The following is a 43,524-nucleotide window of genomic DNA, read 5'->3' on the forward strand; positions in this document are numbered from 1 at the left end:
TGTTGAGCTTCTCCAGAGCCACATCCATCCCTAGTCCTTATCCCGTCCGGGACGCCTGAGAGTTTTACTCCTTCGGCAGGCTTTCGCCGTTTTTCTAGGAACTTCGTTTGCCTTTATGTAATTGACACCTGTTACCATACCACGGACAATGCCCGTTGTCAATGGAGTTTTTACACAGGAGCCGTCCGCAGTCTGCGGACGGCTCCTGTGGCTTCTCAATAAAACTCCTGCAGATAGTCCAGCACATCCTGCCGGGTGCCCTGGAAGGGGCCCGGCGTCTCCATCTTCAGGGAGACCAGCGCCGTGCAGTACCGCAGGGCCTCCTCCACACCGGCCCGCTGACGCTCCGTGATATAGCCGGCGAAGGTGGTGTCCCCCCGGCCCGTGCGGCCGGAGAGGTTCCGGGCCTTGATGGGGCAGGTGTAGATCCGCTCCCCGTCGTAGGCCAGCACCTCCGTGTTGTGGGTGATGAGGACCTCCCTGGCGCCCCAGCTGTGCAGCAGCTTGGCGGCCTCCGCCCGGTCCGTCAGGCCCGTCAGGATCTCCGCCTCGGCGGCGTCGGTCTTGAGATAGTCGATCACCGGCAGGTACTGCTTCTTCTCCGCCCAGTCGTGGAAGGCCATGGTCTTGTCCGCCTCCACATGGCGCAGCAGGCACTGGACATCCACAGCCACCTTGCCGTGCCTGGCCGCCTCGGCAAAGAGGGCGCCGTCAAAGTCGCCGTACACCAGGCCGGCGAAATGATAGATCTTCGTCTCGACGTCCGGCAGCTCGTCGAACCGGAAGGGGTCGCAGACTCCCATGGAGGTGCAGGAGCGCTTCTCCTTGTCAGCGGTGAAATACTGGTTGCGGATGGAGCAGGTGGCCGCAGAGGGCTTCCAGTACACGTCTGCGCCGGAGCCGGCGAACCGCTCCTCCACATCTGCGTCGGCGGGGTTCAGCTTGGTGAACACGGCGGTGCGGTTGCCGCTTTTGGCAGCCGCGAAGCCGGAAGCCACCACGGCGCCGCCCACCTCCCGGCGCTCGTTGCCCTGATAGTCGATGTTGTGGTCCAGGGACACCGGACCGATCACCAGCACGTCGTAGGCTTTTTTCATCGTCTCTCTCCTCTTCCTTCCGGCTGACGCCGGGATTTACAGTTCCTCCACCGATACCACGCCCTCCGTGGCGTTCATCTTGGGGATCAGCTGCTCCACCCGGCACCGCTTGTTCAGCCGCAGGGTGAACAGGGCGCAGGCGTTGTGGGTCTCCGTCTCCGTGGAGCGGGTGATCTCCATGTTCAGGACCTTCAGATTCAGGTCCCGGAACAGCCGCAGCACATTGTCCAGACAGGTCTTGTTGCTGTACTCCATGTAGAGGTTCACCTCCGGGGCGTTGTCCAGCATCCGGTACTCCAGCTTGGACAGGAACATCTCTGCCGCCAGGATCAGCGCCGTGGCACAGATGCCGCCCTCATAGAACCCACCGCCCAGGCAGAGGCCCACGATGGCCGCCGCCCACAGGCCCGCCGCCGTGGTCAGGCCCTTCACCCGGCGGCGCCGGGTGACGATGATGGCACCGGCGCCGATGAAGCCGATGCCCGCCACCACCTGGGCCCCCAGCCGGGCCATATCCGTGTAGTAGTGCATGTTTAAGTACAGGAACTGGCTGGTCAGGGTGGTCATGGCCGCCCCCAGGCAGATCAGGATATGGGTGCGGAAGCCTGCGGGCCGGCGCTTGTACTCCCGCTCCAGGCCGATGAGACCGCCGCACACCACTGCCAGCAGCATCCGCAGCGTGGTGGACAGCATGGTCACATCCCGCACGCCGTCAAAGATCGGCAGCATTGTACCACCTCCTTCAGATCTCGTCAATGGTGTAGACGCTCTCCAGTTCAGAGATCGCCGCCAGCACCCGGACATGATAGTGCCGGCTGGGCAGGCGGATGGAGAACACCGCACTGGGGTTTTTGGACCGCTCCTCCCGTCCCCGGTCCAGGTCCACCTCGTAGATCTGGCCCCCCTGGGACTTGATGCGCCCGATGATGTCCCCCAGATTGTCCAGGGTCTGGAACTCCACATAGATGTTCATGTTCCTGGCGTTTTCGATGATGGCATCCTCCACGAAGGGCAGCAGCCGGTTGGTCAGGAAGATCAGCGCAAAGCCCAGCAGCACGCACTCGTAAAAGCCCGCGCCGATGGCCAGGCCCATGCAGGCGGAAGCCCACAGGCCCGCCGCCGTGGTCAGGCCCTTCACCTCCTGCTTTCCGGTGACGATGATGGTGCCAGCGCCCAGAAAGCCGATGCCGTTGATCACCTGGGCGCCGAAGCGGGACACATCTGTCCGCAGGCCGATCTGCGCGGCCGCCTCATGCCAGTCGTGGGTCACCATAAAGCTCTCATACTGGCTCAGCAGCATGGTCAGCGCCGCGCCCAGGCACACCAGCATATAGGTCCGGAAACCGGCCGGGCGCCGCTTCCGCTCCCGCTCCAGTCCGATGAAGCCGCCGAAGAGCATGGCCAGGACCAGACGCAGCAGCACAGAGACGAAATTCATCTCCCGCAGAAAATTCAGTTCCTCCCACATCCGGGGGCTCCTCCTCTCACCGGCGGGAATCGGAAGAAAGGGAGGAACGGCAATGCCGTTTCTTCCCTCTCCCTCTGTCGGTCAAACTCGATTTTCGAAAACGATTGCAATCACAAAAAGATATTTTTTCATCTTTTTGCGGCAGGATATCTTCAGATTTTATTCGCAAAATATGGATTTCTGTTTCTTTATGTTTACCACAAGCCATGATGGATGTCAATATCTACCCATGCCCGGGGGGAATCTTCGGCCGATTGCCCAAACCGGCAGGAGAATTTTTGGAAGGTCCGGCAGGTCTTTTTTGCCGGTTCTCCCGGGTTCTCCCTTCCGCTTCTGTGCGTTTGCAGGCGGGATGTGCCGGTCTCCCGCCCGCTGGGCAGACCGGTCCGGCGGCTGCAGCCGCCCGCAAACGTTATCCTATCCGCCGGCCCGGACGCATCCCCTGCGGGCCGGCAGGACGCCCCGCTCCCCCCAGTGCCGCGGCCAGCCAGGTGCAGCCCGCCCCCCCCGGCGGCATACAGCAGTTCTCTCTGGAACATGGATGCGCCTCCTCTCCGGCAGACCCGCACTGCACGGGCGTTAGCGTTCCCCGCCGGGCCGCAGGTCATATCTTACTCCTCCCGCAAAAAATTGATCCGGCCCAGATCGATCCCCATCTGCAGCCCCAGCAGGAAGCACGCCTTGTCAGAGCACGCCGCCGCGCGGGCCCAGGCGTCCTCCAGGTCCAGCAGCAGCGACAGCAGGGGCCCCTCTCCGCCGCAGGCGCCGCGCACCTGGGCCTCCAGCTCTCTCTGCAGCCGTTCCAGTTCCTGCCACTCCGGGTCCCGTCCCCGGAGCCCCGGGCGCATCTGCACCAGGGCCTGACTGAAAAATTCGATCGTATCGCTTTGCATGACAGTCCTCCTTAACATGAGATGCCTTTCACTATACAGGCAGGGCGCCCCGCAGAGCAAGGAAAGACCTGTGAACTTTCCGGGGACCCGCAAAAAAATCCGGCCCCCGGATCGGATCCGGAGGCCAGGAAACGGCCGCATATCTGCGGCGGGGCCCCGACGTCCTGCCCGGAAGCGGGCGGAACATCGGGGCCGCTGGTCCTGATATCAGAAATCGGCGCTGCCCACCGTTCTGGGGTGGGGCAGGACGTCCCGGATGTTGGAGACGCCGGTGAGGTACATCACCAGCCGCTCAAAGCCCAGGCCGAAGCCCGCGTGCTTGCAGGAGCCGTAGCGCCGCAGGTCGCAGTACCACCAGTAGTCCTCGGTCCGCATGCCAAGCTCCTTGATGCGGGCCTCCAGCACATCCAGCCGCTCCTCGCGCTGGCTGCCGCCGATGATCTCGCCGATGCCGGGCACCAGGCAGTCCGCCGCGGCCACGGTCTTCCCGTCGTCGTTGAGGCGCATATAGAAGGCCTTGATCTCCTTGGGATAGTCCGTGACGAACACCGGCTTCTTGTACACCTGCTCGGTGAGGTACCGCTCGTGCTCCGTCTGCAGGTCGCAGCCCCAGGAGACCTTGTAGTCGAACTGGTCATTGTGCTTCTCCAGGATCTCCACCGCCTCGGTGTAGGTCACCCGGCCGAAGTCGGAGGAGGCCACGTGCTCCAGCCGCTCCAGCAGGCCCTTGTCCACGAAGCTGTTGAAGAAGGCCAGCTCCTGGGGGCACTTGGCCATCACCTGGCGGATGACGAACTTGATCATGGCCTCCGCCACGTCCATGTCGCCCTTCAGGTCTGTAAAGGCCATCTCCGGCTCGATCATCCAGAACTCGGCGGCGTGGCGCTGGGTGTTGGAGTTCTCCGCCCGGAAGGTGGGGCCGAAGGTGTACACGTCCCCGAAGGCCATGGCGAAGTTCTCAGCGTTCAGCTGGCCGGAGACGGTCAGGTTGGCGGGCTTGCCGAAGAAGTCCTGGGAGAAGTCCACCGTGCCGTCCTCGTTTTTGGGCAGGTTCTGCAGATCCAGGGTAGTCACCTGGAACATCTCGCCGGCGCCCTCGCAGTCGCTGGCGGTGATGATGGGGGTGTGGACGTAGACGAAGCCCCGCTCCTGGAAGAACTGATGGATGGCGTAGGCCGCCACGCTCCGCACCCGGAACACGGCGGAGAACAGGTTCGTCCGGGGCCGCAGGTGCTGGATGGTCCGCAGGAACTCCACGCTGTGGCGCTTCTTCTGCAGGGGGTAGTCGGGGGTGGAGGTGCCCTCCACCTCGATGGAGGCGGCCTTCAGCTCCAGGGGCTGCTTGGCCTCCGGCGTCAGCACCACGGTGCCGGTGACGATCAGGGCCGCGCCCACGTTCTGGGCCGCGATGTCCTTGTAGTTGGCCAGCGTCCCGGCCTCCATGACCACCTGCAGATTCTTGAAGCAGGACCCGTCGTTCAGCTCGATGAAGCCGAAGGTCTTCATGTCCCGGATGGTGCGGACCCAGCCGCCCACGGTGACCGTCTGGCCGCCCAGCTGCTCACTGTCGGCGTAGATGGCAGCGATTTTTGTGTAGCTCATAACATTCACCCGTTTTCTCATGTTTGGTGGGAATTTTGCACAATTCTAGGGTATTGTACTCCATCCCAACGGATTTTACAAGAGGGAACGGGAGTTTTCAGCGGGATTTCAGAACCTCTCGGTCAGGAGATGGCCTCCGCCCCAACGGTATAGACGCTCCAATGGCCGTCCACGCTGGCGGCAGTGCAGTTGGTGAAGGAATAGGCCCCCGTGCCGCCGCGCCACTTCTCCGCGTCAAAGCGGACACCACTGTAGTCCGGTATCTCGTCCCCGGGGCCGACGCAAGGCAGGCTGAACGCCACCGGGTCCTGGTCCTGGGTCTCTTTAATGGAGAAGAGACAGCCGTCCTCCCAGTACAGGTTTTCCCCGTCGATGTAGCCCTGGTCCACCAGCTCCTGATAGGTGCCCTCCATGGGCATCAGGCCGTGGTCCATGCCGAAGGCGTAGGCCACCGCCGAGCGCTCGCTCTCCGGCAGGGAGGTCTCCGACAGGTCCACCCCCAGCTCCGTGATGCCGTCATTCAGCCCCGGGTCCACTTCCCACAGATCGTTCAGCACGTCCCGGTACAGGCGGCACAGGTCGTTGAAGCCGTCCTCCAAAATACGGACCGCCGTCACCTCCCCGAACCGGGCCGGGTAGGACTCCATCACTGTGCCGTCCCAGGTGACCTCCACCAGGGCGCCGGCCACGGGGGCCCAGTCCAGCAGGGCCATCTGCTCCTGGGTGTAGCCCTCGATGGTCAGATCCTCCACGCTGGAAATGTCCAGGGTGTACACGTCCCCGGCCCCGCCGTCCGCCTTGGCCAGGAGCGCCGGCTGGCCGCCTTCTCCGGCATCCACCAGCCGGAAGGTCTCCGTCACCTGGCCGGGCTCCGCCGTCTCTCCCCCGGTCTGGGTCTCCTCCGAGGGCGTGCCGCCGGGATCGGTCCCCCCACCGGCGGGGATATCGCCGCCGGCGCAGGCCGCCAGCAGGCAGGCGCAGAAGTACAGGCTCAAAAACAAACACCATTTTTTCATACCAAACCGCCTCCTCTGCCTGTATAGTCGGCAAAGGAGGCGGTTTGGTTCCGGGAACCGGGAATTTTTCACCGGGCGGGAAGGAAAAAGGTCCAGGGCGCGGTGACGATTGCCAGGGCCAGGGCGGCCCGGTGGGCCTCCCGGTCTGTGAGCCCAGCGGCACGCAGGGGCTTTTTATCCAAATAGTAGATGCACACGCCGGCGATGGCCACGGCCGCCAAGGTCCAGAGGAAGGCCACTGGGTGCGAAAAGGGATCCCCCATGACGCCCTCCAGCCACTTCTGCCAGAAGGCGCGCCGGCGGCCGATGTTCATGTCCCACAGGATCAGCGCCAGAAGCAGCCAGGCCACTCCGGCGGCGTCAGCGGCAAAGCCCCGCCACCAGACCCGCCACCAGAGGTACCTCATCAGCCGCCCCTTGTCCCGCCGTCCCAGGGCCAGCAGGGCGCACAGCAGCACCTCCGTGTCGATCAACAGGTTGCCTGGCAAAAGGAGGAGCCACACCTGGGGAAAGATCCACAGCAGCCACAGCGGCAGGATCATGTTGTAGAGCCGGATTTCACGTTTCTCCACAGCTGTGTCTCCTTACCCGCCTCACAAGAGCTCCCAGCAGGTTTCCCGCCAGGGTGAACACGAATGCCGCACCGGCCTGGAACAGGGCCGTGTAGTTGTAAACCAGGAACACGCAGGGCAGCGTCAGCACGCCGCAGGCCACTGGCAGCAGCAGGGCGACGCCGAACCGGCGGCCGGCGCTCCAGCCCACGGCCAGGCAGAAGAAGGGCAGCAGCAGATAGGGATAGAACAGCTGCGTCAACCCCGGGACGTCCGGCGGGTCTAGCAGTCTCAGCAGCAGCGGCAGCAGCAGCTCCAGCGCCCCAGCCAGCAGCAGATAGGGCTTCAACAGCCGTGCCTGCCAGACACCTCCGGCGGCCGGGCGGGCCAGCCCCAGCGCCCGGCGGATGGCGTCCAGCTCCGCCCGCCAGCGGAGATACCGCAGCAGCCAGACCACCAGGTACATCAGCCAGTAGATCCCCAGCAGCAGGAGCAGCCCCTGCCAGTTTGCCGGCGGCAGGCCGCATATCCAGCACACTCCTGCAAACAGGGCCGAGGAGCACAGCAGATGCGCCGCCGTCCGGGCCGCCACCGCAGTGCCCGGTCCCTCCATGGGCGGCACTGCCAGGCCAACCAAGGCCCCGAAGCCAAAGGCCAGTGCCAGCTCCAGGGCCAGCACCGCCGGGACAGGCCAGGCCAGGGCGTCCAGCACGGCCCGGCGGACCAGCAGGGGATCCTCCGGCGGCACCGCCAGGCTGCCGCGCCAGGCCACAAACAGCAGTACCGCCACCACAGCCAGCAGGCCGCACACCGCCGCCCACAGCAGCCGCTGCCGGTTCAGCGGCGTGAACATCCGGTTTTTCACAGTCCCAACACCTCCTTGATCCGCTTCACATACCGGCGGGAGGCCCAGCACACAGTCCCATCCGACAGCGTGATGCGGATGGTACCAGTGAGGGTCAGGTCCAGCGCCGTCACCTGCCTCAGATTGACGATCTCCGAGTGGGAGATCCGGGCGAACCGCAAGGCCGCCAGACGCTCCTCCAACTCGTACAGCCGCTGCCGGACAGTATAGAGCCCCGCTGCCGTCTGGGCTCGAACCTCCTTGTCCTCCCCATAAAAACGGAGGATGTCCGCCAAATTCAGAGGTGTCGCCTCCGCTCCCCGGAATCCCAGGACCGTCCCGTTTCCCTCCACCAGGAGACGGGCCGCCAAGGCCTCTACTTCCGGCGTGGCCGCCGGGGCGTGGATCGTCACCTGGATATCTGTCCGTTCCGGCTCCAGTACCACATTTACTTTCACGACCCCCCCTCCTTTCAGACCCAGTATAGGAGATTTCTGCCGAACCGTCCAGGGTTTCCTGATCATTGGCGCCCAGCGGGTGACAGACGGCCGAAACTTGGGCTTGACATTTTGGAAAACATCCGTATACTAAGCATTAGATTAGTTATCTTAATTTTTGCTTACAAGGAGGCGGTGCCATGACCCAGCGGGAACGGCAGATCCTGAACTGGATCGAGGAAAATCCCCTGATCTCCCAGCAGGAGCTGGCGGAAAAGGCCGGCATCACCCGGTCCTCCGTGGCGGTGCACATCTCCAACCTGATGAAAAAGGGGTATATCACCGGCAAGGGGTATATCGTCCACACGGCGCCCTATGTGACGGTGGTGGGCGGCGTCAACATGGACATCGGCGGCTGGCCGTCGGGGGTGCCGGTGGGGCACGACTCCAATCCCGGTGCCGTGCGGATGAGTCTGGGCGGCGTGGGGCGGAACATCGCCCACAACATGAGCCTGCTGGGCCTGGACGTGCGGATGGTCACCGCCTTCGGCGACGACCTGTATGCCCAGAAGATCGCCGCCAGCTGCGGGGAGCTGGGCATCGACATCTCCCAGTCCCCGGTGATCCCGGAGGGACACACCTCCACCTATCTCTTCATCAACGACGAGAAGGGGGACATGCTGCTGGCGGTCAGCGACATGGACATCTACCGCCACCTGACGCCCCAGCTGCTGTCCCAGCGGCAGAAGCTGCTGTCCGGCAGCCAGGTGCTGGTGATCGACACCAACATCCCGGCGGAGAGCATCGCGTATCTGGCGGAGAACTGCCACGTGCCCATCTTCGCCGACCCGGTCTCCACCGCCAAGGCGGTGAAGCTGCAGCCGGTGCTGGGCAAGCTCCACACCCTCAAGCCCAACCGGATCGAGGCGGAGCTGCTGTCCGGCGTGGCCATCACCGACGAGGACAGTTTGAACGCTGCCGCTGACGCCCTGCTGGCCACCGGCCTGCACCGGGTGTTCATCTCCCTGGGGGGCGACGGCGTGTTCGCCGCCGACCGGTCCGGGGAGCGGATCCACCTGCCCGTCCTGCCGGCGGAGATGGTGAACACCACCGGCTGCGGGGACGCCTTCATGGCGGCCATCACCTGGGCCTATCTCCAGGGCACGGATCTGGAGGACACGGCAAAGGCGGGTCTCGCCGCCTCCGCCATCGCCATGGAGGGGGCGGAGACCATCAACCCCGCCATGAGCGAGGGCGCTCTGCGGCAGCGCATGGCACAAAAATGAGGTAGAAGTGATGAGATAAGAAGATAAGAGCTTCGGTGTCCGGCGGAGCCGGACGATTTGAAATCGTTCCGCCTGCGGCGGAACACATCAACTCCTAGCTCCTAGTTTCTAACTCCTAACTTCTAATTCCTCATTCCTAATTTCTAATTCAAATTTGGAGGTTTTATCATGTCTCTCAACAAGTATCTCGACATCGCCCCTGAAGTGCAGAAGGCCCTGGACGAGGGCCGCCCCGTGGTGGCCCTGGAGTCCACCATCATCTCCCACGGCATGCCCTATCCCCAGAACGTGGAGACGGCCCTGAACGTGGAGAAGATCATCCGGGAGCACGGCGCCACCCCCGCCACCATCGCCGTTATCGGCGGGCGGCTGAAGGCCGGCCTCTCTCCCGAGGAGATCGACTACCTGGGCAAGACCGGCACCGCCGTGGCCAAGGCCAGCCGCCGGGACCTGCCGGTGCTGGTGGCCGAGGGCAAGGACGGCGCCACCACCGTCACCACCACCATGATCATCGCCCACATGGCCGGCATCTCCGTGTTCGCCACCGGCGGCATCGGCGGTGTGCATCGCGGCGCTCAGCAGACCTTTGACATCTCCGCCGACCTGGAGGAGCTGGCCCACACCCCCGTCATGGTGGTCTGCGCCGGCGCCAAGTCCATCCTGGACCTGGGGCTGACCCTGGAGTATCTGGAGACCCACGGCGTGCCCGTCATCGGCTACGGCACCCGTGAGCTGCCCGCCTTCTACACCCGCAAGAGCGGCTTTGCCGTGGACTATGAGATCGACACCCCGGAGGAGCTGGCCCGCGCCTTCTATGTCAAGCAGGACATGGGCCTGGGCGGCGGCATGCTGGTGACCAACCCCATCCCGGAGGAATTCTCCATGGACGCGGACGTCATCAACAAGGCCATCGACGAGGCCGTGGAAGAGGCCAACGCCCAGGGCATTCACGGCAAGGAGACCACCCCCTTCCTGCTGGCCAAGATCAAGGATCTCACCGGCGGCGACTCCCTGGCCTCCAACATCCAGCTGGTGTACAACAACGCCAGGCTGGCCGCTGCCACCGCTGTGGAGCTCAGCAAGCTTGCCAAAAACTGAAACTTCTGCTACACTGGACTGGCCGGGAGCTCCCCGGCCAGTCTTTTTGCAGTTGCAGGAGGGTCCACTATGGAGGAAAAGACGCTCTATTTGCCGGAGGCACAAACCGATACGGTCTGGGCATTCATCGGTTCCCCCTGGGGACTGCTGGCCGGCTGGCTGATACTCATCAATATCGTGACGTTCGTGGTCTTCGGCTTGGATAAGCTCCTGGCCAAGCACCCCCGGTTCCGCCAGCGGGTGCCGGAGAAGAATCTCCTGCTGCTGGCCGTGGTGGGCGGCAGCGTGGGCGCCCTGCTGGGCATGCTGGTCTTCCGCCACAAGACGCTCCACCGGGTGTTCCGGGTGGGCGTGCCGGTGATCCTGGCCGTGCAGCTCCTGCTGGCGGCGGCCATCGCCCTGTACTGGAATTTCCTGCGGTGATCCCGCTTTCAAAAAGCCCCGCCTCACAGAAGAGGCGGGGCTTTTGCGCATTTCAGGCGGGCAGCACCTGCCGCAGCAGGGACACAGCCTGATCCAGGGCTTCCTCCAGCGGGATGGTGTAGTCCTCCTGCTCGATGCTGAGGGGGCCGTCATAGCCGCAGTCCCGCAGAGTCTCCAGGAAGCGGCGCCACCAGGCGGCGTCGTGGCCCCGGCCGGGGGTGACGAAGTTCCAGGACCGGGAGGCGAATTCCAGCACGCCCTTGGTGTCCAGCAGGGTGTTCTGTCCGGCGGCCTTCTCCAGCCGGACATCCTTGATGTGGACATGGTAGATGCAGTCCGACAGGGCCCTGGCCACCTCCAGGGGGTCCGCCCCCATCCAGAAGAGATGGCTGGGGTCCAGATTCACCCCCAGGATGTCCCCGCCCGCCTCACACTGCAGGCGGCGGAGGGTCTCCACATTGTACACCAGCTGCCAGCCGTGGAACTCCAGGGCGATGTGCCGCACCCCGTGGTCCCGGGCCCGGGCGGCCAGGTCTTTCCACACCGGGACGGCCGCCTGCCACTGATACCGCAGGATCTCCTCCGTCTCCGGCGGCCAGGAGGTGACGATCCACGTGGGGGTCCGGTCCTCCGGGCTGCCGCCGGGCAGGCCGCTCATCATGACCACAGTGTCCAGGCCCAGCTGCTCCGCCAGCAGAAAGGTCCCCTCCGCCACCGCCCGGTCCCGGGCTCCCTTCTCTCCCGGAAACAGGGGATTGCCGGAGCAGTTCAGGGCGGAGACGGTCAGGCCGTTTTCCGCCAGCGTGTCCAGCAGCCGGTGCCGGGCGCCGGCGTCAGCGGTCAGCTTCTCCAGATCCACATGGGGCGCCGGGGACCAGTTGCCGCAGCCCAGCTCCACCTGCTCCAGCCCCAGTCTCCGGCAGACGGCGGCCGCCTCCTCCAGGGAGCGGTCCGCCAGGCAGTCGGTCACCAAACCAAGCTTCATCGTCTCGTCCTCCTGACATGGGTGGTATAGCCTGATGATATCAGATTCCCGCCTTCGGCGCAATCCCGAACTGGAGCTTGACGGCGGCGGTTTTGGGTTGTATGGTAGTAGGGGGAAATTTTTCCCGTATTCTGACAAAAGGAGATTTCGCCATGGGTTGCTTTTACTGCGATGAACACCACGAGGGCCGCGAGGCCATCATGTACAAGGTCGGCGAGATGGAGGCCGGCGTGCTGTATCTCTTCAAGGACCAGGCCCACAAGGGCCGCTGCGCGCTGGCGCTGAAGAACCACCGGAAGGAGCTGTGCGAATGTGAGCCGGAAGAGCTGTCCGCCTTTGCCCGGGACCTGGCCCGCGCCTCCGGTGCGGTGAAGGAGCTGTGGGGCTGCGACAAGATCAACCTGGGCTCCTTCGGCGACACCAATCCCCACCTGCACTTCCACATCGTCCCCAAGTACGAAAACGGGTTCGAGTTCGGCGGCGCCTTCGCCATCACGAATCCGGAGCCGGTGTTCCTCTCCGAGGAGGCATATCAGGAGATGATCGCCGCCCTGCGGGAGAAGCTGGGGATGTGAGTCTCTTCGGCGGAAAAGCGTCTTTGGAGAATCTGCTCATTTTTTTAACAACTTTCCGCTTTTTTGCCGATGCGGTCTGTGATAGACTGTTTTCTGAAGTTTGACCGTGTATGCCTTTTGACCGAGAGGTGAATCATTCAATGAACAGAAAGACCAAGATCGTATGCACGCTGGGTCCCGCCACCGACGGGGACGGGATCCTGCGGCAGATGCTGGAAGCGGGCATGAACGTGGCCCGGTTCAACTTTTCCCACGGCAGCCATGAAGAACACAAGCGCCGCCTGGACGCCCTGAAGGCCCTGCGGCAGGAGCTGGATCTCCCTGTGGCCGCCATGCTGGACACCAAGGGACCGGAGGTCCGGCTGAAGTCCTTCGCCGGCGGGACCGTGGAGCTGAAGGCCGGCCGGGAGTTCACCCTGACCACCCGGGACGTGACCGGGGATGACACCATCTGCTCCGTCACCTACGCGGACCTGCCGGGAGACGTGAAGGCCGGCGGCACCATCCTGCTGGACGACGGTCTGGTGCGCCTGACGGTGCTGGAGACCACCGACACCGAGATCCGCTGCCGGGTGGAGAACAGCGGCACCATGAAGAACAACAAGGGCGTCAACGTGCCGGGCGTCCGGCTGTCCATGCCCTATATGAGCCAGCGGGACCGGGACGACATCCTTTTCGGCGTGGAGCAGGGCTTCGACTTCATCGCCGCCAGCTTCGTCCGCACCGCCGCCGACGTGCGGGAGATCCGCCGGCTGCTGGACGAGGCCGGCTCCGCCATCAAGATCATCGCCAAAATCGAAAACCAGGAGGGCGTCAACAACCTGCCGGACATCCTGTCCGTGGCGGACGGCATCATGGTGGCCCGGGGCGACATGGGCGTGGAGATCGACTTCACGGAGATCCCCATCATCCAGAAAAACATGATCGCCCAGTGCGTGGCCTGCGGCAAGCCGGTCATCACCGCCACGCAGATGCTGGACTCCATGATGGAAAATCCCCGCCCCACCCGGGCAGAGATCACCGACGTGGCCAACGCCATCTACGACGGCACCTCTGCCATCATGCTCTCGGGTGAGACCGCCGCCGGAAAATACCCGGTGGAAGCCGTTCACACCATGGACGCCATCGCCCGGCGGACCGAGGCCAACATCGACTTCAACAAGCCTGTCCGCAAAAGCGGCCGGGCCAAGCTCTCCATCACCGCCGCCACGGCCCACGCCGCCTGCACCACGGCGCTGGACATCGGGGCGGACGCCATCCTCACCGTCAGCCAGCGGGGCATCACAGCCCAGATGGTCAGCAGCTTCCGGCCCAGCACCATGGTGGTGGCGCTGCTGCTGAATCCCCAGGTCCAGCGGCAGATGGCCCTTTACTGGGGCGTGGAGCCCATCACCATGCCCTATGCCAGCAGCACCGATGAGCTGGTGGACTTTGCCGTCCAGGCGGCGGAGGCCTCCGGACTGGTTTCTCAGGGCGACCTGGTGGTTGTCACCGCCGGTGTTCCGGTGGGCGTCTCCGGGACCACCAATATGATCCGTGTCCAGCAGGTGGGCGGCGCGCTGCTCAACGCCGTGGGCGTGGGCGACCGGAAAGCCTCCGGTCCCCTGTGCGTGTGCCGGGTGCCGGAAGAGGTGGCCGAAAAGTTCCGCCCCGGCGACGTGCTGGTGGTGCCTTACACCACCAACGACCTGCTGCCCTACATCCGGCAGGCCGCCGCCGTCATCAGCGAGGAGGCCAGCGCCGACAGCCACACCGCCACGGTGGGACTGACTCTGGACATCCCGGTGATCGTGGGCGCCGTGGGCGCCACCCAGCGTCTGACGGACGGCACCATGGTGTCCGTGGACTGCGCCCGGGGCGTGGTCCAGACGCTGCCCCAGTGATCCCTGCACGACAGAAAGAGAGCCGTCCCGGCGCCTGAAGCGCCGGGACGGCTTTTTGCCGCCCTTCGACGGGATCTGGAATGACCACAGGATCTCCCACGGAAGAAATAAGTCCTCCCGTGGGAATACAAGGATTTTCACATGCAGATGTACCCGGACGGACCGTCTCAGGCCCGGACGTGATGCTGCCGCACCGCCGCCGGCTGCGCCTCCGGCAGGATCTCCATCCGCCGGTAGACCTCCCGGAGCTGCTCGCCCATAGCGGCCATGCTCCGCTCCTCCGCCACCCGGCGGCCTGCTTCCGTCAGATCCGGCAGGGTCCCGTCCAGCAGGCCCGTCACCCGCTGCCGGAAGGCGGCGGTGTTGTCCGCCTTGTAGACGTTTTTGCCGTCCCGCAGCCAGCCGGCATACACCGGGATGTCCCGCACCACCGTTGGGATGCCGCAGGCCAGGGCCTCCAGCACCACGATCCCCTCCGTCTCTTCATGGCTCATGAAGGCAAAGGCATCCGCGCCGCAGTATGCCTCCCGCAGGGTCTCCCGGTCCACAAAGCCGGCAAAGGTCACGTTCTCCGGCGCCTGCTCCATGGCCTCCCGGACCTCCGCCGGGATCAGGCAGGGATCGGTCCAGCCGAACCAGAGGAAGCGGACGTCCGGCATCTGCGCCGCCAGGTCCAAAAACTCCGGCAGCCCCTTCCGGGCAATGGTGTGGCCCACAGAGATGACGGCCCGCTCCCCTTCTTGGAGGCCCCACCGGCGGCGGAAGCTCGCCCGCCGGGACGGGTCCGGGGCAAAGAAGTCCGTGTCCACACCGTTGGAGATGCTGTACACCGGGGGTTTCAGGCCGTAGCCCTCCAGCAGACGGCGGGAGTAATCCGTGGGCGTCAGCACCACGTCTCCCAGGCCGTAGCAGAAGGTGATCCACCGCCGGAACAGGGGCGCCAGCTTGTCCGACCCCCGGAAGGAGCCCCGGAAATCCTCCATGGTGGAATGGCCGTAATAGACCACCTTCCGCCCCAGGAGCTTGGCCGCCAGTGCCGCCAGCACCGAGTCCGGCAGCACGGTGTTGATATGGACGGCCCCCGCTTTCTGGAGCCAGTGGTGGGTGGTCTCGATCCGGGCCCGGCGCAGCATCTCCCGCTGGTGGAAGATGGCCTGTCCCACACCGCTTTTGCCCACCAGGCGCAGGCCGCCGCCATAGATGAAAACGCGCATGAGTCTCTCCTTTATCGCTCCGCCTTCCGGCGGATGTTTTTACCGCAGCCAGCCTGTGATCTGCTGGAACAGCACCGTCAGCCCCAGGCTGTACAGGGCGATGGAAAGAGGCTTGCCCAGCAGGATGATGGCGGTGAACCGCCGCCAGGTCATGGATGTGGTGCCCGCCAGATAGCACAGGAAGTCATCCGGCGCCACCGGGAAGAAGATCGCCAGGGCGAACAGCCGCGCAAACCGGTTGTTCTGCTCCGTCCAGTCGCTGTACTTGGCGATGAGCTTTTCCGAAAACAGCAGGCTCAGCAGCGGCCGGCCGCAGTTGCGTGCCACGGCAAAGGCCAGCAGTGAGCCGATGCAGATGCCCACATAGTTGTAGACAAAGCCCATCACCGGGCCGAACAGCACCACGCCCACCAGGCAGCCCAGACCGCCGGGCAGCACCGGCACCACCACCTGCACCACCTGGAACGCCACGAACAGCAGTCCCCCGGCGGCGCCGCAGCTGGCCACAAAGGCCTGCAGGCGCTCCTGCGAGGTCAGCAGCCCCGCCTGCCATGCCCAGACGCCGGCCAGGATGCACAGGAACAGCCCGCAGAGCGAGGCTGCCTGCAGCGCGGTCTTTTCAATGCTTCTGCTCATGCGGTCACCCCCTGTACGTGACATGCCGGCCGCCGGGCCAGCTGTGTCTGATAGATGCGCTCCACCCGCTGGGCGAATCGCTGGGCGGAGAACTGCTCCGCGCTCTCCGCCGCCCGGCGGCGGAGGGCCTCATGGGTCTCCGGCCGGGCCAGGAACGCCTCCAGCCGCTGCCGGAACTCCTGCGTGCTGTGATACTGCCAGCCGTTTTCTCCGTCCTGAATGACCCCCTCCAGGCAGGGGTCCGCCCGGCAGAGGGCAGGCACGCCGGCGGCCAGCGCCTCGATGTAGGTCAGGCCCTGGGTCTCGCTGGAGGAGGCGCTGACGAACAGATCCCCCAGCCGGTACCAGTCCGGCACCTCCTCCGGTGCCACCATGCCGGCAAAGATCACCGCCGGGGCCTCCAGCCGCAGGTCATGGGCCACCCGCTCCAGCCGTGCCCGGTCGGGGCCGTCCCCCACCAGCAGCAGCGTCACCGGACGGCTGCCCAGAGAGGCCCGGAGCTTCAGCAGCTCCTGGATGTTCTTCTCCTCCGCCAGGCGCCCCACGCACACCAGCACCGTGTTTTCCGCCGGGATGCCCAGACTGGCCCGCAGCACCGCCCGGCGCATGGGGTCGTCTGTCTGCTGGAAGCGCCGCAGATCGATGCCCGTGGGCACCACGACCACCGGGCACCGGACCCCGTAGCCCTGCAGCAGCCGGCGCACCTTGCCGGTGGGGGCGATCATGCAGTCCGTCTGGGCGGCCACCCAGCGGGAGAACGCCGCCACCGCGCACCGGCCCATCCGGATGCTGGGGGAGAAATAGTGGGTGTAGTCCTCATATACCGTATGGTAGGTGTGGACCAGCGGGATATCCAGCTCCTCCGCGATGCGGCGGGCCAGGAAAAACGTGCTGAACTCGCACTGGGAGTGGATGATATCCGGCTGCCAGTCCACCAGCTCCCGCACCCAGCGGCCCGCAAGGGCCGTGCGGAGACGGGCGCCGGGGTAGATCCGCCCGGCATTGATGGAGCCGATGGCCGTGACGCCGTCCCGGGACCAGGAGTGGAGCGTCTGCGACAGCGTCAGGATCCGGACCTCATGGCCCCGGCGCTCCAATTCCCGCTGCAGGTTTTTGACAGAGGTGACCACACCGTTTACCGCCGGCGTGTACCAGTCTGTGGTGATCAGGATCTTCATGACAGGCTCCCTTCTTTGGTCTTGTCTTTTATACGACGCAGCCATGGCGTTCGCTTCAAACATTCGGAATTTATTTCTGTGTTCTCAGGATAGCGCAGGCAGATCAACGCTCCATGTGCCTTCCGTCAAATCTCTGTAAAACTCCCCTCCGCAGATAGGACGGGAGCGGTGCCTGTTCGTTACAGGCCTTATTGTATTACTTGAATAATACAATAACACAATATCGCAATTTGTCAATGGGAAAAATAATAAATTTTTATTAAACTGTACTGTCCGTACTAATACAGTTAATATATACAGAAATCGCGCCGTTGTCAATTTACAAAACAGTTACAATCTTTGACAATTTCTTTACGGCCAGTATAAATCTCCCTATCCTTGCGAAAAAACGGGGAAATTCCTTAAAATTTTATGAAGAGAGCCGCCCCGCACGATCCTGCGCAGGGCGGCTTTCGTTATCGTCTCCGGCGGCGCAGCACCAGCAGTGCCGCGCCCAGGAAAATGGCCAGGTCAGCCAGGTTGTATGTGTATCGTTTCAGCATGCCGGGGGCCTTTGGAACACGCAGATAGTCCAGCACCCGGCCGTGGCGCAGGCGCTCCCACAGATTGCTGAGGCCGCCGCCCAGCAGCAGCCCGGCCCCCACGCCCCTGAAGCCCCATCTGCACAGCAGCGCCCACAGCGCCGCCAGCGACAGAGGTGCCATCTGCCGGGCGCTCAGCGGAAGGGCTTCAAAGCCGGCCCCCTGGTTGTACCGGGGCGCGATCCGCACCCGGCCGCCGGCCAGATCCCGGCGGAACAGCCTGTTCCGCTCCAGGCTGCGGCGGACCTGGGCGCAGAGGCCCAAAACTGCCGCCGCGATGCAGACGGTCCCGATCATGTGTGCTCCTCCTTTGTCTGTTCCCGGGCCCGCTCCAGGGCAGAGCGGACGTTGCCTGTTTTGGAAAGGCGGTTGTTGGCTGCCAGGATATCGGCGATCTGGCCCTCCACCTGCTCCACCTCCTGCCGGAAGGCGCTGGCGGAGAGGCGCAGGGCCCCGTGGCCTAAAATAATCAGCTGTTCGGGGCCGTCGGAGGTGGCCACCCGCACCCGGTGGTGGCGGCCGATCTCGTAGGTGGCCCGCTCGATATAGGCGTCCGCCGTCTCCGCCTCCTTGGTGTAGACCACATGGATGTCGTGGTACTTCTCCACGCTGCCCTGGCCGCCCTTCACCTTGTAGGCGTCAAACACCGCGATGACCTCACACTTCCGGAAGCCCCGGTAGTTGCTGAGGATGTCGCACAGCTGCTTCCGGGCGGCGTCCAGGTTGTCCCGGGCGATGGCCTTCAGCTCGTCCCAGGCGAAGATGATGTTGTAGCCGTCCACCAGCAGGTACTCCGGGCCTGAGAACTGCTCCCGGATGGCCCGCTTCTCCTGCTCTGTCTCCGCCGGGGCGGGCCGCCGGGGCTCCTTGGGCGGGAGAAAGGCACGCCGCTTCACAGGGCCGTAGGTCCGCTCGAAGATGGCCTGGAGCTCCTTGTCCTGTTCGATGGTCCCGGCGTAGGCGGTGGAACGCCGGGCGTCCGGGCCGCCGGTCTCCGCTTCCTCCTCCGCGCCCAGGCGCAGGCCGCTGGACACGTGGGCCCGGGCGGGCACCTCGTCCCAGGGGACGATGACGCCGGCGCCGTGGCTGCAGAACACGGATTCCGGGGAGTTGTCCAGATCCGCCAGCGGGTCGTAGTCGATGCCTGCCAGCACGGCCTCCTGGTCCGGGCAGGGCTCGTAGCCTCGGAGAGAACAGCTGAGCCGCCCCCGGCCCTGGGTGTAGGCGGCCACCTCCCGGGCGTAGTCCCCCAGGGCGGACACCGCCACGGCACCGGTGAGTACCGCCTCCTCCCCCACCGTCTCCGGCGGGTTCAGCCGGGCGTTCATCTGCTGGAGATCCGTCATGGCCCGGCCCACCTGGGGCGCGGGCAGCTCCAGCCGGAAGTCGTACCAGGGCTCCAGCAGGATGCTCTCCGCCTCCATCAGCCCCTGGCGCACCGCCCGATAGGTGGCCTGGCGGAAGTCGCCGCCCTCCGTGTGCTTCACGTGGGCCCGGCCCGCCACCAGGGTGATCTTCATGTCCGTGATGGGGGAGCCGGTCAGCACCCCCAGGTGCTCCTTCTCCGCCAGATGGGTCAGCACCAGCCGCTGCCAGCGGCCCTCCAGCTGGTCCTCCGGGCAGGCGGAGCCGAACACCAGGCCGCTGCCCCGCTCTCCCGGCTCCAGCAGCAGGTGGACCTCCGCATAGTGCCGCAGGGGCTCAAAGTGGCCGATGCCCTCCACCGGGGCGGCGATGGTCTCCCGGTAGCAGATGGCGCCGGGGCCGAAGGCCACCTCCAGGCCGAACCGCTCCCGGAGCATCCGCTGCAAGATCTCCAGCTGGATCTCCCCCATCAGCTGGACGTGGATCTGCCGGGCCTGCTCGTTCCAGGCGATGTGGAGCTGGGGGTCCTCCTCTTCCAGCTGGCGGAATTTCTCCAGGGCCGTGTGGGGGTCCACCCCCTCCGGCAGCAGCACCTGGTAGGTCAGCACCGGCTCCAGGGCCGGGGCGGTCCAGCCGGTCTCGATGCCCAGGCCCTCCCCCGCCCGGCTGCGGGAGAGGCCCGTCACGGCGCACACCGTCCCCGCCGGGGCCTCCTCCACGGTGCGGAACTTGGCGCCGGAGTAGATGCGGAGCTGGTCCGCCTTCTCCTCCCACACCTGCTCATCCGGCAGGCCGGGACGGCGGTTGGTCAGCAGGCTCTTCACCCGCAGGGTGCCGCCGGTGACTTTTAAATAGGTAAGGCGGGCGCCCTGGCTGTCCCGGGCGATCTTGAAGATCCGGGCGCCGAACTCCGCCGGATAGGCCGGGACGGGGGCATACTGCTCCAGCCCCTCCAGAAATTCCGTGACCCCCTCCAGCTTCAGTGCGGAGCCGAACCAGCAGGGGAACAGCTTCCGCTTCCCAATCATCTGCCGCAGGTCATCGTCCGTCAGCCCTCCGGTCTCCAGATACCGCTCCAGCACCGCCTCGTCGCAGACGGCGGCCTCCTCCCGGAAGGTCTCGTCCCGGGCCCCGCCGAAGTCCACGCAGCCGCCGCCCAGATGGTGTTTCAGCTGTTCCAGCACGGCGGAGCGGTCCGCCCCCGCCAGGTCCATTTTATTGATGAAGAGAAACGTGGGGACGTGGTACCGCTCCAGCAGGTGCCAGAGGGTGCGGGTGTGGGCCTGGACACCGTCGGTGCCGCTGATCACCAGAATGGCGCAGTCCAGCACCTGGAGGGTCCGCTCCGCCTCGGCGGAGAAGTCCACGTGGCCCGGGGTATCCAGCAGGGTGACCTCTGTATCTTTTAAGGAAAACACCGCCTGCTTGGAGAAGATGGTGATGCCCCGCTCCCGCTCCATGGCATCCGTGTCCAGAAAGGCGTCCTGGTGGTCCACCCGGCCCAGCTTCCGCAGGGCCCCGCTCCGGTACAGCAGCGCCTCGGACAGGGTGGTCTTCCCCGCGTCCACGTGGGCTAAGATTCCAACGACCAGCTTCTTCATGTCTCCACTCCATCTCTTGTGTTGATCCAGAGGTATTCTATCATCTCCCGGCCCAGGGCGCAAGATGTCCCGGCGGCAGGCGGTCCTTTCTTGCGGAACGGACCGGACCGTGGTACAATGGCCGGGAACATTCCACAGAAACGGGAGGCGCGCCATGTACCGCATTTTCATCGTGGAGGACGACGGGACCATCGCCGGGGTCATCCGCCGCCATCTGACCGGCTGGGGATACACCGTCCGCTGCGCGGAGCGGTTCGACGACGTCTTGTCGGAGTTCGCCGCCTTTGACCCCCACCTGGTGCTGCTGGACATCTCCCTCCCCTTCTTCAACGGCTACCACTGGTGCCAGGAGATCCGTCGGGTCTCCCAGGTGCCCATCCTGTTCCTCACCTCCGCCTCGGACAACGTGAACGTGGTGATGGCCATGCAGCTGGGCGGGGACGACCTGCTGGCAAAGCCCTTCGATCTGCAGGTCCTCTCCGCCAAGGTCCAGGCGCTGCTGCGGCGGGCCTATGACTTCGGCCCGCCGTCCCACCTGCTCTCCTGCGGCGGCGCGGTGCTGAACGTGTCCGACGGGACGCTGGACGCCCGCGGCCAGCGGGTGGAGCTGACGCGGAACGAGTGCCGCATCCTCCAGCTTCTCCTGGAGCACAAGGGGGAGATCGTCAGCCGGGAGGCCCTGATGACCCGGCTGTGGGAGTCCGACAGCTTTGTGGACGAGAACACCCTGACGGTGAACATCGCCCGGCTGCGGCGGAAGCTGGAGGCAGCGGGCCTCCCGGACTTCATCCGCACCCGGAAGGGCGCCGGGTATCTGGTGGAGGGGTGACAAATGCTGACAGCCTATCTCAAGCGCCAGTGGAAGCTGCTGTTGCTGCTGGCTGGGGCGGTGGCGGTGTTCGCTGCCGTGTTCGCCCTGTACGACCTGCCGGTGGAGGCGGTGGCCTACGCGGGCCTGCTCTGCCTGGTGCTGGGGCTGATCCTGTTCGCCCTGGGATACTCCGCCTTTCTCCGGCGGCACCGGGAGCTGGAGGGCCTTCTGCGGAAGGTCCATGAGTCCGTGCTGCCCCTGCCGCCGCCCCGGGGCGTACTGGAGGCGGACTACCAGGCATTGCTCCGGGCCGTCTGCGCCGACCGGGTGCGCCTTGCGGCGGAGAACCGGGACCGGCTGGAGGACATGACGGATTACTACACCCTCTGGGCCCACCAGATCAAGACCCCCATCGCCGCGGCCCGGCTGCTTCTGCAGGAGGACCCCGGTGCCGTCAGCGGAGAGGTGGAGGTGGAGCTCCTGAAGATCGAGCAGTATGTGGAGATGGTGCTGGGCTACCTGCGGCTGGACAGTGAGAGCACGGACTACGTCCTCCAGGACACGGACCTGGACGGCCTGCTGCGGCAGGCGGTGCGGAAGTTCGCCCGGATGTTCATTCTGAAGAAGATCGCCCTGGACCTCCGGGAGACGGGCCGGACGGTGCTGACGGACGAGAAGTGGCTCTCCTTCGTGGTGGAGCAGGTGCTGTCCAATGCGTTAAAGTACACCCCCGCCGGAGGGCGCATCCGCATCTGCGGTGACGGGGAGACGGTGGTCATCGCCGACAGCGGCATCGGCATCCGGGAGGAGGACCTGCCCCGGGTGTTCGAGAAGGGCTTCACCGGCTACAACGGCCGGGAGGACAGGAAGTCCACCGGCATCGGGCTGTACCTGTGCCGCCGGGTGATGGACCGGCTGAACCACAGCATCTCCATCGTCTCCCGCCCCGGGCAGGGAACGCTGGTGCGGCTGGACCTCTCCCGGGGAAACCGGGTGGTGGAGTGACCCCATGTGACAAAAGTGTAAGGAATCGGGCCGGACTGTAAGCCAGAACGATGGCAGACAGTCCGGCCCCTCGGCTACAATAGAGGCAAGATCCCGATGCTAGGAGGTATCTCTATGCCCTTACTGGAAGTACAGCATATCCAGAAGATCTACACCACCCGCTTCGGCGGAAATCAGGTCCAGGCCCTGTCCAACGTCAGCTTCTCCGTGGAGGCGGGGGAGTATGTGGCCATCATGGGGGAGTCCGGCTCCGGCAAGACCACCCTGCTGAACATCCTGGCGGCTCTGGACCGCCCCACCGCCGGGGAGGTGCTGCTTGCGGGCAAGCCCCTCTCCGCCATCCGGGAGCGGGACCTGGCGGCCTTCCGCCGGTCCCACCTGGGGTTCGTGTTCCAGGACTTCAACCTGCTGGACACCTTCTCCCTCCAGGACAACATCTATCTGCCCCTGGTGCTGGCGGGGACGGACTACCAGGAGATGCGCAAAAAGCTCCGCCCCATCGCGGACCAGCTGGGCATCTTGGACATCCTGACGAAATATCCCTACGAGGTCTCCGGCGGCCAGAAGCAGCGGGCGGCGGTGGCCCGGGCCCTCATCACGGACCCCCAGCTGATCCTGGCGGACGAGCCCACCGGCGCCCTGGACTCCCGGTCCTCCGACGCGCTGCTGGAGCTGTTCGGGGAGCTGAACGGCGCCGGGCAGACCATTCTGATGGTCACCCACTCGGTGAAGGCGGCCAGCCACGCCGGGCGGGTGCTGTTCCTGCGGGACGGGCAGGTGTACCACCAGCTCTACCGGGGCGGCGAGAGCCAGGAGGCCCAGTTCCGCAGGATCTCCGACACCCTGACGGTTTTGGCGGGAGGCGGTGAGGGCCATGCGTAAGTCCGGCTTTTTCCCCCGGCTGGCCCTGGTGAACCTGGTGCGCAACGGCCGGTTCTACGGACCCTATCTCCTCTCCTGCGGCATGACCGCCGCCATGTATTACATCCTCTCCTACCTGACCCGCAGCGACATCGTGGCCTCTGTCCGGGGAGCCGGGTATCTCCAGAGCCTGATGTATCTAGGCGCCCTGGTGGTGGCGCTGTTCGCCGCCGTTCTGCTGCTGTACGCCAACAGCTTTGTGATGAAGCGCCGCCGGCGGGAGCTGGGGCTCTACAACATCCTGGGGCTGGAGAAGCGCCACATCGCCCATCTGATGGTGTGGGAGACCGTCTACTGCGCCGCCGCGGCCATCCTGGGGGGCCTTGCGGCGGGGGTGCTGCTGAGCAAGCTGGTGCTGCTCCTGCTGCTGCAGGTCTCCCGCCTGCCGGTCCAGTACGGGTTTGAGATCAGCCTGCCCGGCATGGCCAACACCGCTGCCCTCTTCGGCATCCTCTTCCTGCTGACGCTGGTGTGGAATCTGGCGGGGCTCCTGCGGTCCAAACCCGTGGAGCTGCTCCACAGCGCCAGCGCCGGGGAGCGGGAGCCCAGGACAAAGCGGCTCCTGGTGGTGCTGGGTGCCGTCACTCTGGGGGCCGGCTACGCCACCGCCCTGACGGTGGCGGACCCCTTCACCGCCCTGGCCTACTTCTTCCTGGCGGTGGTGCTGGTGATGATCGGCACCTACTGCCTGTTCACCGCCGGGTCCATCGCCCTTTTGAAGCACCTGCGGAACAGCCCCCGGTACTACTACCAGCCCAAACACTTCACCGCCGTGGCGGGCCTGCTGTACCGGATGAAGCAGAACGCCGTAGGCCTGGCCAACATCTGCATCCTCTCCACCATGGTGCTGGTGACGGTGTCCACCACCGTCAGCCTGTACGCCGGGCTGGAGGGGAGCCTGGACCGGATGTTCCCCTATGACGTGGACGTGATCCAGCCCCTGGACGGCGTGCCGCCGGAGGAGGCGGAGTCTGCGACGGCGGACACCCTGGAGCGGGTCCAGACCGCTGCGGCGGATGCGGGCCGGAAAGTGGAGCTGCTCCAGTGGTCCACCCTGCTGGACACGGTGGGCTGGTACACCGGCAACACCTTTACGCTTTTGACACAGGATGGAGTGAGCACTCAGATCCGGGTGCTCACCGCCGACGATTACGGCCGCCTCACCGGCCACACGGTGGACCTGGCACCGGATGAGGTGCTGATCCAGGCGGAGAACCTCGCCTTGCCGGAGACCTTCTATGTGGAGGACCTCCCTTTTCACGTGGCCGGGACCATCACGGACTTCCCCCGGTACAATGACACCGTCTTCATTTCCGGCCAGACAGCCCAGCTGTCTCTGGTGGTGGCGAATGAGACGGTGGCGTCCGCCGTCAATGTCCGGGATACCAGCGACAAACGGGAATTCCATGTTCAGATGGACCTGGACGGCACGGAGGCGGAAAAGCAGGCCTTTGTGGACCCTCTGCTGGCGGCGGACGTGAACGGCGTCTACTCCGTCATCAGCCGCCAGGACAATGCTCTGGACCTGTACACCATGTACGGCGGCTTCCTGTTCCTGGGTGTCTTCCTGGGGCTGCTGTTCCTGCTGTCCACGGTGCTCATCATCTACTACAAGCAGATCTCCGAGGGGTACGAGGACCAGCGCCGGTACCAGATCATGCAGCAGGTGGGCATGAGCCCCCGGGAGGTCCGCTCCTCCATCCGCTCTCAGGTGCTGCTGGTGTTCTTCCTGCCCCTGGTGACGGCAGGCATCCATGTGGCGGCGGCCTTCCCCATGCTGTGCAAGCTGCTGGAGCTGTTCAACCTCTTTGATGTCCGGCTCTTCGCCCTCTGCGCCGCCGGGACGCTGCTGGTGTTCTGCGCCATCTATGCCCTGGTCTACGGCCTCACCACCCGGACCTACAGCCGCATCGTGGGAATTAGGAATTAGGAGTTAGAAATGAGGAATTGAAAAGCGGAAGCGGCGATGCCGCTTCCGCTTTCTCAGGATTGGGGAGCTGACCATGGGGCCAAATTCCTCATTCCTAACTCCTCATTCCTCATTTACTTTGCGGGCCGGATCATGGCCCGGCGCAGCAGCAGCCACGTGACGGCGAAGAACGCTGCGCCCATGGCCAGCAGCACCGCCGCCGCGTTCCAGGGGGAGGCGGCCAGGAACCGCCCGAAGGCCGCCAGGGCCTCCACCGCCGCCCGTCCGGCGGAGGTGGTGTCCAGCCAGGTGAGCAGCGGCGCACTGCCGAAGATCAGCGCCAGGGGCACGGCCACGGAGATCAGGATGGTCCAGAACTTGCTCAGCCGCCAGTACAGGGCGGAGCAGAACTGCCCCAAAGCCGCCAGCATCCAACCCACCACCGTGGAGAGGACCGCTCCCCGGGCCAGCGCCCCCACACCGTTTCCGGCGGGCGCCGGCTCGTAGATCAGCTGGTACAGATCTGTGATCAGCAGGTGGCTCCCGCTGCCCAGAACCGCCCGATAGATGCCCATGATCACGGACACGCCCACAGCCACCAGCAGTGCCGCCACCGCCAGGGCCGCCACGTCCGCCAGAAAGGCGGACCGGCGGGAGACGCCGTTCTGGTTCAGCACCCGCTGGTTCTCCCGCAGGCCCACCATGCCCAGAACCAGCCCGAACATCCCCACCGCCATGGAATAGCCGTTGAAGCTGCTTTCAGCGGCTGTCTCTCCGGCCAGGAAATAGGCCAGTGCCATCATGGCCGCCGGGATCAGCGCCATGGCCAGCCACAGCACCGCCACCGCCCGGAAATAGTTCTGCATCTCATACCGGAAGGCCCGGCCGAATCGTGTGTTCATCTCTGGTCCTCCTCTTCCATCAGGCTGATAAAGTACTCCTGGAGCCCCACGCGCCGCCGCTCCAGTCCGGCGGGCAGGTCCTCGGTCCCCTCGCCCCGGACGCAGACGGTCTTGAGCCCGCCCAGCACGGAGGAGGCGAACACGTCCCGGCCGGCGGCCCAGCCGTCCACCAGCCCGGCAGGGCCGGACACCGCCCAGCAGGCGGCGGTCAGCGCCTCTGTGGGGGCGTCCTGCAGGATGCGGCCCTTCCGGATGATGACGGTGTGCTCAATGAGATCCGCCACCTCGGCGATCAGGTGGGTGGAGATCACCATGGTACAGGGACTCTCCGCGTATTTCCGCACCAACAGCTTGTAGAACAGATCCCGGTGCTGGGCGTCCAGGCCCAGGACGGGCTCGTCGAACAGCACGTAGGGGGTGTTGACGCTGAGGCCCAGAACAATACGGAAGATGGAGCCGTAGCCGGTGGAGAGGCTGTTGATCTTCTTGTTCAGCGGCAGCTCGAACTGCTTCGCCAGATTCTCGGCGTAGGCCCGGTCAAAGTCCGGGTAGAACAGCTCCGCCGTGTCCAGGGCCCGCTTCACCTTCATGTCGTCGGGGTACAGGTTCTTCTCCCCCACCAGGAACAGCCGGCTCAGGGCCGCGTCGCTGCCCGCCGGGGCGCCGTCCACGGTGACGGTGCCGCCGTCCTGGCACATCCGCCCGGTGAGGATGTTCAGCAGCGTGGACTTGCCGGCGCCGTTGTTGCCCAGCAGCCCGTAGATCTTCCCCTCCTCAAAGGTCAGTGACACATCCTCCAGGGCACGGGTGTCCCCGAAGGTCTTGGTGATATGTTGAAACTCAATGGCCATCTTCTTCCATTCCCCTTTCCAGAAGTGTCCGCAGCTCCTGGTCCGTCAGCCCCAGATTCCGGGCCTCCCGCACCATCCGCTGGACATAGTCCTGATAAAACCGCTCCCGCCGGCTCTGGCGGAGCTTCTCCCGGGCGCCGGAGGCCACAAACATCCCCACGCCCCGCTTCTTGTACAGCAGCCCCGCGTCCACCAACAGGTTGATGCCCTTCAGGGCGGTGGCGGGGTTGATCCGGTACTGCACCGAATACTCTGTGATGGACGGCACCTGGCTCTCCTCCGGATAGGCCCCGGAGAGGATCGCCTCCTCCAGCTGCTCCGCGATCTGCTGGAAGATGGGCCGGTCTTCCGTCAACGTCAAGGCGGTTCCCCCTTTCCTGCCGGTTTGTTATCTGGTTAATTAGTCTAGTAACTAACCGTTTGGCTAATATAGCATGGGATGCACCGCTTGTCAAGAGGGGGCATGGAATTTTTTGTGAGGCCGCCTTCCGGACAGAAAACCGCCCGCGGGAAACGGCTTCCCCACGGGCGGTCTCTTTCTCTTTTCATCTTTTAATCCGGAAACAGTCCGGCGGCGGTCTCCTCCAGTTCTTTGAAAAAGCCGCTGATGTGGCTGCCGTCGTTGACGGCATGGGAAAACTCCCCGCCCACCGGCAGCACCATCCGGTCCTCCTGCGGATGGACTTTGCCCAGCAGCACAAAGGGCGTGAAGTCCGGCTTCGGGTCCCCGCCGAAGCTGAAGGCGGAGAAGGCCAGCCCCGGCACGGCGGAGATGCCGCAGAGGTTGGGGGGCAGGGTCTCATCGCAGAGTAGGCGGCCGCAGGTCTCCGCCCGGGCGCAGTCCTCCCGGAACTGCGAGAGGAATGCATCATAGTCCGGTGTAAAGCGGGTGACCTTCATGGCAAACAGGTCCGGGGCGTCCCGCCGGGGCACGGTGTAATAGGGGTGGAGCTGATCCCACACCCCGATCCGCCCCGCCTGGTCCCGGCCGTAGCGGAAATGCACATGACGATTCAGCACGGCGGCCACACACCACACCAGGGCCGGATACAGCTTTTCGCCCCGGGCCTTCGTACGCTGATAAAAGGGCGTGATGTCCACGTCCGCCGTCAGATAAATGGCGGTCTGGCGGAAGACCTCCAGGTACTCCCGCCGCTCCCAGGTGCTCTCATCAATGGGGGTAAAGGCCATGCGCTCTGCTCCTTTCTCCGCATCCACGGACGCTTTTTACCATGGTACCACAGGTCCGGGCCGGCGTCCATCATCACTCGAACCGGGACTTCATGAAGTGGATGAACTGGCGGGTCTCTCGGGTCAGGAACACGTCCCGCCGCCACACCACGGCGATGTTCAGCAGCAGCGGCGGATCCACCGGCAGGGCCACGATGTCCTCCCCCGGCTCGATCACCTGGGGCAGCAGGAACGCCCCGGCCAGGTTCTGGCGGATGAAGCTCTTGATGGTCAGCAGCTGGTTGGAGTAAAACAGCACGTTGGGCGTCAGCCCGGCGCTGCGGAACCGGCTCTGAAGCTGTGCCTGGTGATAGTGCCCGCTGGTGAACAGGATCAGCGGCGCCGCCGCGATGTCCCGCAGCTCCGCCCGTTCCCGGTTTGCCATGGGGGTGTCCGGACCGGTGCAGTACATCATAGGTGTCCGCAGCAGCAGCTGGGCCTCCAGCGCGGCGGGGGGCGTCTCCCCCATGGCGATGATGGCCAGGTCCAGCTGTCCGGAGCGCACCATGTCCCGGGCCGTGTCGGATCCCGCCTCCGTCAGCCGGATCCGGACCTCCGGATGGCTGCCGGTAAACTCGGCGAAGATCTTGGGGAACAGGAAAAACGCCACCATGGGCGGCACTCCCACGGAGAGGGTGGTCCGTCGGCGGCTCAGGGCCTGGAAGTCCGCCGTCAGGCCGTCCACCTCCTCCAGGATGCTGTCGCACCGGGCCAGGAACGTCTCACCGTCCGGCGTGGGCACCAGCGTCCGGCCGCCCCGGCTCAGCAGCAGCACCCCCAGCTCGTCCTCCAGGCTCTGGATAGCGGCGGTGACGGCCGGCTGGGAGATGTGGAGCCGCTCCGCCGCCCGGGTGATGCCTCCCAGGTGGCAGACGGCGGAAAAATACCGCATCTGCGACAGCTTCATGCGGCAGTCCCCTCCCTTCAAATATATAGATAAAACTGATATATCCATCAATATTCTATATTTTATTTATTATATGACGCGTGCTAGAATAAAGTCAACAGCCGCATGGCGGCATTGGGAATCCCGTTGGAAAAAGGAGGATCATCTGATGACGGACAGAGAGTTTTGGATGGGGCCTGACTTCCCCCGGCAGCCTCAGGAGGTGCTGGAGCGCCTGAAGACCTATGGAGCCTGCGTGGCGGCGGACGCCATGAAGGGCTTCAACGCCATGAACGGCTCCATCCAGCCGGTGGCGCCGGGCAGGTGCGTGTGCGGCTGCGCGGTGACGGTGCGGCTGCGGCCCGGGGACAACCTGCTGCTCCACAAGGCCATCGAGGCGGCCCAGCCCGGGGACATCCTGGTGCTGGACACCAACAGCAGTTACCGCAACGCCGTCATCGGCGGCATCATGTGCGGCGCCGCCTTCGGCAAGGGCATCGGCGGCCTGGTGGTAGACGGCGCCGTCCGGGACGTGGAGGAGCTCCGCGCCCACGACTGGCCGGTGTTCGCCGCCGCCGTGGTGCCCTGCGCCGTGGACAGCGAGGGCCCCGGCCAGCTGAATCACCCCATCAGCTGCGGCGGCGTGCCGGTGCATCCGGGGGACATTATCCTGGCGGACGACAACGGTGTCACCGTCATCCCTCCCGCCTGGGTGGACTGGGTGCTGGAGGGCTGCGAGAAGCGCCGCCAGTCCGAGGCCCGCCGCATGGCGGAGATCCAGCAGGGCCAGCTGACGTCCGCCGCCGTGCTGGGCAAACTGGAAAAGCTGGGACTGTAAGGAGGGCCGTCATGACTTCCAAACTGGAACGCCTCTTGGCCGGCGGGACGGTGGCGTGGGACCGGGCCCTGGTGACAGACGGCCTGTCCCCGGAGGCGGTGGCACAGATCACCGCCGTCACCCCCGCCGCGCCGGACAAGACCTGGGTGGTCATCGACCACGACGCCCCCGCCGGCTCCGTGGCGGTGGCGGAGCAGCAGAAGGCCCTGCTGGACTGGGCCAGACGGGCCGGCACAGTCTTCCGCTCCGGCCGGGGCATCGGGTACGCCCTGCTGCTGGAGGCGGGTCTGACGCAGGGGGAGATCGTCCTCTCCGGCGGCAGCCATGCGGCTGCGGTGGGAGCCGCCGGGGCCGTGGGCCTGTCCCTGCCGCCGGCGGAGCTGGCCCGTGCCCTGGAGCGCGGGCAGGTCTCCCTGCCCCCAGCGCCGCTGCTGCGTCTGGCGGTGACCGGCACCCTCTCTCCCTACCTCTCCGTCCGGGATCTGGCCTGGACTTTGATCCAGAGCGGCCTGTGCAGGGGAAAAGCCGTGGCCATCCACGCCCCCCAGCTGACGCCTGCCCAGGCCATGGACCTGTGCGGCCTGCTGGGCACCGCCGGAGCGGTGACCGCCTTCTGTGCCGAAGCGGACGCCCCGGCGGATGAGACGGTGGATCTGTCCGCTCTCCGTCCCATGGCGGTGCTGCCCGGGGACGCCGGACAGACCGCTCCCGCCAGCGGGACCGACGGCCTGCGGGTGAACCAGGTGTTCATCGGCGGCTGCGGCGGCGGAAGTCTGGAGGCCCTGCGGGAGACGGCGGCCCTCTGGCGGGGCCGGACCGTGTGCCCCTATGTGCGGGTCATGGTGGCTCCGGCCACCTCAGCCGTCTACATCCAGGCCCTGGAAGAGGGGCTGATGGATGTCTTTCTGGACGCCGGGGCGCTGGTGATGAACCAGGGGTGCTCCGCCTGCTGGGCCCAGAGCCAGGGGCGGTGTGACCAGGCCGAGGTCTTTGTCTCCACCGGCTCCATCAACTGCGCCGGCTGGGCGGGCAAAGCCCACAACGGCATCTACCTGACCTCGGTCCGCCGGGCCGCCCAGGCGGCACTGTCCGGCAGTCTCTACGAGTCCTGAGAGGAGGCCCGCCATGGAACAGACTTTTCGCAGCCGCGTCTGGCAGCTGGGTGACAACATCGACACCGATATCATCATCATGACCAAATATCTGGCCAAGGCCTCCCTGCAGGAGATGGTCCCCCATCTCTTCGAGCCCCTGCGGCCGGACCTGGCGGCCCGGCTGCGGCCGGGGGACGCCATCGTGGCCGGAGAGAACTTCGGCTGCGGCTCCTCCCGGGAGATGGCGGCCTCCGTCTTAAAGACAGCGGGCATCCGCTGCATCATCGCCAAGAGCTTTGCCAAGATCTTCTTCCGCAACGCCATCAACAACGGCCTGCTGCTGATCGAGTGCCGGGACCTGTATGACCGCTGCCGGGAGGGCGACACCGTGGAGGTGGAGGTAGGGAGGCAGCTCACCTGCAACGGCACCGCCTATCCCATCCCCGCCCTCAGCCGGGAGGTGCTGGACATTCTCCGCTACGGCGGCCTGGTGCCCCGGATGCAGGCGCTGGACAAGTCCGCCCTGGCCGCTCCCGCCCCCCGGGACACCCTGCGGGACACCCACCGCCCCGGCCATACCCTGGCGGAGCAGCTGCTGCTCCACAACACCGGGGCGGAAGATCTCCGGCCCGGCGACGTGGTGACGGTCCGGGTGGACGAGGCGGTCCTCCACGACATCTACGCCCCCTACATCTTCCAGCAGTTCCGGGACATGGGCTTTGACCGGGTCTTTGACCCGGAGCGGGTCTCCGTCATGGTGGACCACCTGTACCCCACCTGCCTGGACGACGATCCCCGGTGCTTCCGGTACAGCCGCCGGTTCCAGGATGAGTACGGCGTGAAGCGGCTCTACGTGGCGGACGGCATCAGCCACCAGCTGGCCCTGGAAGAGCGTCTGGCCGCCCCCGGCAGGATCATCTTCGGCACGGACAGCCACACCACCACCTACGGCGCCGTGGGCGCCTTCGCCACCGGCGTGGGGTATACGGAGATGGCCTCCATCATCGGCAGCGGGCAGCTGTGGATCCGGGTCCCCTCCGCCATCAAGGTGGTGGTGAACGGGACCCTGCCCATGGGCGTCTTCCCCAAGGACATCATCCTGCGGGTGCTGGGGGACCTGACCGCCGCCGGCGCCATCTACAAGTCCCTGGAGTTCACCGGCTCCGCCATCCGTCAGCTCAGCGTCTCCGGCCGGGCAGCCATCGCCAACATGGCGGTAGAGTGCGGGGCCAAGGCGGCCCTGTTCGCCCCGGACGAAAAGACCGCCGCCTTCTGCGGCGTGGACCTGGCGGACTGTGACTGGCTCCGCTTCGACGAGGACGCCCCATACGAGCGGGTGCTGACCTACGAGGCGGACACCTTCACCCCCTATCTCTCCTGCCCCTACGGGGTGGACAATGTGCACCCCATCCGGGACGTGGCGGGCACGCCGGTGGACCAGGTGTTCATCGGCAGCTGCACCAACGGCCGGCTGGAGGATCTGGCTGCCGCCGCCAAGGTGCTGGAGGGCCGCTCCATCGCCCCCTATGTCCGGCTGATCGTGACGCCGGCCTCCAAAGCCGTCTACCGGGAGGCCGCCCGGCTGGGATACCTGAAGACGCTGGTGCAGGCGGGCGCCATGGTGACCCATCCCTTCTGCGGGTTGTGCCAGGGCCGCAGCGGCGGCCTGGTCAGCGGAGACCAGGTGGTCATCGGCACCCACAACCGCAACTTCATCGGCCGCATGGGCAGCCCCGCCGCCCGGACCTACCTGGCGAGTCCGGCGGTGGCGGCGGCCTCCGCCCTGGAGGGCCGCATCGCCGATCCGGCACCTTACCTGTGATGCCCTGACGGGCAGGGCCCCCGGCCGTGAAATACGGCCGGGGGTCCTGCAATTCAATGGGGTCTGGGAGTTTGGGCGAGTGTGCGTTATGCCCGGGTGTAGTTCTCCACAAAGTCCAGAATGGTCTCGTTGAACTGCTCCGGATCCTCCAGGAACATCACGTGTCCCAGGTTCAAAAACTCGTGGAAGTAGCAGTTGCCGTTCACCAGGTCCCGGTAGTACCGGCCCATCTCGATGCCCCGGGGGATGGCCGGGCTGTCCGCGCAGCACAGCAGCAGGGGGATGTCGATCTTGGGCAGGGTGACGGTGTAGTCCTTGAACAGGAAGTCGTTGTACAGGGCAAAGGCGATGTACACCGGCAGCTTCTTCATCTCCGTGCTGACCCAGTCCTCATCCTCCTGACAGGGCGGGGTGTGGAAGCAGAGCCGGGTAAAGGCCCGGACGTAGCCGTCGTGGTTGGAGAAGGCGTTCTCCAGGGTGGCGGTCATGGCATCCATGTTGAAGCCCGCCAGGGAGTGGCTGTTCCAGGGCTCCGGAGAGAAGGGGTACAGGGCGGAGTCGATGACGCCGATCTTCTTCAGGTGCTCGTCGCCGAACTGCTCATAGTACTCCATCACCACGCTGCTGCCCATGGACCAGCCCAGCAGCGTCACATCCTCCAGACCCAGGTGCTCGATGAGCTCGTGGACGTCCTTGGCGCAGCGGTCCATGGTCAGGTTGTGCAGGCACTTGGAGGAGGAGCCGTGGCCCCGCCAGTCCATCAGCACCAGCCGGTGGTCGGCGGAGAGGGCCTCGATGTTCTTATAGAAAAACTTGGAGGAGCAGAGATACCCGTGGAGGATCAGGATGGGATCCCCCTTGTCCTTGCCGTAGTCCTCGAAATAGATCCAGGCGCCGTCGCTGACCTGGAGGAAATTGTCCTTGCTCTTGATCATGCCTCTGCTCCCTTTCTCAGTCTTTCAGCGTGTCGATCTTGGCGTACTTCTCATCGTAGTCCTCGCAGAAGAACACCTGGAAATATCCCAGCTTGATCCGGTCCCTCTGGGTGGCATAGCTGACCGCCACCAGCAGCACCAGGGAGATCAGCCAGGCCGGCAGGAATGCGTGGACGCCGCCCAGGGCCGTGGCCCACCACGCCTTGGTGGACGGTATCACGCTGGACATGAAGTAGAACAGCACATATGAGGCAAAGCCGCCGATGATGGATGCCAGCATGCCCTTTGCCGTGGCCTTCTTCCAGTACATGCCCACCAGGACGGGGAAGTACCAGGCCGCCGCCAGAGCCGCCAGGGCGAAGTTGATCATGTACTGGGTCAGCTCAGAGGGCCGCAGGGCGATCAGGGTGGCGACCAGCGCGATCCCCAGGACAAAGGCGGTGTTGATGGTGCTCTGGGTCTTGGGAGGTGTGTTGGGCTTCCAGCAGTCCACCACAAAGTCCTTGGCCAGCATGGAGGCGCCGGCCATGGCCAGGCCCGCCAGGGAGGACTGGATGGCGGCGAAGATGCCGCAGAAGATGATGCCGCCCATCCAGGAGGGCAGGAGGTTGGTGGCGTTGAAGATGGTGGTGTAGTCCGCCGTCTCCAGGCCGGGATTGATGGCCCGGGTCAGGGGACCGGTGAAGCACATGATGCCCTGGATCAGGGTGAACACGCAGCAGGAGATCAGCACGCCCTGCTTCAGCTTCTTGTGGTTGTTATAGGTCATGGTGACGGACAGGGCATGGGGCACAGCGCCCAGGCCCACGCCGGCGAACAGGGCCGTGCCCATGGCGTTCCAGAAGGAGAAGCCGGTATCCGCCTGAATGGCGCCGGGGAAGGCGGTGCCCAGATATTCCATGGTGGCCTGGACGCTGCCGTACTGCTCCACGTTGTTGGCGATCAGCACGCCGATGATGGAGAACGTGGCGATCAGCATGATGACGCCCTGGATGCAGGCCACCTTGGCCATGGACTTGATGCCGCCGGAGACGGTGTAGATCACGGTGATGACGATGGTCAGCAGGATGCCCAGATAGTAGGAGTTGGAGCCGGTGACGGCGGCGAAGACCTTGGCGCCGGAGGTGATCTGTCCCACGGCGAAGAAGGTCAGGCCGAAGGCGCCGGTGATGGCCAGTGCCCCCACCACCTTCTTGGACTGGAACCGCAGCCCCAGCAGCTGCTGGAACGTGACGGCGCCGGTGCGGTCGCGGAGGATGGCCACCTTGCGGCCCACGCTGCCCAGGCCGTAGGCCGCGGTCAGGAAGCCGGCATAGTAGACCAGCGCCGCGGTAAAGCCCACGGAGTAGCCCAGGCCGGGCGCTGCCACCATGGTGCCGCCGGCCATGGAGTTGGTGGCGGCGATCATGGCGATGGCAAAGGCGCCCAGTCCGCCGCCGCCCGTCAGGAAGGAGGCCAGGCCGTCCTTGCCGCCCTTCCTGGACTGGTATTTGATATAGAAGCCAAAGCCCACGATGACGACGCTGTAAATGGCGAAGATGATCAGCATCACCTGGGAAGTGGACGCGGTAATGGAAAATCCGCCCAGATCAAAGCTCATGTCTTGTTCCCTCCCTCTTTCTCGCTCTCCTTATTTTTCTTGAACCGTGCGGTCAGCGGGAACTCCTCCCACTTCACCAGCCAGATCATGCCCGCCGCGAACATGACCAGGTAGATCACGATGGCTCCGGAGATCCACATGGGCATGCCCAGAAAATATTTCATCTCTGCGGGATCCCCAGTGCCGAAGGCGTACATCCAGATGGTCGCGATCACCGTGGCCACCACGCCGATCACGTGAAAGAACACGGCGTCCTTCTTGCCCGCCTCCAGGCGGCGGTCCAGGTTGCCCACCTGGGCGGGGTCATAGTCGGTGCTTTCCAGATCGACGTTTGACAGCTTCTTGTCTTCCATGCGAGTTTCCCTCCTTCAGAATCCTCTCCCGACCGGCGGATCCCGGTCCGGCTTGCTGTCCTTTCTTTCAAGCAAAAGATGTGCCATCTTTTCATTGTCTGTTTTGTCCAATTTTTCCTTGCGATTTTGTCATTTCCTATGATATATTAGAAAAAAGGCCTCCCCATTTTCTCTGATCCGCGAATTCGTTTTTCGCATTTCGGCAAAACGCGAATTTTGAAGAAAGGAGCATCTCTCATCATGGCACAGAGTCCGGAAGCACGCCCGGCCGGGGACCTGGCTTCAGATCCCGCGGCACAGAAGGAATATGAACTGCTGAAAGTTCTGGCCGAACACTACTTCGGCAGCATGCTGGTCACGGATGACCGCGGCCGTTTTCTCTACGTCAGCGACGGCACCTGCCGTCTGCTGGGCATCGATCGGGAGACGCTGCTGCAGATCTCCATCTATGACACCCTCAAGGGGTACTGCTTTGCCACCAGTGCCTCCTCTATCAAAACGCTGGAGACGAAGCAGGAGTGCCTCAGCAACCACACGCTGACCTCCTCCGGCCGGCAGGTGCTGGCCCTGTCCCGGCCTCACTTCGGCCCGGACGGGGAGCTGCAGTACGTCCCCACCTACAGCTGGGACGAGGAGGAGCTGTACACCCTGCTGGAGAAGTTCGACCGGGAGCGGGATAACGTCCGCAACGTCATCCGCTTCATGCAGGCCACAGACAAGACCCCGGACATGATCATCGCGGAGAGCGATGCCATGGTGAAGCTGCTGGAGTACGCCGACCATGTGGCCACGGTGGACAGCACCGTCATCCTGTACGGAGAGTCCGGCAGCGGCAAGGAGATGTTCGCCAAGTACATCCACGCCCGCAGCAGCCGGGCCAGTCAGGTCTTCATCCCCATCAACTGCGCCTCCCTGCCCCCCTCTCTGCTGGAGGAGGAGATGTTCGGCTATGAGCGGGGCACCTTCACCGGCGGCTCCAAGGACGGCAAGATCGGCCTGTTCGAGTTTGCCGACAAGGGCACCATCTTTCTGGATGAGATCGGCGAGATGTCCCTGGAGCTCCAGGCCAAGCTGCTGCGGATCATCGAGACCGGCGAGGTCAAGCGCCTGGGCAGCAACCGGATCCAGAAATGCGACGTGCGGATCATCGCCGCCACCAACCGGAATCTGCGGGAGATGGTGGAGGAAAGAGCCTTCCGGGCGGACCTGTACTACCGGCTGAACGTGCTGACCATCCACGTGCCGCCCCTGCGGGAGCGGGTGGCGGACATCGAGCCGCTGGCCCGGCACTTCGTCCAGCTCTTCAACAAGAAGTACGGCTTTGCCAAGCACTTCTCCCCGGCCCTGATCCGGGCGCTGGAGCGGTGGTCCTGGCCGGGCAATGTCCGGGAGCTGCGCAATACGGTGGAACGGATGATGGTGGAGAGCCGGGACTCCATCATCGACGCGGGGGCGTTCCGGGAGGTCCCGCCGGCCCCGGCCGCCCAAGACGCAGGTGAGCGCCCCGGCCCGGATCTTCTGCCCTATCAGCAGGCCATGGAGGCCTATGAGCGGGAATACCTCTCTGCGGTGGTATCATCCTGCGGCGGAGACCTCAGAAGGGCTGCCGGAAAGATGGGCCTCCACCTGTCCACCCTGTACCGGAAGCTGGAGAAGCTGGGCTTGAAGCCGCCCCGGTCCGCCGGGCACGGGCGGGCAGCCGACGGGGAGCCGACCGGCTGAAAAAGCTGGCATGAAGATTGCTTAATAATTTTGACGCGGTGCTGTGTACCGCGGGAGAGAAGGAATCGGTCTTGCTGGAAAATCTGCTGTTCAGTCTCAATATGAGCCTGCCCCTTTTCGTCGTCATGGGGCTGGGATGCGTCCTGACCCATAAAGGGTTCTTTACAGAAGACTATGTCTCGCACACCACCAATCTGGTGTACTACATACTGCTGCCCGGAAAGATGTTTCTGGACATCGCCACCAGTGACCTCGGCGCCGCCTTTGACACCAGGTATGTGGCGGTGGCAGTGGGCGGCGTGGTGCTGCAGTTCGCGCTGGCCTGGGCGGCCGGATGGCTGCTGTGCCCGGACCGCAGCAAGCAGAGCGCCTTTTCCCATGCCGCGTACCGGGGCAATTTCGTCTATCTGGGCACGGCGCTGCTGCAGAACATCTATGGAGTCTCCCATGTGCCCAGCGCAACGCTGATCCTGGCGCTGGTGATCCCCCTGTATAACATCCAGGGCGTCATCCTGATGACCGTCAAGGAGCGCCAGGGCCGCTTCCGCCTGTCCGCCGTGCTGCTGAACGTCCTGAAAAATCCCATGATCCTGGCAGTCCTGGCGGCCCTTCCCTTCGCCTATTTCAAGATCCAGCTGCCCTTTGTGGTCTCTGAGAGCCTGGGCTATTTCCAGGCCGCCACCAATACCATGGCCCTGCTGGTGGTGGGCGGCAGCATCCGGCTCAGCGCCCTGAAGAGCGACATGCCGCTGCTGCTGCGCCTCTCCGGCGTCAAGCTGCTGCTGATGCCGGCCATCTGGGCCGCCATGGGGATCGCCGCCGGTCTCCCGGCGGAGCAGCTGGTCACCCTGATCATCGTGGGCGCCATGCCGGCCGCCGTCAACGTCTATATCATCACGGACAAGATGGGCGGCGACGGGGCTCTGGCCTGCAGCGCCGTGGTGGTGACCCACCTGGTGTCTCTGTTCACCATGACGGGCATCGTCTTTGCCATGCGCACGGCGGGGCTCATATGACCGGGCTGATCGTAACGCTTTGCAACTTTGTTTCTGTTACATAAGACGCGCCATGCAACCTCTCCGGTGATCCTGCGTATCCTCCGCGGGCCTCCGCCTGCGGATCGAACGATATCCTGTCAATCAGCAAACATGGAAAGGAGTTTTTCACGATGGATTTGCCGAAACACGTAGAACTGATCGAGGTCTGCCCCCGGGACGGATTCCAGAACGTCCATGACATCATCCCCTTTGAGGGCAAGGTGGCCATTATCAAGAAGCTGGCAGAGGCCGGCTTCAAGCGGCTGGAGATCGTCTCCTTCGTCAGCCCCAAGGCCATCCCCCAGATGGCCGACGCCAAGGATGTGGTGGCCGCTGTGAAGGACACGCTGAAGGAGCACGGCGTCCGCTCCGTGGCCCTGGTCCCCAACGCCCGGGGCGTGGAGACCGCCGTGGAGTGCGGCATCGACGAGCTGACCTATGTCATCAGCGTCAGCAAGGCCCACAACATGGCCAATGTCCGCCGGACGCCGGAGGAGTCCATGGAGCAGTTCAAGGCCCTCATCCAGGAGTACGGCCACAAGATCGACTTCCGCCTGGCCCTGGCCACGGCTCTGGGCTGCCCCTTCGGCGAGGAGATCCGCACCGAGCGGGTGGCGGAGATGGTGCAGTTCGGCCTGGACCTGGGCTGCAAGGAGATCTCCATCGCCGACACCGTGGGCATGTCCAACCCCAAGCGCACCTATGATCTGATGAAGGCCCTCACCGCCCAGTTCGGCGCGGACAAGTTCGTCATGCACCTCCACGACACCCGGGGCCTGGCCCTGGCCAACACCCTGGCCGCCATGCAGCTGGGCGTCCACAAGTTCGAGACCGCCGCCGGCGGCCTGGGCGGCTGCCCCTTCGCCCCCGGCGCAGCCGGCAACGTGGCCACGGAGGACACCCTGAACATGATGCACGAGATGGGCATCGACACCGGCATCGACAACGATGTGCTCCATGAGGCGGTGCTGCTGGTCCAGCAGTATGTCCACGCCCCCATCGTCAGCCATCTGACGCCCCTGTACAAGAAGGAGCCCTGCGTGTAAAGGCGATCCGCCATCCGAACGCCCCTGCGGCGCTTCCGCGCCGCAGGGACTTTCTGTGTCCCCCTGCCGGATAAGGGGTTTCTTTTTTCCGGGATCTGTGCTATCCTAAAATGAGATTTTGTTTGTCCGCGGCAAAGCATGGTCCCTTTTCGGGTCCTCTTGTTCTGCCCGTGTCCGCGTCCAGAACGCAGAGAGGTATATATGCGGGAGATATTGAATTGGCGAGACGCCAAGCGCGTCAGTGAGATCTGTGTGGTGGCCCCCACCCAGAAGCTTGCCGAAGAGGTCTGCTCTCTGATCGACCAGAAGCATTACCGTGAAATCGATGTGGTCGTCGCCACCGGCGGCCGGCAGGAGATCGTGGACTGCGGCCAGGCTCTGTCCGAGAAAGGGGCAAAAATCATCATCACCCGAAAGGGCACCAAAAGCATTTTTGAAGAGACCACCGCTTTGAAAGTCGTCGGACTGAACTACACGCTGTCAGACTATCTCTGGATGCTGAAGGAGCGGGGGATCTATACGCCCGGCCTGGTGGCATTTTTCTCCTACGATCCTCTGGGGCAGGACGTCCTGCAGATGTGCGAGATGCTGGGCGTCCAGGCAAAAAATTACATTTTCAAAAACTTTGCCGACTGCAGGACCTGTGTCGAAGACGCCCTGCGGGACGGGGCCGTGTTCAGCGTGGGCGGCGCCTGGACGGACCCCTGGGCCAAGCGGTTGGGCCTGCCCCACGTGATCCTCGAAAATGCGGAGGGGACCATCCTCACCGCCCTGGAAAACGCCATCCAGCTGCGCCGGGTCCAGCTGGAGGAGGCCGAGAAGCAGCAGCGCTTCAAGACCCAGATGGAGATGTACCAGGCGGTGCTGAACTTCACCCATGACGCCATCCTGGCCATCGACGAAAACGGCCGGGTCCAGGTCCTCAATCCGCCGGCGGAGCGGATCATGGGCTGCCGGGCCGCAGATTCCGTGGGACAGCCGGTGGAGGCGGTCCTGCCCAACACCCTTCTGCCGGAGGTGCTGGAGAGCGGTGAAAAGCAGCTGGACCAGATCATGCAGATCCACCAGACCCTGTGCAACACCAACCGGATCCCCATTCTGGTGGACGGCCAGCGCCGGGGCGTGGTGGCCACCTTCCAGGACGTGAAGCAGCTGCAGAACAGCGAGCAGAAGATCCGCCTCAAACTGCATGAAAAGGGCCTGGTGGCCAAATACGCCTTCAACGACATTCTGGGGGACTCCCCGGCCATCCGCAGCACCATCCAGATCGCCCAGAGCTATGCCGCCTCCCGGGCCTCCGTGCTGATCCTGGGAGAGACCGGCACCGGCAAGGAGCTGTTTGCCCAGTCCATCCACAACGCCAGCGACCGCCGGGACGGCCCTTTCGTGGCCATCAACTGCGCCGCCGTCAGCAACAGCCTGCTGGAGAGCGAGCTGTTCGGCTATGAGGCCGGGTCCTTCACCGGCGCCTCCCGGGGCGGCCGGGAGGGCGTGTTCGAACTGGCCCACGGCGGCACCCTGTTCCTGGACGAGATCGGCGAGATCCCCCGGGAGACCCAGGTGGAGCTGCTGCGGGTCCTGCAGGAGAAGGAGATCCGCCGGGTGGGCGGCAGCCGGGTGATCCCCGTGGACGTGCGCATCATCGCCGCCACCAACAAGGACCTGCTGCAGGAGACCGTGGAGGGCCGCTTCCGGGAGGACCTGTACTACCGCCTGGACGTGCTGGACCTGAAACTGCCGCCCCTGCGGGAGCGGGGCGACGATGTGAGGATTCTGGGCATCCACCTGTTCCGCCAGCTGCCCGGAGGAGAGGATCCCACCATGCAGCGTCAGTTCCTGCAGCTGCTGGATGAGGTGGGCCCCTATCAGTGGTACGGCAACATCCGGGAGCTGCAGAACTTTGTGGAGCGGGCCAACATCCTGATGCGCAGCGCCGGTGCGTCTGCGGTGGCAGTCTCGGACATCCTCCGCCGCCGCACCGATCCCGCGCCGGAGCCCCGTCAGGAGGCGGAGAGCCGGGACCGCAGCGCCATCGAGGCAGCCCTGCGCAACCACCCCGGCTCCATGGAGGATGCCGCCAGGAGCCTGGGCTGCAGCCGGCAGACTCTGTGGCGGAAAATGAAAAAATACGGCATCCAGCGCTGACTGTTGCACTTTTTGTCGCGTTCTTAACAGATTGCAACATATATTTAACGAATTTTGATACACATCCTGAAAGAAACACCTTATCCGCTGTTTTTTATCTGCGGACAAGGTGTTTTTTTGTGCGCTTTTGCTCCTTTTCTCCAGATATTTCATGGCGAATTCTAAACATTTTCCAGAAAATATGAACGGTTCTTTAACGGTTGGCACGCTTGTTGCTATAACTATTTATTAGCTTCTGACGTCGTGGGCGAGCGGCGGCTGGGCGGGCTGCAGGGGGTCCTGCGGCAAGACTCTACAATCTTTTAGGAGGAGATTCAATGGGTAAAACGAAAGTCCAAAAGTTCGGTTTCCTCATCGGTATCGTCGCCATGCTAATCATTGGCTTCATGCCGACCCCTGAGGGACTGACGCTGGTGGGCCAGCGGGTGCTGGCCGTCACCGTGCTGATGGTGATCTTCTGGATCACCGAGGCCATGCCGATCCCGTTCACGGCACTGCTGCCGATCTTTTTGTTCCCGGTCATGCAGATCACCGGCTCCAAGGGGCAGAATGACATCACGCTGTTTGCGCACTATGCGTACTCCACCTGCTACCTGTTGGTGGGCGTGGGCTTCCTGTCCGGCGCCATGGTGAAGCACGGCCTGCACAAGCGCATCGCCCTGGGCATCGTCAGCAAGGTGGGCAAGAAGCCCTCCACCCTGATCCTGGGCTTCATCATCGCCGTCAGCTTTGTGTCCATGTGGATGTCCAACACCACCGCCACCGTCATGATGCTGCCCGTGGCCCTGGCCATTGCCAGCACTTTGGGTGACGAGGCCAAGGGCCTGAAGAAGGCCATGGTCCTGGCCATCCCCTACGCCGCCACCATCGGCGGCATGGCCACCGTCATCGGCACCACCACCAACCCCACCGGCATCGGTCTGATCCGGGAGACCATCGGAATTGACATTGACTTCCTGGAGTGGCTGAAGATCGGCCTGCCCTTCACCCTCATCCTGATCCCCTTCTTCTGGATCTACATGGTGAAGTTCTTCAAGGTGGACAAGATGCCTCCCACCGACATCTCCATCGCCCGCAAGCAGTATGAGGAACTGGGTCCCATGAACAAGGGCGAGAAGTGGGTCTCTGTGATTTTCGTTCTCTGTGTGATCCTGTGGGTCACCCGCTCCCTGGTCTGGGGCGACTGGTTCCCCTATGCCACGGACGAGACCATCGCCATGTTCGGCGCCATCCTGGTCATGATCGCCCCCATCGACTTCAAGAAGGGCGAGTACGTCTGCGACTGGAAGACCGGCTTCAACGACATCCCCTGGAACGCCGTCATCCTGCTGGGCGGCTCCATGGTCATGGGCAATGCCTTCCGTGACTCCGGCTGCGCCCAGTGGATCGCCTCCATGCTGTCCGGCCTGGAGGGCATGAACTCCGTCCTGATCGTGATCATCGTCGGCCTGGTCACCGCCATCCTCACCGAGCTGACCACCAACGCCGTGGTCGTGGCCGCCTTCATCCCGGTCCTGGCCGGCGTGGGCGAGGCCATCGGCGTCAGCCCCTTCGCCATGATGATCGCCTGCATGCTGGCCTGCAACTTCGCCTTCATGCTGCCTCCCGGAACGCCCCCGAACGCCATCGTCTACGGCACCGGCGAGATCGAGCTGAAGGACATGATGAAGTGCGGCCTCGGCCT

General features: G+C 64.6%; 40 protein-coding genes and 1 riboswitch (1 of these 41 running past the window's edge). Of the genes, 17 read left to right on the forward strand and 23 right to left on the reverse strand.

Annotation, left to right across the window (positions count from 1 at the left end):
• Nucleotides 1-26: riboswitch (glycine riboswitch) on the reverse strand (it extends 66 nt beyond the left edge of the window).
• Between the two features lie 189 nt (nt 27-215).
• The 9 genes from H9X91_RS07060 to H9X91_RS07100 form a co-directional block, all read right to left on the reverse strand.
• Nucleotides 216-1,097 carry a PfkB family carbohydrate kinase gene (locus H9X91_RS07060; RefSeq protein ID WP_204803862.1) on the reverse strand — a complete coding sequence of 294 codons (882 nt, stop codon included), beginning with the start codon at nt 1,095-1,097 and terminating at the stop codon, nt 216-218.
• 36 nt (nt 1,098-1,133) lie between these two features.
• Entirely contained in the window at nt 1,134-1,826 is a 693-nt protein-coding gene (locus H9X91_RS07065) for an MgtC/SapB family protein (RefSeq protein ID WP_204803863.1), read from the reverse strand.
• A 13-nt stretch (nt 1,827-1,839) separates the two neighbouring features.
• Nucleotides 1,840-2,565, reverse strand: a complete 726-nt coding sequence (locus H9X91_RS07070; RefSeq protein ID WP_204803864.1) for an MgtC/SapB family protein — start codon at nt 2,563-2,565, stop codon at nt 1,840-1,842.
• Between the two features lie 611 nt (nt 2,566-3,176).
• Entirely contained in the window at nt 3,177-3,458 is a 282-nt protein-coding gene (locus H9X91_RS07075; protein ID WP_204803865.1) for a hypothetical protein, read from the reverse strand.
• 207 nt (nt 3,459-3,665) lie between these two features.
• On the reverse strand, nt 3,666-5,060 hold the full coding sequence (asnS, locus tag H9X91_RS07080) for an asparagine--tRNA ligase (protein ID WP_204803866.1): 1,395 nt from the start codon (nt 5,058-5,060) through the stop codon (nt 3,666-3,668).
• A 122-nt stretch (nt 5,061-5,182) separates the two neighbouring features.
• On the reverse strand, nt 5,183-6,076 hold the full coding sequence (locus tag H9X91_RS07085) for a hypothetical protein (RefSeq protein ID WP_204803867.1): 894 nt from the start codon (nt 6,074-6,076) through the stop codon (nt 5,183-5,185).
• A gap of 68 nt (nt 6,077-6,144) precedes the next feature.
• Nucleotides 6,145-6,648, reverse strand: coding sequence for a hypothetical protein (locus H9X91_RS07090; protein ID WP_338111958.1), 504 nt, complete (start codon nt 6,646-6,648; stop codon nt 6,145-6,147).
• The gene (locus H9X91_RS07095; RefSeq protein WP_204803868.1) at nt 6,635-7,492 is read right to left on the reverse strand and encodes a DUF3021 family protein; all 858 of its coding nucleotides are present in this window, start codon (nt 7,490-7,492) and stop codon (nt 6,635-6,637) included. The genes H9X91_RS07090 and H9X91_RS07095 overlap by 14 nt, the downstream gene beginning before the upstream one ends.
• Nucleotides 7,489-7,929 (reverse strand): LytTR family transcriptional regulator DNA-binding domain-containing protein, encoded by a 441-nt coding sequence (locus H9X91_RS07100; RefSeq protein WP_204803870.1) that lies wholly within the window; start codon nt 7,927-7,929, stop codon nt 7,489-7,491. The genes H9X91_RS07095 and H9X91_RS07100 overlap by 4 nt, the downstream gene beginning before the upstream one ends.
• Before the next feature lie 179 nt (nt 7,930-8,108).
• On the opposite strand from H9X91_RS07100, the gene H9X91_RS07105 reads away from it, so the two are divergent.
• The 3 genes from H9X91_RS07105 (at nt 8,109) to H9X91_RS07115 (ending at nt 10,715) form a co-directional block, all read left to right on the forward strand.
• Nucleotides 8,109-9,194 carry a PfkB family carbohydrate kinase gene (locus H9X91_RS07105; RefSeq protein WP_204803872.1) on the forward strand — a complete coding sequence of 362 codons (1,086 nt, stop codon included), beginning with the start codon at nt 8,109-8,111 and terminating at the stop codon, nt 9,192-9,194.
• A 168-nt stretch (nt 9,195-9,362) separates the two neighbouring features.
• Nucleotides 9,363-10,292: a pseudouridine-5'-phosphate glycosidase gene (locus tag H9X91_RS07110; RefSeq protein WP_204803874.1), complete on the forward strand. Its 930-nt coding sequence runs from the start codon at nt 9,363-9,365 to the stop codon at nt 10,290-10,292.
• Nucleotides 10,293-10,361: 69 nt separating this feature from the next.
• Nucleotides 10,362-10,715, forward strand: coding sequence for a DUF1294 domain-containing protein (locus H9X91_RS07115; protein ID WP_204803875.1), 354 nt, complete (start codon nt 10,362-10,364; stop codon nt 10,713-10,715).
• 52 nt (nt 10,716-10,767) lie between these two features.
• Here H9X91_RS07115 and H9X91_RS07120 read toward each other — a convergent pair whose 3' ends face one another.
• The gene (locus tag H9X91_RS07120) at nt 10,768-11,700 is read right to left on the reverse strand and encodes a sugar phosphate isomerase/epimerase family protein (RefSeq protein ID WP_204803877.1); all 933 of its coding nucleotides are present in this window, start codon (nt 11,698-11,700) and stop codon (nt 10,768-10,770) included.
• A gap of 152 nt (nt 11,701-11,852) precedes the next feature.
• Between H9X91_RS07120 and H9X91_RS07125 the strand changes: the two genes are divergently transcribed.
• Both H9X91_RS07125 and pyk read left to right on the forward strand, forming a co-directional pair.
• Entirely contained in the window at nt 11,853-12,275 is a 423-nt protein-coding gene (locus tag H9X91_RS07125; protein WP_204803879.1) for an HIT family protein, read from the forward strand.
• A gap of 140 nt (nt 12,276-12,415) precedes the next feature.
• The gene (gene pyk / locus H9X91_RS07130; RefSeq protein WP_204803881.1) at nt 12,416-14,158 is read left to right on the forward strand and encodes a pyruvate kinase; all 1,743 of its coding nucleotides are present in this window, start codon (nt 12,416-12,418) and stop codon (nt 14,156-14,158) included.
• Between the two features lie 167 nt (nt 14,159-14,325).
• Here pyk and H9X91_RS07135 read toward each other — a convergent pair whose 3' ends face one another.
• From H9X91_RS07135 to H9X91_RS07155, 5 genes are all read right to left on the reverse strand, one after another.
• Complete coding sequence (locus H9X91_RS07135; RefSeq protein ID WP_204803883.1) at nt 14,326-15,372, reverse strand: glycosyltransferase family 4 protein; 1,047 nt, start codon at nt 15,370-15,372, stop codon at nt 14,326-14,328.
• 39 nt (nt 15,373-15,411) lie between these two features.
• On the reverse strand, nt 15,412-16,008 hold the full coding sequence (locus H9X91_RS07140; protein WP_204803885.1) for a TVP38/TMEM64 family protein: 597 nt from the start codon (nt 16,006-16,008) through the stop codon (nt 15,412-15,414).
• Nucleotides 16,005-17,186, reverse strand: a complete 1,182-nt coding sequence (locus tag H9X91_RS07145) for a glycosyltransferase family 4 protein (RefSeq protein WP_204803887.1) — start codon at nt 17,184-17,186, stop codon at nt 16,005-16,007. Before H9X91_RS07145 ends, H9X91_RS07140 begins: the two co-directional genes overlap by 4 nt.
• 455 nt (nt 17,187-17,641) lie before the next feature.
• Nucleotides 17,642-18,064 (reverse strand): signal peptidase II, encoded by a 423-nt coding sequence (locus H9X91_RS07150; RefSeq protein WP_204803889.1) that lies wholly within the window; start codon nt 18,062-18,064, stop codon nt 17,642-17,644.
• On the reverse strand, nt 18,061-20,733 hold the full coding sequence (locus H9X91_RS07155; protein ID WP_204803890.1) for a translation factor GTPase family protein: 2,673 nt from the start codon (nt 20,731-20,733) through the stop codon (nt 18,061-18,063). Before H9X91_RS07155 ends, H9X91_RS07150 begins: the two co-directional genes overlap by 4 nt.
• A gap of 154 nt (nt 20,734-20,887) precedes the next feature.
• Here H9X91_RS07155 and H9X91_RS07160 point away from each other — a divergent pair, with 154 nt between their 5' ends.
• The 4 genes from H9X91_RS07160 to H9X91_RS07175 all read left to right on the forward strand — a co-directional run bounded on the left by H9X91_RS07160 (nt 20,888) and on the right by H9X91_RS07175 (nt 25,400).
• Nucleotides 20,888-21,562, forward strand: coding sequence for a response regulator transcription factor (locus H9X91_RS07160; protein ID WP_204803891.1), 675 nt, complete (start codon nt 20,888-20,890; stop codon nt 21,560-21,562).
• A gap of 3 nt (nt 21,563-21,565) precedes the next feature.
• On the forward strand, nt 21,566-22,549 hold the full coding sequence (locus tag H9X91_RS07165) for a sensor histidine kinase (protein WP_204803892.1): 984 nt from the start codon (nt 21,566-21,568) through the stop codon (nt 22,547-22,549).
• A gap of 114 nt (nt 22,550-22,663) precedes the next feature.
• On the forward strand, nt 22,664-23,431 hold the full coding sequence (locus tag H9X91_RS07170; RefSeq protein ID WP_204803893.1) for an ABC transporter ATP-binding protein: 768 nt from the start codon (nt 22,664-22,666) through the stop codon (nt 23,429-23,431).
• The gene (locus tag H9X91_RS07175; RefSeq protein WP_204803894.1) at nt 23,424-25,400 is read left to right on the forward strand and encodes an FtsX-like permease family protein; all 1,977 of its coding nucleotides are present in this window, start codon (nt 23,424-23,426) and stop codon (nt 25,398-25,400) included. The genes H9X91_RS07170 and H9X91_RS07175 overlap by 8 nt, the downstream gene beginning before the upstream one ends.
• A 113-nt stretch (nt 25,401-25,513) precedes the next feature.
• Here H9X91_RS07175 and H9X91_RS07180 read toward each other — a convergent pair whose 3' ends face one another.
• From H9X91_RS07180 to H9X91_RS07200, 5 genes are all read right to left on the reverse strand, one after another.
• Nucleotides 25,514-26,281: a hypothetical protein gene (locus tag H9X91_RS07180; protein ID WP_204803895.1), complete on the reverse strand. Its 768-nt coding sequence runs from the start codon at nt 26,279-26,281 to the stop codon at nt 25,514-25,516.
• Nucleotides 26,278-27,132 carry an ATP-binding cassette domain-containing protein gene (locus H9X91_RS07185; protein ID WP_204803897.1) on the reverse strand — a complete coding sequence of 285 codons (855 nt, stop codon included), beginning with the start codon at nt 27,130-27,132 and terminating at the stop codon, nt 26,278-26,280. The genes H9X91_RS07180 and H9X91_RS07185 overlap by 4 nt, the downstream gene beginning before the upstream one ends.
• Entirely contained in the window at nt 27,122-27,493 is a 372-nt protein-coding gene (locus H9X91_RS07190; protein ID WP_204803898.1) for a GntR family transcriptional regulator, read from the reverse strand. Before H9X91_RS07190 ends, H9X91_RS07185 begins: the two co-directional genes overlap by 11 nt.
• 191 nt (nt 27,494-27,684) lie before the next feature.
• Nucleotides 27,685-28,323 carry a CatA-like O-acetyltransferase gene (locus H9X91_RS07195; protein ID WP_204803899.1) on the reverse strand — a complete coding sequence of 213 codons (639 nt, stop codon included), beginning with the start codon at nt 28,321-28,323 and terminating at the stop codon, nt 27,685-27,687.
• A 73-nt stretch (nt 28,324-28,396) separates the two neighbouring features.
• Nucleotides 28,397-29,269 (reverse strand): LysR family transcriptional regulator, encoded by an 873-nt coding sequence (locus H9X91_RS07200; RefSeq protein WP_204803900.1) that lies wholly within the window; start codon nt 29,267-29,269, stop codon nt 28,397-28,399.
• A gap of 148 nt (nt 29,270-29,417) precedes the next feature.
• On the opposite strand from H9X91_RS07200, the gene H9X91_RS07205 reads away from it, so the two are divergent.
• The 3 genes from H9X91_RS07205 to H9X91_RS07215 are packed head-to-tail and all read left to right on the forward strand — an operon-like array spanning nt 29,418 to nt 33,002.
• Nucleotides 29,418-30,086: an RraA family protein gene (locus tag H9X91_RS07205; protein WP_204803901.1), complete on the forward strand. Its 669-nt coding sequence runs from the start codon at nt 29,418-29,420 to the stop codon at nt 30,084-30,086.
• Nucleotides 30,087-30,097: 11 nt separating this feature from the next.
• Nucleotides 30,098-31,198, forward strand: coding sequence for an aconitase family protein (locus H9X91_RS07210; RefSeq protein WP_204803902.1), 1,101 nt, complete (start codon nt 30,098-30,100; stop codon nt 31,196-31,198).
• A gap of 13 nt (nt 31,199-31,211) precedes the next feature.
• Nucleotides 31,212-33,002 (forward strand): aconitase/3-isopropylmalate dehydratase large subunit family protein, encoded by a 1,791-nt coding sequence (locus tag H9X91_RS07215; protein ID WP_204803903.1) that lies wholly within the window; start codon nt 31,212-31,214, stop codon nt 33,000-33,002.
• Between the two features lie 86 nt (nt 33,003-33,088).
• Here H9X91_RS07215 and H9X91_RS07220 read toward each other — a convergent pair whose 3' ends face one another.
• From H9X91_RS07220 to H9X91_RS07230, 3 genes are read right to left on the reverse strand one after another with little or no spacing between them, the layout of a single operon-like run.
• Complete coding sequence (locus H9X91_RS07220) at nt 33,089-33,937, reverse strand: alpha/beta fold hydrolase (protein WP_204803905.1); 849 nt, start codon at nt 33,935-33,937, stop codon at nt 33,089-33,091.
• A 16-nt stretch (nt 33,938-33,953) separates the two neighbouring features.
• Complete coding sequence (locus H9X91_RS07225; RefSeq protein ID WP_204803907.1) at nt 33,954-35,537, reverse strand: sodium:solute symporter family transporter; 1,584 nt, start codon at nt 35,535-35,537, stop codon at nt 33,954-33,956.
• On the reverse strand, nt 35,534-35,890 hold the full coding sequence (locus H9X91_RS07230) for a DUF997 family protein (protein WP_204803908.1): 357 nt from the start codon (nt 35,888-35,890) through the stop codon (nt 35,534-35,536). Before H9X91_RS07230 ends, H9X91_RS07225 begins: the two co-directional genes overlap by 4 nt.
• Nucleotides 35,891-36,130: 240 nt before the next feature.
• Between H9X91_RS07230 and H9X91_RS07235 the strand changes: the two genes are divergently transcribed.
• The 5 genes from H9X91_RS07235 to H9X91_RS07255 form a co-directional block, all read left to right on the forward strand.
• On the forward strand, nt 36,131-37,612 hold the full coding sequence (locus H9X91_RS07235; RefSeq protein WP_204803909.1) for a sigma-54 interaction domain-containing protein: 1,482 nt from the start codon (nt 36,131-36,133) through the stop codon (nt 37,610-37,612).
• Between the two features lie 71 nt (nt 37,613-37,683).
• Nucleotides 37,684-38,628 (forward strand): AEC family transporter, encoded by a 945-nt coding sequence (locus H9X91_RS07240; protein ID WP_204803910.1) that lies wholly within the window; start codon nt 37,684-37,686, stop codon nt 38,626-38,628.
• Between the two features lie 152 nt (nt 38,629-38,780).
• Nucleotides 38,781-39,695 carry a hydroxymethylglutaryl-CoA lyase gene (locus H9X91_RS07245; protein ID WP_204803911.1) on the forward strand — a complete coding sequence of 305 codons (915 nt, stop codon included), beginning with the start codon at nt 38,781-38,783 and terminating at the stop codon, nt 39,693-39,695.
• A 201-nt stretch (nt 39,696-39,896) separates the two neighbouring features.
• Nucleotides 39,897-41,840 carry a sigma 54-interacting transcriptional regulator gene (locus H9X91_RS07250; protein WP_204803912.1) on the forward strand — a complete coding sequence of 648 codons (1,944 nt, stop codon included), beginning with the start codon at nt 39,897-39,899 and terminating at the stop codon, nt 41,838-41,840.
• A gap of 317 nt (nt 41,841-42,157) precedes the next feature.
• The coding region (locus H9X91_RS07255; protein WP_204803913.1) for an SLC13 family permease at nt 42,158-43,524 on the forward strand (1,367 nt) is incomplete at its 3' end.

Source organism: Oscillibacter valericigenes, assembly GCF_016902445.1.
GTDB classification, from domain to species: domain Bacteria; phylum Bacillota; class Clostridia; order Oscillospirales; family Oscillospiraceae; genus Oscillibacter; species Oscillibacter avistercoris.

Bases quoted from the DNA above. Each gene is read 5' to 3' on its own strand.
- H9X91_RS07085 (WP_204803867.1), bottom strand. From the start codon at position 6,076: ATGAAAAAATGGTGTTTGTTTTTGAGCCTGTACTTCTGCGCCTGCCTG.
- H9X91_RS07225 (WP_204803907.1), bottom strand. From the start codon at position 35,537: ATGAGCTTTGATCTGGGCGGATTTTCCATTACCGCGTCCACTTCCCAG.
- H9X91_RS07250 (WP_204803912.1), top strand. From the start codon at position 39,897: ATGCGGGAGATATTGAATTGGCGAGACGCCAAGCGCGTCAGTGAGATC.
- H9X91_RS07170 (WP_204803893.1), top strand. From the start codon at position 22,664: ATGCCCTTACTGGAAGTACAGCATATCCAGAAGATCTACACCACCCGC.
- H9X91_RS07140 (WP_204803885.1), bottom strand. From the start codon at position 16,008: ATGAGCAGAAGCATTGAAAAGACCGCGCTGCAGGCAGCCTCGCTCTGC.
- H9X91_RS07235 (WP_204803909.1), top strand. From the start codon at position 36,131: ATGGCACAGAGTCCGGAAGCACGCCCGGCCGGGGACCTGGCTTCAGAT.
- H9X91_RS07205 (WP_204803901.1), top strand. From the start codon at position 29,418: ATGACGGACAGAGAGTTTTGGATGGGGCCTGACTTCCCCCGGCAGCCT.
- H9X91_RS07195 (WP_204803899.1), bottom strand. From the start codon at position 28,323: ATGGCCTTTACCCCCATTGATGAGAGCACCTGGGAGCGGCGGGAGTAC.
- H9X91_RS07155 (WP_204803890.1), bottom strand. From the start codon at position 20,733: ATGAAGAAGCTGGTCGTTGGAATCTTAGCCCACGTGGACGCGGGGAAG.
- H9X91_RS07160 (WP_204803891.1), top strand. From the start codon at position 20,888: ATGTACCGCATTTTCATCGTGGAGGACGACGGGACCATCGCCGGGGTC.
- H9X91_RS07120 (WP_204803877.1), bottom strand. From the start codon at position 11,700: ATGAAGCTTGGTTTGGTGACCGACTGCCTGGCGGACCGCTCCCTGGAG.
- H9X91_RS07065 (WP_204803863.1), bottom strand. From the start codon at position 1,826: ATGCTGCCGATCTTTGACGGCGTGCGGGATGTGACCATGCTGTCCACC.
- H9X91_RS07145 (WP_204803887.1), bottom strand. From the start codon at position 17,186: ATGAAGATCCTGATCACCACAGACTGGTACACGCCGGCGGTAAACGGT.
- H9X91_RS07180 (WP_204803895.1), bottom strand. From the start codon at position 26,281: ATGAACACACGATTCGGCCGGGCCTTCCGGTATGAGATGCAGAACTAT.
- H9X91_RS07060 (WP_204803862.1), bottom strand. From the start codon at position 1,097: ATGAAAAAAGCCTACGACGTGCTGGTGATCGGTCCGGTGTCCCTGGAC.
- H9X91_RS07245 (WP_204803911.1), top strand. From the start codon at position 38,781: ATGGATTTGCCGAAACACGTAGAACTGATCGAGGTCTGCCCCCGGGAC.
- H9X91_RS07210 (WP_204803902.1), top strand. From the start codon at position 30,098: ATGACTTCCAAACTGGAACGCCTCTTGGCCGGCGGGACGGTGGCGTGG.
- H9X91_RS07220 (WP_204803905.1), bottom strand. From the start codon at position 33,937: ATGATCAAGAGCAAGGACAATTTCCTCCAGGTCAGCGACGGCGCCTGG.
- H9X91_RS07150 (WP_204803889.1), bottom strand. From the start codon at position 18,064: ATGATCGGGACCGTCTGCATCGCGGCGGCAGTTTTGGGCCTCTGCGCC.
- H9X91_RS07165 (WP_204803892.1), top strand. From the start codon at position 21,566: ATGCTGACAGCCTATCTCAAGCGCCAGTGGAAGCTGCTGTTGCTGCTG.
- H9X91_RS07070 (WP_204803864.1), bottom strand. From the start codon at position 2,565: ATGTGGGAGGAACTGAATTTTCTGCGGGAGATGAATTTCGTCTCTGTG.
- H9X91_RS07175 (WP_204803894.1), top strand. From the start codon at position 23,424: ATGCGTAAGTCCGGCTTTTTCCCCCGGCTGGCCCTGGTGAACCTGGTG.
- H9X91_RS07110 (WP_204803874.1), top strand. From the start codon at position 9,363: ATGTCTCTCAACAAGTATCTCGACATCGCCCCTGAAGTGCAGAAGGCC.
- H9X91_RS07215 (WP_204803903.1), top strand. From the start codon at position 31,212: ATGGAACAGACTTTTCGCAGCCGCGTCTGGCAGCTGGGTGACAACATC.
- H9X91_RS07200 (WP_204803900.1), bottom strand. From the start codon at position 29,269: ATGAAGCTGTCGCAGATGCGGTATTTTTCCGCCGTCTGCCACCTGGGA.
- H9X91_RS07075 (WP_204803865.1), bottom strand. From the start codon at position 3,458: ATGCAAAGCGATACGATCGAATTTTTCAGTCAGGCCCTGGTGCAGATG.
- H9X91_RS07115 (WP_204803875.1), top strand. From the start codon at position 10,362: ATGGAGGAAAAGACGCTCTATTTGCCGGAGGCACAAACCGATACGGTC.
- pyk (WP_204803881.1), top strand. From the start codon at position 12,416: ATGAACAGAAAGACCAAGATCGTATGCACGCTGGGTCCCGCCACCGAC.
- H9X91_RS07185 (WP_204803897.1), bottom strand. From the start codon at position 27,132: ATGGCCATTGAGTTTCAACATATCACCAAGACCTTCGGGGACACCCGT.
- H9X91_RS07135 (WP_204803883.1), bottom strand. From the start codon at position 15,372: ATGCGCGTTTTCATCTATGGCGGCGGCCTGCGCCTGGTGGGCAAAAGC.
- asnS (WP_204803866.1), bottom strand. From the start codon at position 5,060: ATGAGCTACACAAAAATCGCTGCCATCTACGCCGACAGTGAGCAGCTG.
- H9X91_RS07105 (WP_204803872.1), top strand. From the start codon at position 8,109: ATGACCCAGCGGGAACGGCAGATCCTGAACTGGATCGAGGAAAATCCC.
- H9X91_RS07125 (WP_204803879.1), top strand. From the start codon at position 11,853: ATGGGTTGCTTTTACTGCGATGAACACCACGAGGGCCGCGAGGCCATC.
- H9X91_RS07230 (WP_204803908.1), bottom strand. From the start codon at position 35,890: ATGGAAGACAAGAAGCTGTCAAACGTCGATCTGGAAAGCACCGACTAT.